Source organism: Actinoallomurus sp. CA-150999, assembly GCF_050942425.1.
Classification (GTDB): domain Bacteria; phylum Actinomycetota; class Actinomycetes; order Streptosporangiales; family Streptosporangiaceae; genus Actinoallomurus.
Window position 1 is genome coordinate 1583080 of sequence record NZ_CP192063.1, and the last position, 57547, is coordinate 1640626.

The following is a 57547-nucleotide window of genomic DNA, read 5'->3' on the forward strand; positions in this document are numbered from 1 at the left end:
CGCCGTCGAGCCGTACAGCGCGAGGTCCCCGGGCGCGATCCCGATCGCGACGATCGACAGGAGGACGAGCGGCTGGGCGATGCGCAGCACCGGGCCGCTTCCGTGCCGCGGCATGAGCGAGCCGGCGAGCACGCTGCCCAGCCCGGCGACCACCGGCACGGCCAGGAGCACCAGCGCGAGGGTGGCGTCGCTGAGGTTGTGCGCCTTCTGGATCTCCGGGATGCGGGTCACGAGAGCAGCGAAGGAGAGCCCCTGGACCCCGAACGCCGCGTACGCCGCGCGCCGACCTCGCCGAGTCCGTTGATCGATGTCCGCCGCCACGCTGTCCTCCGGAACGTGAAATACGTTCGCGTCAGCGTAGGTAGTGGATCTCGGCAGGTCAATAGACCGGAGGCGAACCGGCGGAGTGGCCGGCCGGAGACGACCGAACACTACCCGGGCGATCGGTGAAAGAGAGGTGACCATCCCCCCTGTGGAAGGCAGACGATGAGACGAAGGACCTGGACATGGCCGCGGTGATGCGAGCGCTCCCCACGGAGGAGGCCACCGATGCCGCGATCATCGAGCAGTCCTTGCGTGAGCCGGAGACCTTCGCGGCGATCTTCGATCGCTATTACGCGCTGATCCACGGGTACGCCGCGCGCCGGCTCGGCGCCGGTCTGGCCGACGATGTGGCCGCCGAGACGTTCCTGATCGCGTTCGACAACCGGACGAAGTACGACGTGTCCCGCGCGGACGCCCGGCCGTGGCTGTACGGGATCGCCTCCAACCTGATCTCCCGGCACCACCGGGCGGAGGTCCGGCAGTACCGCGCGCTGGCTCGTACGGGCGTCGACGAGGTCAGCGAGGGCCACGCGGACCGCGTCGTGGTCCGGCTCGACGCGCAGGCCCACCGGGGGCGGCTGGCGGCCGCACTGGCCGAGATCGCCGACGGCGACCGGGACGTTCTCCTCCTGGTCGCCTGGGCCGACCTGACCTCGGAGAAGGCGGGAGAGGCCCTCGGCATCCCCGCCGGAACGGCACGGTCGCGGCTGCACCGAGCCCGCAAACGGATCCGCGCCGCCCTGGGCCGGACCGACCCGGAGACCACCCGAGAGGACCGCTGACGATGGACGACCTGACCACGCTCCGCGACGCCTGGGACCGCCCGGCACCTCCGTCGGCGACCGCGCACGCGGCGGCGCGCGCCGCCCTCCTCGAGCGGGCCTCCGCCCGTACGGCCGGAACGACGCCCCGGCGTGCGCGCCGGTTCCGGCTGCCCCGGATGGGCCTGCGGATCGCCGCCGTCGGCGCGCTGGCCGTCACGATCGCGGCCGGCGTCACCGTGGCGCAGAACCTCGGCGGCACGGACAAGAACGGCCACCCTCGCCCGGTCGTGCCCGGCCTGCCCGCCGGTTCGGTGGCCAACGCCCAGACGGTGCTGGCCCAGGCGGCCGAGAATGCACAGGCCCGCCCGCACCAACCTCCCCGCGCCGACCAGTGGGTCTATACCGAGACGCGGTACACCTCTCCCGGGAATCCACCGATCGGGAAGGTCCAGACGTCCAAGACGCCGCTGAAGACACAGATCCGTCGGACCTGGTACCGGGGCGACGGCAGGAGGTCGGCCTTCTACGATCACGGCAAACTGCTGATCGGCCCGTCGGGCGGTGGGGTGCCCCCTGTCGGCTATACCTCCCTGTCGGCCCTGCCACGTGACCCGGACGCGCTGCTGGCATGGTTCCGCCGGCAGGGTGTCCCCGGCGACACCGCGGACGAACGCGACGGCCATGTCTTCGACCTCCTCGGCTCACTGCTCAACAACAACGGTGTCGTGCCGCCGCAGCAGGAGGCGACGGTCTACCGGGCGATGGCGAAGATCTCCGGAGTGACGCTCAACAAGGAGGCGCTGGACGTCGACGGGCGTCCGGCTCTCGCCGTCTCCCGCGTCGACGAGGGCTGGCTGCGGAGTGAAATCCTGTTCGATCGGAAGACGTACGCCTTCCTGGGCGAGCGGTCCATCGCGGTCAAGGACCACACGGGCGATGCCGGCACCGGCAAGTCCGGTTCCTGGACCGTCAAGAAGGGAACGATCGACGTCTTGGCCGTGCGCCTCGCGGCCGGCGTCGTCGACAAGCCCGGACAGCGCCTCTAGCGGACGCCATACGGAATTCGGGTCCGGCCCGGTCGCGGCCGGACCCGAACCACCGCTGTCAGCCGACGCCGTGGACGGTGCCGTCGTCCTTCAATCGATGAGGCGGCGGCGCATGCCGCGTACGGCGAGGACCCACATGAGCGCGGCGAACAGCGCGAGCGCGCCCATGTGGCCGAGGTCGGCGAGGGGCCGGAAGCCGAACGCCGCGTGCCGGACCAGCTCGACGCAGTGATAGAGCGGGTTGAACCGGGCGGCCGTGCGGGCCCAGCCCGGCAGCCCGCCGATCGGGAAGAACGTGCCCGCGACCAGGAAGATCGGGGTGAGCACCCCGGTGATCACATAGTCGAAGCTGTTGATCGACGGGACGACCGTGGACATCCAGACGCCGAACAGCGCGAACCCGATCGCCGTGAGGATCGTGAAGACCGGTACGACGAGCATGCCGGCGGCCGGAGGCAGGCCGAAGGCCAGCGCGACCAGCAGCGGCACGCAGGAGAACAGCCCGCCCTTGACCGCGATCCACGACGTCTCGCCGGCCACGAGCTCGTGCACGTCCACCGGCGTCGCCAGTACCGCGTCGTACGAGTGCTGGTAGGTGCGCCGGATGTAGGTGTTGAACATCCCGGGGAACGCGGACGTGAACAGGGACGCGGTCGCCACGACGCCCGTGCCGACGAAGTCGACGTAGCGGTAGCCGGCGATGCTCCCCAGCAGCGACCCGAACCCGAAGCCGAACGCCAGCAGGTAGATCGTCGGTTCGACGGTCGCGGCGAAGGACGTGGAGGTCCAGTAGCGCCGGAACAGCGCCAGCTCCCGCCGCCAGACACCGCGCACCGGCGCCCACTCGAATCTGCGGAGTCTCGTGTCAGCCAACGTTCTCTCCGGTCAGGACGACGAACACGTCCTCGAGGTTGGCCGCCCGCCGTACGACCCGATCTCCGTTGCCGAGGGCGTCGGCCAGCGAGGGCGGGATGTGCTCGGCGCGCAGCACCGACACGGTCGGGCCGGTGCGGCAGGTGGGCAGGCCGGCCCGCCGTACGAGGTCCTCGATCTCCGCGAGCCGGTCGGGCGGGCCGTGGTGCTCCTCGACGCTGCCGCCGGCGTGATGGGCGATGAGGTCTCCGGGGCTGCCCTGGGCGACGATCCGGCCGCCGGACATCAGCGCGCAGGTGTCGGCGAGCCGCTCGGCCTCCTCGATGTAGTGCGTGGACATCAGCACGGTCGTGCCCTCGTCGCGCAGCCCGGCGATCAGCCCCCACAGGTCGGCGCGGACCTGCGGGTCGAGGCCGACGGTGGGCTCGTCGAGCAGGACGAGGCGGGGCGAGTGCACGAGCCCGCGGGCGACGAGGAGCCGCCGGCGCATGCCGCCCGAGAGGTTCACGACGCGGGTCCCGGCGCGGCCGGCGAGCTGGGCGATCTCCAGGGCGCGGTCGACGGCCGGGCGGCGCTCGGCCCGGGGCACGCGGTACAGGTGGGCGAAGACCTCGAGGTTCTGCCGGACGGTGAGCTCTTCGTCGAGGTTGTCGGTCTGCGGTACGACGCCCATGAGCGCGCGCGCCTCTTTGGACCCGGCCGGGACTGGATGGCCGAGGACGGTGATCTCGCCCTCGTCGGCGCGGGACTGGGCGGTGAGCATCCGCATCGTCGTCGACTTGCCCGCGCCGTTCGGGCCGAGCAGCCCGAAGCAGACACCGGCCGGGACCTCCAGGGTGAGCCCGTCGACCGCGCTGATCTGCGATCCGTCCTTGTCGCGGTACCGCTTGACGACGTCGCGCAGGGTGATCGCCGGGAGGTCCGCCATGAGCCCACGCTACGAAGCGCCCCCGACCGCGCGCCAGCGAATATCGTCGAGCCGTGGAGTTGCCGTGGAAACCGAACGAGCAGCACGTGCCGGCGCGTGACCTGCGCGCCTCCGACGCCGACCGGGAACGGGTGGTCGAGTTGCTGCGCGACGCCCACGGCGACGGCCGGCTGACCGTCGACGAGCACGCCGAGCGCGTCGAGGGCGCGTACACCGCCCGTACGCTGGGCGAACTGGCCGAGCTGACCGCCGATCTGACCCCGGCCGAGCAGCAGCCGATCCAGATCGAGCACCGCCCGCTGGTCGCCCTCTTCGGCACCGTACGGCGCGGCGGACGCTGGGTGGTGCCGGTGAGCCTCCCGGTGTCCGCGTTGTTCGGCACCGTGGAGATCGACCTGCGGGAGGCCCTGCTGCAGCGCCGGCACGTGGTCGTGCGGGCGGCGATGTTCGGCGGGCGGCTCCGTCTCGTCGTCCCGGAGGGGGTGCGCGTGGAGTTCACCGGCCGCTCCGTCCTCGGTTCGCGGGACCTGCGGGTGCGGGCGCCGTACGCCGACGACGCCCCGGTGGTGGAGGTCAGCGGCGTGGTCGTCCTCGGATCGGTGGGCGCCCGTACGCCCAAGCGGCGCCGGCGCTGGCGGGTGGCCCGCCGCCGCCCGTGACGAGGCTGCGGCAAGACCAGCAGGTCATGGCCCGTTCGATAACGGTTAAGACTCCTCCCCTTGCCGCCTCTTGAACTGGTACGGACCAGCTCCTATCGTTCAGAGCCATGCGCGATTTTGCTCAATCAGCGGCTCAATCGTGCAGAACCTTTCATGCCCGTGAAAGGAGGCGGCGGCGCGAGCCGCACAGCTGTGCCACGCCAAACGGCTGCTCGAAGGGTGACGGTCGAGGGGTCGGGCCGGGGGATTGGCGAACCCATCAGAAGACAGTGACCGGGGACGTCGCGCGCACCCGCGTGGCCCCGGAGCCGATGCAGGAGCAGAAGGCGGGGACAGGTGAAACGGCATCTCATGGGCGCCATCGCCGCGGGTCTCACGGTGGCCCTCGGTATTTCCGGCTGCAGCAAGGGCAGTTCGTCCGGCGGTGGCGGTGACAATAAGACGATCAGGTTCGTCGCCGCGATCTACGATGACAAGACCAAGGGCCTCTGGGACAGTCTGATCAAGACGTTCGAGGCACAGAACAAGGGTTACAAGGTCAACCTGGAGATGGTCGACTGGACCCAGATGGACGCCAAGGTGAAGACCTACGTCCAGACGAAGCAGACGCCCGACATCCTGAACTACAACGCGTTCGCCGACTTCGCCCGGGACGGTCTGCTCTTCCCGACCTCGGACGTGTTGTCCCCGCAGGTGTCCAGCGACATCCTCCCGTCGTTCATCGACGGCGACAAGTACAAGGGCACCCAGTACGCCGCGCCGCTGCTGTCCAGCGTCCGGCTGTTCTTCTACAACAAGGACGTCTTCCAGAAGGCCGGCATCACCACGCCGCCCAAGACGTGGGCCGACGTTCAGTCCGACGCTCAGAAGATCAAGGACAAGGTGAAGGGCGTCTTCCCCTTGGGTCTGCCGCTCGGTGCCGAGGAGTCCCAGGCCGAGTTCTTCATGTGGGCGATGAACAACGGCGGCGGCTACGTCGACCAGTCCGGCAACTGGGCGATCGACAGCCCGGCCAACGTGGACACGGTCAACTACCTCAAGGGCCTGACCAAGAGCGGCCTCACGCAGCCGAACCCGGAGACGACCGACCGTAAGGACGTCTTCAACGAGTTCGCGCAGGGCAAGATCGGCATGCTCAACGGCGCGGTGTTCATGCCCGCGGGCTTCATCAACAAGGTCAACGCCAAGCTGCCGTACGGCATCGCGCCGCTGCCCAGCAAGAGCGGCTCGGCGTCCAGCACGCTCGGTGTGCAGGACTTCCTGGTGGCGTTCAAGAACAACGGCGGTAAGAAGAAGGATGCCGTCTCGAAGTTCCTGAACTTCTTCTACCAGACGAACAACGTGGCCAACTTCCAGAAGGAAGAAGGCTTCCTGCCGGTGACCAAGTCGGCGGGCGACGTGATCTCGGGCGCCGTGCCGTACGACAAGCCGTTCATCGACGCGCTGCCGAACGCGAAGTTCTACCCCACGGGCAACGCCGCCTGGGGACCGCTGGCGAACACGATCAAGGAGAAGCTCGGCACCGCCATCACCGGCGACCCGAAGAGCGTCCTGAGTGGCCTCCAGCAGACCGCGCAGAAGAACGGCTGACGGACCGCCCGTGCACGACACCGTTGAGGCGCGCGGCGCCGGGGCCACGGCCCCGGTGCCGGCGCCGCCGTCGACGAGCGCCCTCCGCCGGTTCGGCCGGGCACTCGCCCCGCTTCCGTGGATCGGCCCCGCCGTCATCCTGATCGGGGCCGTGGTCCTGTGGCCGGTGATCGAGATGGTCCGGACGTCGCTGCTGAGGATCAGCTCGTCCGGGGCGACGCTCGGCAGCCGCGGGACCGGCAACTACCACAACCTGTTCGACGAGCCAGACCTCGTCAGCGTGCTGCTGCGCACCGTGGTGTGGGTGGTCGGCGTCGTCGTGGTGACGATCGTGGTGTCGCTGGCGCTCGGGCAGTTGCTCAACGCCCGCTTCCCGGGGCGGCGCGTGGTGCGCTGGGCGGTCATCGTGCCCTGGGCCGCGTCGGTCCTGATGACCGCGCTGACGTGGAAGTGGATGCTCAACTACTACTACGGGGTCGTCAACAAGATCCTCCAGGGCGTCGGGCTCACCGATCACCCGGTGAACTGGCTGTCGCACCCCACGCAGGCACTGATGTGGATGATGTGGGTGGCGGTCTTCGTCTCGCTGCCGTTCACCTCGTTCGTCATCCTGGCCGGCCTGCAGACCGTCCCGGGCGATGTCTACGAGGCGGCCCGGGTCGACGGCGCCGGCCGCGCCACGACGTACTTCCGCATCACGCTGCCGCTGTTGCGGCCGTCCCTGCTGGTCGCGGCGATCATCAACGTGATCAACGTCTTCAACTCCTTCCCGATCATCTACGCGATGACCGGGGGCGGGCCGGGGAGCAAGACCGACACCAGCACGACCTTCATGTACAAGCTCGCCTTCACCGGCACCGGTGACGTCGGGGAGTCCGCCGCGATGGCGGTCGTGAACTTCGCGCTGATCCTGATCCTGGTGTTGGTGTACCTGCGGGTCGTCGGCTGGCGCGGGGAGGCGGAAGCATGAGCAGCCTGAGCACGCCGCGCCGGCAGGGGCCGGGAGGTCGGTCGGGGTCGGTTGGTCGGGGAAGACAGGCGGGGCGATCGGCCGGGGTCGACTGGTCGAAGATGGCCCGCCGGGCGCTCCTCGCCTGTGTCGGCTACCTGGTCGCGTTCGTCTTCGTCGCGCCGTACCTGGAGATGGCGCTGACCGCGCTCAAGCCCGATCGCGAGCTGACCAAGTCGCCGACCACGTTCTTTCCGAAGCACTGGGACTTCGCCAACTTCGTCAACGTGTGGAAAGCAGCGCCGATCTGGAAGAACATGCAGGTGTCGCTCATCGTCGCCGCCGCGGCGACGCTGATCGCACTGGCGGTGGCGCTGCCGGCGGCGTACTACACCGCCCGCAACCGGTTCCGCGGGCGTGGCGCGTTCCTGCTGCTCGTGCTCGTCACCCAGATGTTCGCGCCGACCGCGCTGGTGATCGGCATCTACCGCGAGATGGTGGCGCTCAACCTGACCGACACGCTGTTCGGGCTGATCCTGGTCAACGCCGCCTTCAACCTGCCGTTCTGCGTGTGGATCCTGCACGGGTACTTCTCCAGCATCCCGAAGGCGCTGGAGGAGGCCGCCTACCTGGACGGGGCGGGCAAGGTCAAGGCGCTGACCCGGGTGACGTTGCCGCTGTCCCTGCCCGGCCTGGTCACCGCGGTGATCTACACGTTCATCGGGGCGTGGAACGAGTACGTGGTCGCCCTGACGATCACGTCGTCCCCCGACCGCCAGCCGCTGACCGTGGCCGTCCCCGGATTCGTCACGTCGTACCAGCAGCACTGGCAGTACCTGTTCGCGACCTCGCTGATCGCGATCGTGCCGGTGGTCGTCCTGTTCGTCTTCATCGAGCGCTACCTCATCGGCGGCCTCACCGCCGGCTCGGTGAAGTAACCGCCGTGGGAACGGAGCGGGGGCGGTCGCGCCCCCGCTCCGTACGTTCAGGAGGCGGCGTCGAAGTCGATCGCGGAGTAGGCCCGGAGCTTGGACAGCCGGTGCTCGCTCTTGATCCGGCGGATCGTCCCGCTGCGCGAGCGCATGACCAGCGAGTGCGTGGACGTGATCCCCTTGCCGTACCGGACGCCCTCGACCAACTCGCCGTCGGTGATGCCGGTCGCCGCGAAGAACACGTCGTCGGAGGTCACCAGGTCGTCGGTGGTGAGCACCCGCGACAGGTCGTGCCCGGCGTCGATCGCCTTCTGCCGCTCCGCGTCGTCCTTCGGCCACAGTTTGCCCTGGAGGATGCCGCCGAGGGCCTTGATCGCACAGGCGGCGATGATGCCCTCCGGGGTGCCGCCGATGCCCAGCATCAGGTCGATGCCGGTGCCCTCACGGGCCGCCATGATCGCGCCGGCCACGTCGCCGTCGGTGATGAACTTGATGCGCGCCCCCGCCTCGCGGATCTCCTTCACGATGCCCTCGTGCCGCGGCCGGTCGAGGATCACGACCGTCACGTCACCGGCCGAGCAGCCCTTGGCCCGGGCGACGGCGCGGATGTTGTCGGCGACGGGCGCCTCGATGTTCACCACGTCGGCCGCTTCCGGCCCGGTCGCCAGCTTCTCCATGTAGAACACGGCGGACGGGTCGTACATCGTGCCCCGGGGCGCCACCGCGATCACGGCGATCGCGTTGTTCTGCCCCAGCGCCGTCAGCCGCGTCCCGTCGATCGGGTCGACGGCCACATCGCAGTCGGCGCCGCTGCCGTCCCCGACCTGCTCACCGTTGAACAGCATCGGCGCGTGGTCCTTCTCACCCTCACCGATCACCACGACGCCGTTCATCGACACGGTGTTGATGAGCTGCCGCATGGCGTTCACGGCGGCCCCGTCGGCACCGTTCTTGTCACCCCGCCCGACCCATCGGGCCGCGGCCATCGCCGCCGCCTCCGTCACGCGTACCAGTTCCAGGGCGAGGTTGCGGTCGGGGGCGTGGGCTTCGGTGGCCAGCGGGGACGATACGGTCGTTTCTTCAGTCATGGCGATCCGGGCCTTTCCTGCGGGCTTTACCTGACGGGTCACCCCGGCGGGTCTCCTCCGATCGTATTTCCGAGCAGACAGGGCGTAATCTAGGGCCGTCATGAGCAGCGACATCGAGTGGCAGGCCGGCGAACGGCCGACGCCGGCCGGCGGGCCGTCCGCCCGGCGGGTGTTCCGCCCGGCCCCGACCCGACGAGGAGCGCGCCAGTGAGCGTCGAACCGGTTTCGCGTATGTCGGATCGAGGCGCCGCCACGCGGAGCGCGCTGCTGCAGGCCGCCCGCGAGGTGTTCTCCGAGGCCGGGTTCGCCCAGGCGGCGGTCACCGACATCGTCGCCAAGGCGGGGGCCAGCGTCGGCAGCCTCTACCACCACTTCAGCGGCAAGGCCGATCTCTACCTGACGCTCTTCGGCGAGTTCCAGGCCCGCCAGCAGGAGCGCACGCGCGAGGCCGTCCACACGGCCCGCGACGCGGGCGAGGCCGACCCGATGCGCCTGTTCATCGCGGGGGCGCGCGCCTACCTCGACGGCTGCCTCGCCGAGCCGGACCTGTCCCGGCTGTTCGTGTCCGGTGACGGCCCGCCCGGGTTCGACCGGGTGCTGCACGACCGGCTGCGGACCTGGGCCCGGCGCAACGCCGCGCTCTTCGACGCGGGCGACGGCGACGTCGACGAGGCGCTCGTGGTCGTGCTGACCGGCGCTGTGTCGGGCGCCGTCGCGGAGGTGGCCCTGTCGGAGGACGAAGAGGTCTCCCGGCGGCTGGCCGACGACGTGCTCGTGATCATTTCTAGTCTGGAGGGCCGGCGTGAGCGAAGGCCGTGAGACGGCCCCGGTGACGAACGACCCCGTCACCTCCCCGGAGTCGCCGGTGAGCACCGTCTCCCCGGAGCAGGCGCCGGCCGGCGAGGGGCCCATCGTCGTGTCGCCGTCGGTGTACCGGCGTCTCATGTCCGGGTTTCCGGGGTTCGCGATGGCGATGCTCTCCTGCCTGGTGATCGTCGGGTTCGTGCTGCTGGTCACCCCCCGGCGCAACCAGAGCGCCACGCCGCAGGTGGACTACCGCGGCGACATGAACGGCCTGGTGGCGATCGCGCCGTTCACCGTGCAGGCGCCCCAGGGGCTGGGCCCGAAGTGGTACCCGACGAGTTCGCGGCTGACGGGCCGGGCGAACGGCCCGGTGGGCTGGCATCTCGGCTTCTACACGCCGGACAAGCAGTATGCCGCGCTCGAGGAGAGCAATGAGGGACCCGACGGCAGCGCCGGGTTCGTCGCCCGCATGACGAGCCAGGGCAAGCCGGACGGCTCCCTGCCGGTTGCCGGTGCGACCTGGGACAAGACGTTCCGGAAGGACAAGCACCAGCGGTCGCTGGTGCGGCGGCTGCCCGGCGTGACGCTGGTCGTCACCGGTACGGCCTCGTACGAGGAACTGGCCATGCTGGCGGGCTCGCTCAAACCGCAGCCGAAGAGCCACTCCTAGGATGTCCGTAACCCCCCGGTAGCGGGGAAATTCATGTAGCTTGTGGGGCTATGGGGACCCTACTGATCGTCGCGCTTGCGGAAGGCAATGCAGGCACACACCTCCCCATGGAGACACACCACGGTGGACTCCTCATTCGCAGAACATGAAGTGCTTTCGGATTCCGCGGGCGGGCGATTCACGTCCCTGAGCGGACGCGAACGCACGAGCATGGCGGCGGCCGTCGCCCTCGTCGTCGGACTTGCCCTCGGCGGTGGAGGCTGGCTCGTCTACCGTAACCACACGGCGTGTCAGGACCGGACCCTCACCGTGACGGCCGATCCGGCCATCGCGGCGGCGGTGACCGAAGTGGCGACCCGCTACAACGCGTCGAAGTGCGCCGACGTGAACGTCGTGACCGGCGACTCCGCGCAGACGGCGCGGGTCCTGGCCGCCGGTGACACGACGGCCGACGCCCGGCCCGACGTCTGGATCGCCGACTCCTCGCTGTGGCTCGACGGCGTCAAGGATCCCGCGGTCCGCTCCGCGACGTCCGTGGCCTCGTCTCCGGTCGTGTTCGCCATGACGCCGACCGGCGCCCAGCACTACGGGTCCGCCCTGGTGAAACAGGGCTGGGGCGGTTTCCGTGACGACACCTACCGCCTGCGGTTGCTCGACCCCGATCCGTCCGCGACGGGGATGGCGTCGCTGCTGGCGCTCTCGTCCGCCGCCGGTAACGGCACGGCCGGGCTGCAGGCGTTCAGCCGCATGCTGGAGGACGTCAAGCCGTCGTCCGATCCCACGGAGGCCGTCAACGCCCTCGGTGACCAGGGCGAGCCGCCCGTGCTGCCCCTCTCGGAGCAGACGATCTGGCGGCAGCGGCAGCAGGGACGCCAGGTCGCGGCGGTCTACCCGCAGGCGGCGCCGGTGCTCGACTTCCCGTACGTCGCCCTCACCACGGACCGGGAGCGCAAGCGGATCGCGGCGGGCCTGCTCACCGCGCTGCGCTCGCCCGACGGAGCGGCCCGGCTGCACGACGCCTGGCTCCGTACGCCCGACGGGGCCGCGGGCCGGCTCGTCTCCGCAGGCCTGCCGGCCGCCGCGCCGCGCGTACTCCCGGTGACGAGCCCGGGAGCGGCACGCGCGATGCGCGACACGTGGCGGAAGATGCGAACGAGTCTGCGGGCGCTCGCCCTCGTCGACGTGTCGGACGCCACGCTCGCCCGCATGGGGTCGGGCACGCGTACCCAGATGATGGCGGAGTCGCTGAACAACGGCTTCTCGCTGCTGGACGACGACACCGAGTTCGGGCTGTGGTCCTTCCCCGGCGCCCGTTCCCGCCCGTACCGGCGGCTGGTCGAGGTCGGCCGGCTGCAGGAGATCGGAACCGGCGGCACCCGCAGGGCACGGCTGCAGAAGCAGATCTCCGGGCTGAGGGCGCAGAAGGGGAGAGACGGCGGCCTGTACGACGCGATCCTCGACGCGTACCGCGAACTGTCGCGGAACTACCGGCCCGGCATGCTCAACGAGGTCCTCGTCCTGACCGGCGGCGCCACCGGCGAGCACGACAAGATCTCACTGGACCGGCTGGTGGCCGAGCTCAAGAAGGACTTCGACCCGGAACAACAGGTGAACATCACCTTCCTGGCCTTCGGGAACGGCATCAAGATGGCGCCGCTCAAGAAGATCGCCGAGGCCACGCAGGGCGCCGCCTACAACATCCAGAACGATCGGCAGATCATGACGTTGTTCCGGTGCGCCATCCCGCTGCGGGTCAAGGACGACCTGCGCTGTTCCCAGTGACCCATGAACGGCACTCTGTCCTCGCGGCTGAGCGTTACCGTCCGGCTGCTGATGTACGCGCGTCTGCTGTTGCTCGCGATGGCCGTGGTCCTCGTGCCGAGCGAGCAGTTCACCCCCACGGTGCTCGTCCCGATGGGCGTCGTGGCCGCGGTCTCGCTCGCGGTCGCCCAGGTGCCCCGGCGGCTGCTGCCGCTGCTGGCCCGCACGCCGGTCACGCTCGCCGTGGACGCCGCGGCGGCCTACCTCGTGCTGCAGGCCGCCGGGGCCTTCGGTCCGTACTTCCTGTTCAGCGTGGTCACGTCGGCTCTCGCCGGAGTGCTGTACGAGTGGCGGGGACTGCTGTTCGTCTGCGCGCTGCAGATCGCCCTGTACGACCTCGCCGCCCGCTCGATCGAGAGCGTCAACCTCCAGGCGGTGGTCGCGCTGCCCGTCTTCTACCCGGTGGCGGGGTGCATCGGCGTCGCCGTGCACCGGCTGCTCGTGCAGTTCGCCGAGGCGGAGGAGGCCCGCCGCAGGGCCGAGGTGGTGGCGGCGTCCGCGGAGGAACGCCTGCGGCTCGCCCGTGACATGCACGACTCACTGGCCAAGACGCTGCACGGCGTCGCGCTCTCGGCGGCCGCGCTGCCCGCCTGGGTGCGCAAGTCACCGGAGCGCGCCGAACAGGAGGCACAGAACATCGCCACCGGTGCGAAGGTCGCGGTGGCCGAGGCCCGCGAGCTCATCGCCGGCCTGCGGGACGGCGGACAGAGCCGGCCCCTCGCCGCGGCCGTCCGCCAGATGGCGGAGGACTGGGCGGCGTGCACCGGCGTCACGGTGGTGGTCGTCACCGAGGACGACGTGGAGCTTCCGCCCGTCCGGCGAGCGGAGACACTGGCGATCCTGAAAGAGGCGCTGACCAACGTGGAACGGCACGCGGCCGCCACGACGGTGCAGGTCGGCCTGACCACGGACGACCGCGGCGTGCGGCTGTGGGTGCGCGACGACGGGAAGGGCTTCGAATGCCCGCCCGAGATGGCGGACCTGACGGCCGACCTGGCGCGGGGCGGTCACTACGGGGTCGTCGGAATGGGAGAACGAGCCAGGCGGGTCGGCGGCGAACTCACGCTGGCGTCCTCGCCCGGGAAAGGCAGCACCCTCACGGTCAGCCTGCCGGAGGTTCACCGAGCACGGGAGACGGTTCGATGATCAGCGTCATGGTGGCGGACGACAACCCGGTGGTCCTCATGGGGCTCGTGGCCCTGCTCGAGACCGCCGACGACGTCAAGGTGGTCGCGACGGCCGGAGACGGCCGGCAGGCCATCGACCTGGCGCGGCAGCTGCGCCCGGACCTCGTGCTCCTCGACGTGCGCATGCCCGACGTCGACGGCGTACGGGCGGCCCGGACGCTCAGCACCATCACCAAGGTGCTGATGCTCTCCTACAGCGACGACTCCGAGTCGATCCGCTCGTCCATCCAGGCCGGCGCCGTCGGCTACCTCATCCACGGGTCCTTCTCCCCGGACGAACTCGTCGTGGCGATCCGCGACGTGGTCGCGGGCCGGGCCAACCCGCTGTCCGCGGTCGCGGCCCGCGTCGTGGTACAGACGCTGCAGTCCGCGTCGGGCGCCTCACCGGCGGGCGACGAGTGCCTGGGCCTGTCCACGCGGGAGGTCGAGGTGATGCGGCTCATCACGCAGGGACGCTCGAACGTCGAGATCGCCGACGAACTCGTCCTCTCCGAGAAGACCGTCAAGAACCACGTCAGCCGCATCTACGCGAAGCTCGGCGTGCGAACGAGGGCGGCGGCGATCGCCCGCTGGCTGGGCACGGCGAGCTCCTGACCGCCGCGCCCGCCGTCTCACCCCACCGTCCGTACGGCCCGTACGGCGATGCGCGGCAAGGCGGCGGCACAGGTCCGAACAGCGGTGTGAGTCGTAACAACGGCGCTCGGAACGGCGGCGTGGGTCAGGGCGGCGCGGGGAGGTAGGACGTCGGTACGGGGCAGGGCAGCGGCGCGGGGCCGGGCGGCGCCGGGAGGTAGGACGTCGGTACGGATCCGGGCGGCGACACGAGTCCGGGCGGCGGCACGGGTCAGAACGGCGCGTTCTCCGGGCGTTCCGTGGGCTCGGCGCGCTCGGCCATGGCGGCCGCGAGCCGGGCCCGGGCCCCCTCGAGCCACTCCCCGCAGATCGCGGCCAGTCTCTCGCCGCGCTCCCAGAGCGCCAGCGACTCCTCCAGTGTGAGCCCGCCCGCCTCAAGCCGCCGCACGACGTCCGTCAGCTCGTCGCGCGCCTGTTCGTAGGACAGCTCCGGTTTCTCCTCCGCCACATCCCCCACCCTAAGGGCGGCGGACCTAGGATTCCGCCCATGCCCCTCGTACGTGCCGCGGTCGTCACGCCATCGACCGGCGGCCCGGCCCGGACGGCGAGCCGCTGTACCGCTCTCTCGGCTTCACCGAGCACCCCGTGCCGACGCTCAGCCGCAAGGGGTAGAGCGCCCTCCGGTCAGTGGGACGACAGGTTTCCGATGATCACGAGCATCCAGAACAGAGCGAAGATCACCGGGTAGACGTAGGCGGTCGGCCGCTGGAACACCGGCGGGCCCGGGTCCAGGGGCGCCCGGCCGGCGAGCGGCTGCGGGGCCGGCAGGTTCGCGACCTTGCCGCGAGCGATGATGTTCATCAGCAGGAAGATCGGGGTGAGGACCAGCGCGCCGATGCTGCACCAGCCGCCGGCGAGCGTCTTGGTCGTCTGCTTGCGGAACGTCGCCAGACCGCAGTCACGGCAGAACGGCCCGGTCGCCGTCCAGATCGTGTGCATGACGACGGCGCCCACGACACCCCGGAAGGTCGCGTGCGCGGCGGGCGCGCTGCCGCAGACGCGGCAGGTCACGCCGTTGTTGAACGACGCCGCCGGGTAGTCCTGCTGCTCCTGCTGGTAGGCCGGGTACCCCTGGGGCTGTGCTTGAAAGCCCTGCTGCTGTCCCTGGTAGCCCTGTTGCGGTCCCGGATATCCCTGGGGCTGTCCCTGGTACGCCTGCGGCTGCCCCTGGTAGGGCTGCTGGTAACCCTGCCCGGCCGGGTACGGCTGCTGGTATCCCGCCGGCTGCCCCTGCGCGGGCGGGTATCCCTGCGGCGCCTGCTGGGGCTGCTGGCCCTGGTACGGCTGCTGGTATCCCTGCTGGCCGTAGGGCTGCTGACCGTAAGGGCCGGGGGAGGGCTGCTGGTACGGCGGAGGCTGGGTCAACGGAGGTCCTTAAACGACGATCTCGGGCCCTTGCCGCTGTCACGATCGGCCCGAACGGGAAATACGGGACAAGACTCTATCTTCGCGACCTGTGTGACCGGTGCGCATCCCGTTTCGAAGAGTGTGCAATCGTTCCTCAGACCGCGTCGATCCGCACCGTGACCCGGCCGTCCTTGAACCGCAGCAGCAACTCGTCGTCCTTGCTCACGTCCGCCGCCGCGCGTACGACGGACTCGTCGGGGCGCTGCGCGATGGCGTAGCCCCGCTCGAGCGTGGCCGCCGGTGACAGGGCGACGAGCCGCGCGCGGGTGTGGGAGAGGCCGTCCTCCGCCCGGTCCAGCGCCGCGGACAGGCAGCGCCGGGACCGGTCCCGCAGCGTCGCCACGCCCTCCGCCTGGCGTTCGATCTCGCGGGCCGGGTCGGCCAGCGCGGGCCGGGAGCGCATCCCCGCAAGCCACTGGACCTCCCGTTCGACCCGTCCGGACAGGCACCGGCGCCCCCGGTCGCGCAGCTGCCCGATCAGCGCGAGCTGCTCGCGCACGTCGGGCACGGTCTTCTTGGCCGCGTCCGTCGGGGTCGAGGCGCGCACGTCGGCGACGTAGTCGAGCAGAGGCGTGTCCTGCTCATGGCCGATCGCGGAGACCACGGGCGTACGGGCGGCCGCCACCGCGCGGACCAGCGCCTCGTCGGAGAACGGCAGGAGATCCTCCAGAGACCCGCCTCCACGGGCGATGATGATCACATCGACGTCGGGAGCGGCGTCCAGCCGGTGGAGCGCGTCGATGATCTCGTTCACCGCGTACGACCCCTGCACGGCGGTGTTCTCGACGGTGAAGCGGACGGCGGGCCAGCGGCGCCGGGAGTTCTCCAGCACGTCGCGCTCGGCGGCGGAGTCGCGGCCGCAGATCAGCCCGATCGTGCCGGGCAGGAAGGGCAGCGGCCGCTTTCGCTCGGCGTTGAACACCCCTTCGGAGGTGAGGAGCTGCTTGAGGCGTTCGAGCCGGGCCAGCAGCTCGCCGACACCGACCGGCCGGATCTCGAACGCCGAGAGCGCGAACGAACCCCGGTTGATGTAGAAGTCCGGTTTGGCGTGCACGACGACCCGAGCACCGTCGACGACGGCCGGACCGGCGTTGTCGCACACCGCCCGCGGGCAGACCACCCGCACGGAGACGTTGGCGACCGGGTCGCGCAGCGTGAAGTACACCGTGCCGGCCCGGCGGTTCAGCTCGGTGATCTGCCCCTCGACCCAGATCCGGCCGAGCTTGGCGATCCAGCCGCCTACCAGCTGCAGAACGGTGCGGACCGGGGTGGGCGACTCCGGTGAGGTCTCCAACGCCATGAGGGAAGCCTAGCCAATACTTCGTCACCCGATATATGGTTCGGCGTCATGCGGTCGATGAGCGAACCCACGTACTTCATTCTGGCAGCGCTCCTCGACGGTCCCCTGCACGGCTACGCGATCATCAAGCGCGCCGAGGAACAGTCCGGCGGCCGGGTGCGGCTCGCGGTCGGCACGCTGTACGGCGCGCTCGACCGGCTTGCCGGCACCGGCATGATCGCCGTGGACCGTGAGGAGACCGTCGGTGGACGGCCCCGCCGCTACTTCCGGATCACCGAGGACGGCGCCGAGGCCGTCACCGAGGAGGCGAAGCGCATGGCCCGAGCGGCCAGGATCGTGTTCGGACGGCCCGGAACGGCACTGTCGTGAGCGGCCCGGAGCCGCGCGACGCCGAGCGGATCGAGGCGCGTCCGGGCGTGGCGGAGCGGTGCTACCACCGCCTGCTGCGGGCGTACCCGCCCGCCTATCGCGCCGCGCACGGAGAGGAGATCGTCGGAACACTCCTGGAGGTCTCGGCGGGGCGTGGGCGACCGTCCGCCCGCGAGTCCGCCGGCCTGGTGCGCGGCGGTCTGGCGGCCCGCCTCCACGAGCGCACCGCGCACCCCACTCCGTGGTGGGCCGACGGCCTGGCCCTGGGCGCCTTCCTCATCGCCCTGAGCGACCTCGCCGCCGACCTCGCGCACCTCGACGGCGGCGTGGGGAACGCCGCGTGGCTGGTGTGTTCGCTGGTCCTGGTCGGGGCACTCCTCCACGGCCGGTTCCAGGTGGCGCTGACCGTGACGTTGCTCCAGGTGTTCCAGCTGATCTGCCCGCTGATCGGTGCCGCGGACCTCACGGGTGGCCTCCTGCCGTTCTTCGGCCCGGTGAACGGCGGCGCGATGGACCTCATGGGGTACGTCCCCATGGCGGTCGCCCTGACCGTCCTCGTGGTGCGCCGTCCGCCCAGGCCACGGAGTCGTTCGTGGTGGTGGGCGGCCGGGGCGGTCGTCCTGTCGGCGGCCTGGCACGTGCAGGTCCAGTGGGCCGCCCACCGCGAGACGCTCTGCACCGCCGACGACATCTGCCGCAGGGTCTGGGTGGTCGACCGGGTCGAACTCTACGGGGACGTCTACCTCGCCCTGATGATCCTCCTGCTGTCCTGCGGGATCTGGGCGACCGCGGTGACCAGGGACCTGCGCTGGCCGCTGGCCGCGGCGATCTTCCTCCTGGCGAGCGCCGTCCCTAATGTCGCCCTCACGATGACCAGCGCCATCGGCGCGATGCTGATCCCGGTCGTGTTCTGGGCCGTCCAGGCCGTCCTGGTCGCGGCGATGGTCGTCACAGCCCGCCGAGGCGCCCGCGCTCGGGCCTGAGTCGTCCTCCCGGCGATGCGTGTCCGTCAGCGGCCGCGCGGGAGGGGAGCTCCGGCGGTCACCCGGGACCTGCGCTGGCCGCTCGCCGGGAGGTTCTTCCTCCTGGCGAACGCCGGCCCCTATGCCCTTCGCACGATGGCCGGCGGTCTCGGCCCGGCCGCACTCTGGGGCGTCCAGGTCCTGCTCGTCGGCGCGATGATCGTCTCACGGCCCGTCTAGGTGTCCGCGCCCGGGTCTGAGTCACGCCGCATCCTCCCCGAGTGCGCTGAGTGTGCCCTCGAGGAGGCGTCGGTGATCACTTCCCGCTGCGGTGCGGGTCAGCTCTGGCTTCGCAGTTTGGCGATGCGGTTCTCGTACATGCGCAGGAAATCGGCGCGGGCGGCGTGCGCCCGCTCGTAGTCGCGCAGTTCGTTGACCTGACGCGCGTTGAGGTTGCGCAGCCGGGCCCGTACGGACGCGATCGAGGCGCCGTCGTAGTCGGGGATCGGCAGCTCCTTGCCGGAAGCCGGCCCGGTGCTCGGCGCGGTCGTGCCCGCGCTCCCGGCGGCCTCCGCCTTCGCCGCGGCGGCGGGCGCGCTCTTGGCCGGAGCGGCCTTCGCCTTGGCCGGAGCCGCGGGCACGGCCGCCTTCGCGGGAGCGCCGGTGGTCCTTCCCTTCGCGGCCGGCCCCGCGGTCTTCGCGGACGTCGCGGACTCGGCGGCGCGCGCGGCCTTGGCCGGCTTCGCCTCGGTCGCCTTCGCCTCGGCCGCCTTGGTCCGGCGTGCGGCCGTGCCGGACCGCGAGGCCGACGCGGCGGCGCCCTTCGCCCCGGACGCGGCCGGCTTGTCCTTCGCCGGAGCGGACTCGGCCCGCGAGGCGGCCGACGGCTTCGTACGGCCAGGCGCCGGGCGTGTACGCGCGGCCCCGCTCGGCTTGCCCACGGCGATCTCGGAGCTCGCCGCGGACGGCGCGGGGCCTTCCCCGGCGTCCGCCTGCTCATCGGGAGCGGTTCGTCCGGTGACCTTGCCCACGATCCGGCCGGTGAGGTCCTCCGCGTCGCCGCGAAGCCGCCCGAGCACGGGTCCCAGGCCCGCCTCACGGGCCTCTTTGTAGTCCTTCCGGACACGGTCGGTGAGCAGCAGCGCCTGACCGACGCCCATCACGGCCAGCCGGGCGGCGTGGATGGGGAGTTCGCTGACGGTCTCCCGGACTTGCTCCTTCAGCCGGCGCGGCGATCGTGTCATCGTTGTTTCAGCTCCCTCCAGCCCCGCGGACGCGGACTGGTCGGTATGACGGATCTGTTATCCACCACTCTGCCCTACGGTGCAGTGGCGTTCACGCGCCGTGGCCGGGTTTTTCTTCGCCCGAAACCGGCGCACTCCGATCACACCTACCATGGAACACATGACTCGTCGGGTTCTTCTGGCCAAGCCGCGCGGCTACTGCGCGGGCGTCGATCGTGCGGTGCAGACGGTGGAGTTGGCGCTCGAGCGCTACGGCGCGCCCATCTACGTCCGCAAGCAGATCGTCCACAACGTCCACGTGGTGAAGACCCTCGAAGAACGCGGCGCCATCTTCGTCGAGGAGACCGAGGAGGTGCCGGAGGGCGCCATCGTCGTCTTCTCCGCGCACGGCGTCGCCCCGGTCGTCCACGACGAGGCCGCCGATCTGAAGCTCCGTACGATCGACGCCACCTGCCCGCTGGTCACCAAGGTCCACAAGGAGGCCAGGCGGTTCGCCACCGACGACTACGACATCCTCCTGATCGGGCACGAGGGGCACGAGGAGGTCATCGGCACCAGCGGCGAGGCCCCCGAGCACATCCAGCTGGTCGACGGTCCCGACGACGTCGCGAACGTCCAGGTGCGCGACCCTGAGAAGGTCGTGTGGCTCTCCCAGACCACGCTGTCGGTCGACGAGACGAACGCCACGGTCGAGGCCCTCCGCGCCCGCTTCCCGAAGCTTCTCGACCCGCCGTCCGACGACATCTGCTACGCCACGCAGAACCGCCAGGTCGCGGTCAAGGAGATCGCCGCCGAGTCGCAGCTGGTCATCGTGGTCGGCTCGCAGAACTCCTCCAACTCCAAGCGTCTCGTCGAGGTGGCCAAGGACCACGGCGCCGACGCCGCGTACCTCGTCGACTACGCCGAGCAGATCGACGCGGCGTGGCTCGAGGGGGTCGACACCATCGGGCTGACCAGCGGCGCGTCGGTGCCGGAAGAGCTGATCGAGGGCGTGCTGGCCCGCCTCGCGGAGTTCGGTTTCGACAGTGTCGAAGAGGTCGAGTCCGTTCGCGAGCGGATGGTCTTCGCGCTGCCCCACGAACTCCGCCGCGACCTGCGCTCGGCTTAGGGCCTGTCTCGAAGTCCCGCTGTCCTACTGCGCGGCGCCCAGGCGGCGCCTCGCCGCGTTGTCGTCGGTCGCCAGCCAACACCAGGCTGACTCCCTCCTCCGCCTTGCGAGGCACCACCTGGACACCGCTCGCTACGGACGGGGACTCCGAGACAGGCCCGAGGGGAGCGTCACTCGCCCGCGGGCTCCTCCGCGGGCGGGGCCTTCGCGGCCGGGAGCCGTCCTCCGGGGCTCTCGTCCCACCGGACCGGGTCGTCGTCCTCGTCCTTCTTCCGGCCGCGCAGCGACGTGCGGCCGCGGAACGGGTTGTCGGCCGCGACCCGGGCGCTCAGATCCCGCAGGTTCGCGGGAAGACCCCGCGGAACGGCGATCAGTACGACGAGCACCGCGCCGACGAAGAGCCAGGGCACGCTCGAGGTCAGCTTCGCCGCCACGGCCACCACGGTGCTCAGCAGGAACGACTTCTCCCCGACCGATCCGATGAGCGCCGACACCAGCGTCACCAGGAAGAACAGCAGCGGCGGGCTCACCACGAGTGTCAGCAGGTCCGTACGGCGGGTCGCCAGCACCGCCAGCAGGCACCCGACGACGAAGAAGAGCCCCTGCGCCGACCGCAGCCCGAACATTCCGCCGATCACCGCGCCGAGCAGCGTGCACGCGAGCACCACGGTTGCGCCGCCCCGGCCGGTCAGCGTGACGGCCGAGCGGGCCCGTGAGCGCTCCGCCGGGGTCGCGGCCGGACGCCGCGTCGTCTCAGGTCGCCGAGCGGAGACCGTCTCAGGGTCTCCGCGCGTGTCCGTTGCCACCAGCCCGCCTCAGGGTCGACAGTGCCTGCCTCCACGGTAACCCGTTCGGTACGCCGCGTCTCGCGACACGACGTCAGGGGAGCAGGCGGATCTGACGATGTTCCTCGGCGTCGTCGGCGAGCTCCGCGGCGGACGGGGAGCGGGCCGGTTCGTCCACGGAGGCGGGCGGGTCGAGGTCGGCGTCGGTCACGCCCAGCTCGTTGAGCCGGCGCGCGGTGACCAGGACCCGGCTCTCCAGCGACCCGATCGTCCGGTTGTAGGCGACGACGGCGTTCGTCAGGGACTTACCGAGCTGGTCGACGTGGCGGCCGAGCGTGCCGAGCCGCTCGTACAGCTCCCGGCCGAGCTCGAACACCGCACGGGCGTTCTCCGACAACGCCTGCTGCTGCCAGGCGTAATGGGCCGTACGCAGCAGGCTGACCAGCGTCGTCGGCGTGGCGATGTGCACGCGGCGGCGCATCGCGTACTCCAGCAGCCCGGGGTCCCGGTCCAGCGCCGGCGCCAGGAACGCCTCGCCCGGCACGAACAGCACCACGAACTCCGGAGCCGGGCTGAACGCCTGCCAGTACGACTTGGCCCCCAGGCGGTCCACGTGCTCACGCAGGTGCCGCGCGTGCGCGTCCAGCCGCGCCTCCCACGCCGCGGGGTCGTCCGCCCCGGCGGCGTCCAGGTAGGCGGCCAGGGACACCTTCGAGTCGACGACGATGTTCTTGCCGCCCGCCAGCCGTACGACCATGTCGGGCCGGAGGCCGTTCGCGGCGGTGGCCTGCTCGTCGAAGTCGCAGTGCCGGGTCATCCCGGAGATCTCCACCACCCGGCGCAGCTGGAGCTCGCCCCACCGGCCGCGCGCCTCCGGCCGCTGCAGGGCCCGTACGAGCGTCTGCGTCTCCCGGCGGAGCTGGTCGGAACTCTGGCGTACGAACTCGACCTGCTTGGCCAGCATGGCGTGCGACTCACGCCGCCCGGTCTCGACCTCGCGCAGCTGCGCCTCGACCTTGTTCAGCGTGTCCCTGAGCGGCGCGATGCGCTTGTCCAGCTCACCGGCGGCCTCGGCGTTGGCGGTCGCCAGGCGGGTTCCGGCGAGTTCGAGGAAGCGCTGGTTGCTCGCGTCGAGCGCCTCCGCCGACAGCGCCTGGAACCGCTCGGTCAGCCGCTCCTCGACGTACGCGAGCTTCTCCTCGGCGGCCTTCGCCCGCGCGGTGATCACCGCGGTCCGGCTCCGCGCCCACGCGATGCCGAGCGCCGTACCCACGACCAGACCGATCACCAGCCCGAGGAGAACGTCCATGCCCGCATCGTGACAAAAGCAGTGCGCGAATGTCCGCCCGACGCGCGGGCGAGACCGTTGACCTCCCGCCGTCTGGGCCGTCCGGCCGGTCCCCGAGGGCCCGTAGACTCTGCGTCCGTGAGCCTGTCCATCGGAATCGTCGGGCTGCCCAACGTGGGCAAGTCGACCCTGTTCAACGCGTTGACCAAGAACACCGCACTCGCGGCGAACTACCCGTTCGCGACGATCGAGCCGAACGTCGGTGTCGTGGCCGTGCCCGACCCACGCCTCGACGAGCTGGCCAGGCTGTACGACTCGGCCAAGATCGTCCACGCGACCATGCAGTTCGTCGACATCGCGGGCATCGTGAAGGGCGCGTCCGAGGGGCAGGGACTCGGCAACCAGTTCCTCGCCAACATCCGGGAGACCGACGCGATCTGCCAGGTCATCCGGGTGTTCGACGATCCGGACGTGACCCACATCGACGGCGACGTCGCCCCGCTCCGCGACATCGAGACCATCAACACCGAGCTGATCCTCGCCGACCTCCAGACCCTGGAGAAGGCCCTGCCGCGCCTGGAGAAGGAGGCGCGGACGACGAAGGACCGCGACAAGCTCGCCGTCATCGACGCGGCCCGGGCGGCGCAGAAGACCCTCAACGACGGCACCACGATCTACGCCTCCGGTCTCGACCCGGTGCCGCTGCGTGAGCTGCACCTGCTGACCGCCAAGCCGTTCCTCTACGTCTTCAACGTGGACGAGGACGAGCTCGGGGACGAGGCGCTGCGCGCACGGCTGCAGGAGCTCGTCGCCCCGGCCGAGGCCATCTTCCTCGACGCCAAGATCGAGTCGGAGCTCATCGAGCTGCCCGACGAGGAGGCCCTGGAGCTCCTGCGGTCCACCGGGCAGGAGGAGCCGGGTCTGCTGCAGCTCGTCCGCGTCGGCTTCGACACGCTCGGGCTGCAGACGTTCCTCACCGCCGGCCCCAAGGAGGCCCGCGCCTGGACCATCCGCAAGGGCTCCACCGCACCGGAGGCCGCCGGGGTGATCCACACGGACTTCCAGAAGGGCTTCATCAAGGCCGAGATCGTGTCGTACGAGGATCTGGTGGCCGAGAGGTCCGTCGCCGCCGCCCGCTCGGCCGGAAAGGCCAGGATGGAGGGCAAAGAGTACGTCATGCAGGACGGTGACGTGGTCGAGTTCCGCTTCAACGTGTAGGAGGGGAGACGAACCTCGCTGTCCGGTAATGCTCCACCGGCTACCGAGTTGTCCACAACCGCGCGGCGGGACTGTGCATCCTCGCTCGGCACTGGAACAATTGACCGCCGTGGTTAAGGTGGTAAACCGAACTCGATCAGACGGATAAGACGGCGCGCCGATCCGGGGGGAAGGCGCGAGCGGAGGCATGATGGCTCGCAGGTCGTCCGGCGTTGTAGACGCCGGCGCGTCCGGTTACCCACCGGGCGGTTACCCGCCCGCCGACCCTTGGGATACTCCGGACGACAAGGGGCGCCGAGGCAAGCGCCGTGGCGGCTCCGATGGTGGCGGCGACGACCGTCGCAACTGGGGCGGTTCCGGTGGGCGCTGGTTCATCTACGTCGGCCGGGCCATCCTCTGGGCGTTCCTCATCGTTGTGCTGGTCAACGGCATCCGGGCGCCGTTCGAGCGGTTCACCTCGGAGCGGTCCAACACTCCGGCGACCGGTGACGCCGCGAAGCCGCGGTTTCCCGAGGCGGCGGCCTCCGCGTACGCCCTGTCGTTCGCTCAGGTCTATCTGAATTACGACCAGGCGTTTGCGCAGGATCGGCAGAAACAACTCGCCCAGTTCATCGCCGGTGGGATCGATCCGCAGCTCGGCTGGGACGGCACCGGGAAATCGGTGTTGCAGTCCGCGTACGTCGCGTCGGTGCGCGCGAATGACGATCAGCACGGCGTCGTCACTCTTCTCGCGCGGGCCAACGGACGGTTCTTCCAGCTCGCCGTCCCCGTCTATGCCAAGGACGGGGCGATGGCGATCACGGGGCGTCCCGCCACGCTCCCGCCCCCTCCCACCGCGTCGGTTCCCCCAGTGGCTCAGGAGCGTGACTCCGCGCTCGAGGCCGAGCTTCAGCAACCTCTGACGGACTTCTTCAAGGCCTACGCGGCCAGTGACGCCGGTTCGCTTCAGCGTTACTCCGATCCTCCCGTGACCGGACTGGGCAACGCCGTCACCTTCGGCCAGCTGAAAGACGTCGTCGCCCCGCGCGGCGACGTCGGGTCCCGCACGGTGACGGCGACCGTCGTCTGGCAGATTCCCGCTGGTCAGCCCAAGACGGTGGGCGGAACGCTCGAGCAGACATACCAGCTCGCATTGGTGAAGAAAGGCGGATATTGGTTCGTCAGGGACATTCAAGGTTCTACGCTTCCGGCCGGATCATGACATCCAGGCCGGCCCGTCCCGAACGTTACGATTCACTCCCCGACCAAGGAAGGCCAGCCCGATGATCCAACACATGTTGGCGATGCTGCCTCAACATGTCGGCGCGGCGCCTAACAACGGTCTGGACACCGACAATCTCGCGAAATGGCTGCGGGATATCTTCGGACCGCTGTTCCTGGTCGTCGTCTCCATTGTCGCGATCTTCTTCCTCTTCACACGAGAGATAACGCGATTCGTGCAATTCATTCTGTTGGCGATCGGCATCGGAGTCATCTTCTACGTCCCCAATATCATCGAGACGACGGCCAAGGCGATTGCGACGGCGCTTGGAATCAAAACATCCTGAACACGGCCGGTGTCATGTCGGTCTAGTCATGGCTGGTCTCAATTAGGGGAGTGGGGCCCGGGTGGATCTGCCTACGTACACCAACATCTGGCGCATCGAGAAGCGGCTTTACAAGCTCTACGACCTGCGGCTGCCGATGCCGTTGCCGCTGGTGCAGATCGGTGTGTTCGTCGGTGTCTTCCTACCCTGGATCGTCCTGCTCCAGGTGGCCGGCCTGCCGTTCCACGCGCCGTGGCACGTCGTCTATCTCGTGCCTCCCGGCGTCCTGACCTGGCTGGCCACTCGTCCCGTCATCGAAGGCAAACGGCTCACCGAGCTGCTGATCTCCCAGGTGCGCTACCTCACCGAGGCCCGCACCTGGGCCCGGCTGACGCCCATCCACGAGCCGGGTGAGGTCGCCGTCGTCGGCCGCGTGTGGCGGCGCGGCCACCTGTCCGGCCAGCGGGTGCACGCCGGGCGTCCCGCGTCCGAACCGGTCGAGCACGCACCCGCACTGGGGGCCACGGCGACGCCGGCGGTGACCGCTCCGCCCATGCCCGAGCGCGCCGGCGCCGGACCCGCGGCGTTCGGCGCGGCCCGCCGTCCCGCCGCCGCCCAGCGCCCGCCCGCTCCGAGCCTGCAACCGACACCCCACGACGGCACCGCGGTCGCGCCACCGCCCGGCGGACGCCGGCTCACCTCACCCCGCGTCGAGCCGACGAGGCCGCAGCCGGTGCGCTCCGAGCCCGCCGCCCGGCCCACGCCGATCCGACCGCCCCGTCCTCGGCCCACGGCGCCCCAACCAGCCCGCGGCCTGCCGGCGGCCGGCACTCCTGCCACTCCGACGACGCCGGGCACTCCGACGGCGCCGGGCAGTCCGGCGACGCCAGGCACGCCCGTGCGGCCCGGCTCACCGGCGAGGCCCGGGCTCCCGGCCGCGCCGGCCGCCCACGCGACCGGTCCGGCGTCCGCCGAGCCGGAGAGCGCGGACAGGCGCGCGACCGGGCGCGGACGTCCCGCGGAGGGCCGTCCCGAGACCACTCCCCAGGGGCCTGGGGGAGAGCCCGACGCGCCACGCCGCGTGACGAGGCAGCGCAGCACCTCCCACGAGCCGGAGGCACCGGCGGCCACCACCCGGCCGACGCCGACCCTGCCGCCGCAGGCCCCCACGGGGCCGTCCTCGGACACGCCCACGCCGGCTCACCCTGACGCGCCGGCACGCCTGGACGCGCTGGCACCTTCCGACGCGCCCGCTCGCCCTGACGCGCCTGCCACCCCGAACGCGCCCACTCGCGCCGACACCGGGGCAAAGCCGGCCGAGTCCCCCGCCGCCGGCCGGCACGCCGCTCCGCAGAGCCCACCGGCGGCGCCTCCCGGCGCTTCGCCGACGATCGCCTCAGACGGTGCCAGCACGCCCCGTCCCACGAGCACCACGCCCGCGCGGCTCTCGGCAGCCGGTCGGCCCGACCGGCCGGCCGAGACCGGTGAGCCTGGACGGCCGGCCCGGCCGAGTCGGCCCGCCGTGCCGGGGCAGGCCGACCAGGGCGGGCCGCCGGCCCAGGTGATCCCGCTGCCGCACGGGCGGCACGCCAAGCCCGCCGACGACCCCGCCGCCCACGGCTCCGCCGAGCCGCCGACCGGGACCGACGGACCGGCACGGCCCGGCGGCGGACGGCCGGCCGAGGCGGCGGCGGACCACGACGCGGCGGCCCTGAGCGACGAAGAGCAGGCCATCGCCGAGGCCCGTACCGACCAGATCGTGTGGCCGGCGGCGTCCCGGCGCACCCGCGCGCCGCGACCCGACGCGGGCGACGCCGCCCCACCGGCGGCGGACGCGGACACCGCTCCACCGCGCGTGGGCAGCGCTCCACCTCGGCCGGAGGAGGGCACCCCTCAACCGCGACCGGATCAACCGCGACCGGACGCGGGCACTGCTCAACCGCGACCGGACGCAGGCAATGGTCAACCGCGACCGGACGTGGGCACCGCTCAGCCCCGGATGGACACGGGCGCCGCTTCGGCTCAGCCGGAGAAGGACACGGCCCGACCGCAGGCGGACACGGGCACCTCCCCACAGCGCGATACCTCTCCCGGCCGCCCGGGCAGGCCCGCGGCAGCGCCCCGAGGCCGGTCGCACGGGGAAGAGGCGACTCCTTCCCGCGAGGCACGGCCACCGGCCGCCCGCGAGACGTCCACCCCGGCACCAGGGTGGACGCCGCCCGCGCCCGGAGTGCTCCCGTCCCGCCCGGCGACACCGCCGGCGCCTCCGCGGGCTCCGGCGGCCGGGTCCGCATCGCCGCCCGCCGCGTCACCACGGCCCGCCTCGCCGCAGACGCCCGCCCAGCCGCCTCGTTCGCAGCCGGCCAGGCCGGCGCAGGTTCCCGCGGTACGGCCCGCCCGTCCCACGACGCCGCCACGGCAGGGCGCCGACCAGCAGGCCTGGCCGGTCCGGCCGGATGCCGCCGCCGCGGCATCACCGGAGTCGCCTCCCCGCGCCGTTCGCTCCGGCCCCGCCTCGCCGGTGCGTCCCGGGCCGATGCCCCAGACCGGGCACGAGGACGAGGGACGCGATGACGGCCGCGGCCGTCGGAGGATCTTCTCGGGCGGCGGCAGCGGCGACGGCGACTACGAGCAGCGCGTACGGACCGCGTTCGCGGGTGCGCGGCGCGTCGTCGTGCTCGGCTGCACCGGCGGAGCGGGGCAGACCGTCACCGGCCTCATGCTCGGTCACACCTTCGCCCAGCATCGCGGCGACCGGATCGTGGCGGTCGACGTCAACCCCGGCCCGGGCGCCATGGCCCGTCGCACCAAGACCGAGACGCGGGAGACGCTCACCTCGCTGATCACCCACGCCGAGCAGGTCACCGGCTACCAGATGATGCGCCGCTACACCTCCATCTCCAAGTCGGGGCTGGAGGTCGTCGCGGCCGGCAAGAACCCGGTCCAGGCCCTCGACGACCGCGACTACGCCCTCGCGATGCGGACGCTCGACCGGTTCTACTCGATCACGCTGCTCGACGCCGCGGCCGCCGTGGTCGCCCGCGTGCTGCCGTACGCCGACCAGATCGTGCTGGTCGCTCCGGCCAGTTCCGACGCGCCGCGGGCGGTGGCCATGACCTTCGAGTGGCTCGACGGCCACGGCTACGAGGACCTGCGCTCCCGCGCCGTCACCGTGATCAACGGAGTGAGCCGCCGCAGCATGGACGACGTGGAGCAGGCCGAGGCGGTGGCCCGCGGGCGGTGCCGCGCGCTCGTGCGCATCCCCTGGGACGACCACCTCAGCCTCGACCGGGCCCCGCGCAACGAGCTGCGGTCCCTGCGCGCGCCCACCCGGAAGGCGTACATCGCCCTTGGCGGTGTCGTCGCCGGCGGCCTCGTCCAGACGCCGGGCCGCTACCCACAGCAGGAGGTCTCCCGATGAGCCGGCAGCGTCCGCCGGACGTTCACCCGGTACGGCGGGACGCGCCGTCGGGTGGCGTGCCGCGAAGCGGCCCGGAGAAGGCGGCCCGCAGGCGACGGGCCGGAGACGTGAGACGACCGGGCCGTGCACGATCAGCGTGTTCAGTGAGGACGGGGAGTTACCGATGAGCAGGGCATCCAAGGCCCGCAGCCGGCTGGCCGTGCGGTATTTCGACGACCGGATCCTCCTCACCGACAACGCCGCCTGGGCGTACTTCCGGCTGCCCACGGTCTCGTACGAGTTCACGACGAACGAAGAGCGTGAGGCGCTCGCCACCAACATCACCATCGCGATGGCCGGCATCCGCATGCAGGACGCCGAGATCCACCTGCGGATCGCGCACCGCACCTACCCGGCGGCGGAATGGGCGCTGGCCCTCGACGAGACCTCCGACAGCGGCCCCGGGTGGCGCGAGTACCTCGAGGAGATGTACGCCCACGTCTGGTCCAAGGACTTCTGGACCAAGGAGGTCTACCTCGGCGTACGCCTCGGCCAGCGCGGAGTCGGCGCCCAGCTGTCCGGCGGGGCGTTCAAGCAGCTCTTCGGGCTCTACAAGCGCAGCGAGGAGGTCCTCGGGCTACACGACGACGCGATCCCCGAAAAGGAGGTCGCGCGCTGGACCGAACAGGCAGAGCGGCTCGGCCGTTCCCTCGGCGGCAGCGCCCTGTACGCCCGGCACGCCACGTCCACCGAGATCGCCTGGCTGTTCCAGCACGCGGCCACCGGTGCCCTGACCGACCCGCCGCCCTCGGCCACCCCCCGCCGCACCTGGGGTGCCGGCGAGATCGAGAGCCTCGTCGAGGGCACGATCGTCAACGGCCGCTCGAACCTCCGCATGGAGCAGCCGAGCGGATCGTCCCACGTCGCGTACCTGTCCTTCGCGCGCTTCCCCGACCTGATGCCGTTCCCGGACGGCGAGCCCTGGATGCACTTCGCCGACGCGCTGCCCTTCCCGGTCGAGGTGTCGGCACGGATGAAGCTCGTCCCGCCCGCGAAGGCGTCCAAGGACGTCTCCCGTAAGCTCGCCCACGCCCGGGACATGGACCAGCACATCCGGGAGGCCGGAGCGGAGGCCCCCATCGCGCTGGCGGAACAGATCGACGCCGCGCGCATGCTTGAGCACGGCATCACCAAGGAGCGCCTGCCGTTCGTGTACGGCTGGCACCGGCTCATCGTCTCCGCGCCGACCGAGGAGCTCCTGCAGCAGCGCGTCGACGCGGTCGTCGAGCACTACCGCGACCTCGGCATCGACATCGTCTGCTCGACCGGCGACCAGTTCTCGCTGTTCTGCGAGTCGCTGCCCGGCGATCGGATCCGCGTCAACGCCTACGCCCAGCGGCAGCCGCTCCGTACGATCGCGGGCGGCATGCCCACGGCGACCGTCGACCTGGGGGACCGGAGGGATGACACCGCCTCCGGCTGGGTCGGGCCGTACATCGGCGAGACCCTCGGCCGCGCCCGCTCCATCGTGCACTTCGACCCCCTCGTCGCCGCCGCCCGCAACCGCCCCACCGCCGTCGCCATCACCGGCGAGCCCGGTGGCGGTAAGACGACGCTGGCGCTGCTGCTGCTGTACCAGATGGCCCTGCGCGGGGTGACGATCGCGGCGATCGATCCGAAGGGCGACGCCGAGTCCCTGGTCGAGCTCCTGCGCCGACGCGGACGCCGCGCCCGCACCCTGCCGCTGGGCTCGGCCGCTCCCGGCCTGCTCGACCCGTTCAGCTTCGGCGACGACCTCGCCGCCAAGAAGACCATGGCCACCGAGACGCTCCGGCTGCTGCTCCCGCGCATGTCCGAAGAGCGGGAGTCCGCCATGATCCAGGCGGTCGGTGCGGTCGCCAACCAACCACAGCCGTCGCTCGGCAAGGTCGTCGACTATCTCGACGCCTCCGAGGATCCGGCGTCGAAGAACCTGGGCGCCGTCCTGCGTTCAATGTCGGAGATGCGCCTCGCCCGGCTCTGCTTCGACCCGTCCGGCGGCGAGCGGATCGACACGGCCGGCTGGACGACCGTCTTCACCCTCGGCGGCCTCACCCTGCCGGACGTCGCGATCAACCGCGAGGACTACTCCTACGAGCAGCGGCTCTCCGTGGCCCTGATGTACCTCGTGTCGCAGTTCGCCCGCCGCCTGATGCACGGCCTTGACCGCCACCTCCCGAAGACCATCTTCCTTGACGAGGCGTGGGCGATCACCCAGACGCCCGAGGGCGCCAAGCTCATCCCCGAGGTCTCCCGGATGGGCCGCTCCCGCAACACCGCCCTGATCCTCGTCTCGCAGAACGCCGGCGACCTGCTGAACGAACAGGTGACCAACTGTCTCTCGTCCGTCTACTCGTTCCGCTCGACGGAGCGCAACGAGGTCGGCAACGTCATGGCCCTCCTCGGCGTCGAGAACTCCGACGAGCACCGCGCCGTACTGCGCAACCTCGGCAACGGCGAGTGCATCTTCCGGGACCTCGACGGCCGCGCCGGCCGCATCGGCGTGGACCTCATCTCCGAGGAACTGCTCCGCTGGCTCGACACCAACCCGACACGCTCCAAGCCCGGTGAAACCGGTGCGCAGGAGCCGTCCGACGCGCATAGTGGGAACGAGCGACCAACTCGTCCCTCCACCGCCCCCCGCGACCCCGCCACAGAGGTCACCCAGGAGGTCCCCCGATGAGGGTGCCAGGCATCCGCCGCCGAACCGCAGCGACGGGCAAGTCATGGGGGAAGCGCAGGTCGCTCCTCATCCTCGTGCTCATGGCGATGTTCACCCTCAGCCCTCTGGGTGTGGCAAGCGCCAGCCCGATTCCGCTCCCGAGCGTGAATGACACCTGCAGGCCCGCGGATAACCCTCCTCCGCAGCTGTACGGCTCAGGTATCGACGGGATGATCAAGCCTCCAAATTATCCCAGTGATCAACTGAAAAAGTTGCCGCCGGAAGGGCTTACATATTACGACCGCTACGGCACGGCTGGTCAGTCATGGTATGCCGTTGACATGGGTTGCGCCGACTCTATGTCGATGGTGGGTAATGCCATCTCTAATGTGGTCTTCACGCTGGCCAAGGCGTTTGATCGTACGACGATCACTATTTATCAGGCGGCTGCATCCGAGTCGCTACTCGGATGGCTGAAGAAAACAGTTGATGGTGTTATCCATAGCGTAGGAAACACGTTCGGAGCCAAGTACTGGTCATGGGTCGTGATCCTGGGGGCGCTCTGGTTGGCGTGGTGGGGGTTGATTCGCCGCAGAGCCAGCAAGGTAGCCGAAGGTACCATCTGGATGGTTGTGGCCATGGTCGCGTTGATCTGGCTGATAGGTCGGCCCGGGGACTTTACGACGCTCGGTACGAAGATTTCAAATGGGGCAACTGCGGCGTTCAATGCGGCATTGCCGCAGGGGGACACGGGTGGCTCTACCTGCATACCTGATAAGGTGAGTAACCCGAAAATTGCGCGAGATGACGCTGTAACGAAGAATGCCAATGGCCTCTGGGTTACGCTTGTCTGCAAGCCGTGGCTTATGGGCGAATTCGGCACCGATGACTCAAAGAGTAAAATAGTACAAGAAAATGCGGCCAAGTTGCTGTCGTCGCAGGCGGTGGATCTTAGCGAGACTTATGGAACAAAGGGGCCAAGTCTCGACCGCAAGAGTAATGACTATAAGGCTGTCGCGAGGAATATAAAAGGTAATTACGGTGGCGCCTATTCCCTATTTCAAGGGAAGGACTGGACATCGAGGCTTGCCGTTGCTTTTGGTGCGCTGTTGGCTGCGCTCGTGGCGGGTCTACTGGTCCTTGTCATCGCCGTAATGTTGATGATTTTCAAGATTTCCTTTCTGCTGCTTCTGGTGGCCGGGCCGATATTCCTGGGTATCGGTATCCATCCCGGTATCGGCCGGGTCATCGCTATGCGCTGGTTTGAGTTGCTCCTGTCGACCCTGCTGAAGCAGGCGGCCCTGATCGGAGTGCTGGCGCTCCTGCTGTGGTGCTACGGGCTGGTCATGGCTGAGAGCCTGCCGTGGGGACTGCAGATCCTGCTCATCTCCCTGGTCACGCTGGCGGCGTTCGTCTACCGGAAGCCGTTCCAGCACCTGTTCGCGGCGGTCGGATACTCCGCTGTCGGCTCCCGGAAGGGCGAGCAGGAGGTCGAGCTGGCCATCCGGGAGACGCGGAAGCGGACCACCGCGGTCGCGACCGCGGCCGTTCCCGGAGCGGTGGGCTACCGGCTCGGTCGCTGGGGCAAGCGCGACTCCGGCAACCTTGCGGGCGCACCCGCGCTCAGGGGTGACGAGTCGGCCGACTTCGACACGGCGGGTCGTGAGGTGGTCGGCGCGTCCGACCGTCGTGGGCGCGCCACCCAGCTCGCGGCCAAGGCCGCTGGCGCGGCGCGAGGCAGTGCTCCTCCGCTGAACCTGTCCCCGCGTGCCCAGGCCGCCGCATCGCCGCCGGTCGGAAGGGCGAACGGCGGCAGCCTGTGGGGCTCGCGTCCCTCCGGATCGGCCGGAGGGAGCCGTCCGCCGGCTCCGCGCCCGCCGGCGGATTCACCAGCGCGCGAGGAGCGCCGCCCGAGCGCCGCCGCCGGAGGCGGGGGTTCGCGTCCGCCTGCGGCGCCCACCGGCCCGAGCTGGGCTGCTCCCGGGAAGACCAGCGCGGGCCGGGGGTCCGGCACCCGCAACCCGCCTCGCAGGCCAGCCGGTGGAGGCGAGAGCGGCCGCGGCAGGTCAGGCGGAGGCGGGAACGACGGCGCGCCGAGCGGCGGTTCCGGTGGTGGCCGGAGTTGGTTCGGCGGCGGGTCCGGCGGCCGTACGACTCCGCGACGAGACTCCGGTGGTTCGGGGGATCGGCAGCAGAATCCGCCCGCGCGCGGAGCAGCGTCCGGATCGAGGCCTGGCCCCGCGTCCGGGGCCACTCGGCGTGACGAGAGTCCTTCCGAGCGGAAGGCGCCGCCGCCGCTGTGGTCGGGCAGGTCGCGGGATGACGGCCCGTCCATGCCGTTCTGGCTGCGACCGGTGAAGCGCGAGGACGGTGACGACGAACGATGAGGGGCCGATGGACCTGACTGATCGCCAGCGCAAGTTCCTGTTCGCCGCGCTGGTGGTGCTCCTTGTCGCGGCCGGAGTGATCCTGACCGTCGGCACCGGACGAGGTAAGCACAAGAGCTCGGCAGGGCGGGAAGGGGCGACCTCGTCCCCGTCGCCGTCCGCGCCGTCAACGCCCGCGCCGGGACTGACCGGTCCTCCGCCGAGCGGTGGTTCGTACGACATCTACTCGCTCCTGCCGTTCACGCAGAAGGACTTCAGTGCGGCGGCGGACGTGGCCCGTCGTTTCACCATCGCGTACGGCACGTATCGGTACGACGAACAGCCGGGCGCCTTCATCGGGCGGATGCAGGGCATGGTGACCGCCGATCTCTCGGCGCAACTGCAGCGCGACTCGTCGGCGCCGGGCGTCCTCGAGCAGCGGAAGCAGGATAAGGAGGTCTCGACCTCCGATGCGCATCTGGACTCTCTCCGGGACATGGAGAAGGACCAGTTCATCTTCCTGGTCACCGGAACGCAGCACATCAACAAGGGAGGAAGTCCCAGCGACAGCAGTCAGCAGTACGCCGTCACGGTGACGAGGTCCGGTGGAGGCTGGGTCGTCTTCGCATTCCAGCCGGCCAATGTAGGGGACAAGTGAAGGGAAAGAGATGAGGCTTCGCCGGCACTCGCAGCTCGGCGTCGGCTTGGGGGGGCGGAGTGGTAGCCGTCGTATTGTCTCTCTTCATCATTTCACGCGATCGGATCGGGGCGCGGTCCGCCTGCCGATCATCATCGCCGGAGGCGCTGCGGCTCTGTTCTTCATGAGCCTGGTGTCCATTCCTCTGTTCTTCGGAGCTAACAACCTCTTTCAGGGTGCCAGCGGCGGCGGAAACTGCACGGACACCTCCGGCGCCGCCTCACAGCCCCAGCAGTCCAGCGATGCCAACGGCATCCCGTCCAACTATCTGGAGCTCTACAAGAAGGCGGGCCAGCAGTACGGCATCCCCTGGAACGTGCTCGCCGGAATCGGCTGGGTGGAGACCCATCACGGTCAGCTCAAGGCGCCCGGTGTCCTCAGCGGCGAGAATTCCATGCACGCGGGTGGCCCCATGCAGTTCATTCCCGGCACCTGGGCGGAGTTCGGAGTCGACGGCAACGGCGACGGCAAGAAGGACCGCTACGATCCGGCCGATGCCATTCCCGCCGCTGCTCGGTATCTGAAGCACAACGGTGCGCCGGATCGTATGCGCACGGCCATCTTCATGTACAACCACTTGGTGTCCTACGTCAACAACGTGCTGTCCATGGCGAAGAAATACGCTTCAGGCAGCTTCGACGTGGTCCAAGCCAACGGCCCGAACTGTACCGATATGAACGGTGCCCCGGTCGCCCCGAGCGCGGTGGCCGCGACGGTGATCGCCTTCGCCAAGGCACAGTTGGGCAAGCCCTATGTCTACGGCGCGACCGGACCGAACAGCTTCGACTGTTCCGGGCTGACGCTGTCCGCGTACAAGAGCGCCGGCGTCACCATTCCACGTCTTTCGGATGATCAGTATTGGTGGGGGGCATCGGTGCCCCGAGGGCAGGAGCAGCCGGGCGATCTCGTCTACTTCGAGTACCTGCCGGGGCATACCGGTCCGGGGCATGTCGGTATCGTCTACAACCCTCAGAAAGGCATCATGATCGTCGCGCCGCATACCGGCGACGTCGTCAAGCTCCAGAACTACAAGACCTATCCTGGTGGCGCCGTCGGCTTCACCCGTCCGACGGCTCACAACGGTCATAACGGCCCGACTGAGAGGCGCTGAGTGCACGGTGAGCGGCGGATGCCGCGCCTCGTAGTGGGAGCAGCGATCATTCACCGGAGTCGGCTTCTGGCGGCTCGCCGCGCCGAGCCGCCGGAACTGGCCGGTGGATGGGAGTTTCCGGGCGGGAAGCTCGAGACGGGAGAGACCGAGCAGGACGCTCTCGTCCGGGAATGCCGTGAAGAGTTGGGGATCGACATAGCGGTCGGCGAGCGGATCGGTGAAGACTGTCCGCTTCACAACGGAATGGTGATGAGCGTCTGGACCGCCTCGCTCGTGCGCGGCGAGCCCGAGGCTCGCGAGCATTCCGAGCTTCGCTGGCTGACCGAGGCCGAGCTGTTCGACGTACCCTGGCTGCCGGCCGACCTGCCCGTGGTCGAGGCCGTGCGCAGACACCTGAAGGAATCTGGATGATCGTCGCCTTTTCGATCACCCCGCTCGGGGTGGGCGAGTCCGTGGGAGAGTACGTCGCCGAAGCGGTGCGGGTCGTCCGGGAGAGTGGACTGCCCAACCGGACCGATGCCATGTTCACCAGTGTCGAGGGCGAGTGGGACGAGGTGATGGACGTGGTGAAGCGCGCCGTCGACGCGGTCGCTGCCCGCAGCCCGAGGGTCAGCCTCGTCCTGAAAGCGGACATCCGGGAGGGAATCGTCGACGGCCTGACCACGAAGGTCGAGGCGGTCGAACGGCACTTGGGTGAGACCTCATGAAGGTGAAGGCGCCGGCTCTGCGGACGACGTGCGGATGAGCGTCAGAATCTCGGGCCGAACGAGGTCGGAGATCCTGGCGTAGGGAACCGTGATCACCGTCTCGACGCACGAGTACGCATATCCCAGCATCGGCGGCGTGACGTCGAACTCGATCCCGTCTCGGGTGGGCATCAGGTCCAACGCGCGCTTGTCCTTGTCATCATCATCGATGGTGGTGGCGCTGACATGGCTCGGATCGATCTTCGGGTCGCCATTGCACAGCGCGCCACCGGGTGCGGCCTTGTCGATCCGCCCTTCGAGATCTTTCAGCCCGGACTTGTCGAAGACGGTGTCGCGGAGGATGTCCCGAGCCTTCAATCGTCGTCCAGTGGCCAGATCGACCACTACGGCTCGCGTGGTGGTCAGGTCGAAAGGGGTGAGAGGCGCATCGTGGGGGAGGAAGGCGTACCGGGCGGCAATCAGCCGGGGGCCCCGCAGGCCCAGCTCCACCTTCGTCGTCACCGTCGGATGGTCGGAGGTCGGGACGCTGGATTCACGAGCGATCTCATATCTCTTCAGTTCCTGATCGAGAGGGAGCCGTAGCACCTGGTTGACCGCCTGCTCGATGGCCGGGTCCCGAAGTCCGGCGACGTGGACGTATCTGCCCTCGACCGTCATCGCCGGGTGCGTGTACGTCCGCTCCATGGAGGCGTACGAGATGGTGAACGGTTTCCGAACGGCCACCGGCGCGGGGCGCTTCTCATGGTGCTTGCCTTGATGCAGCAGAGCGGCGGTGCCTGCGATCCCCACGATGATCGCCCCGATGGCACCGACGCCGACCTTGGCGCCGGTCTTGCCGAGGAGAGTCCTGCCCACCGTACGACCGGCGGTTCCGCCAGCCCCGCCGGCGCCTCCCGCACTTGTGCTGCCACCCGCGCCGGCACCGGTTCCCGTCCCCGCCGAGCCTGCTCCGCTTCCCGCTCCACCGCCGCCCGCGCCGACGCCGCCTGGGGCGGTGCCGAGAAGGAGGGCGAAGGGCAGCAGCGCGGCCAGGCCCGCGACGGCCTCGGCGAGGCGTCTCCAGCCGTTGCGCTCCCAATCAGGGCCGTACGCCTCCCTGGCCGCGGCCTCCAGCTCGGCCACGAACTCGAGCGCTCCCGGTGGCCGATCGGCCGGGTCCTTCGCCATACCGCGCATGACCAACGGCCGCACCGGCTCGGGAAGGTCGTCGAGCGGAATCGGTGCGGTCACGTGCTGACGTCGCAGCGCCGCCTGATCACCGTCGTACGGCCGATGGCCCGTGACGCACTCGAAGAAGACGCAGGTCGCTGCGTAGACATCGGTCGCGGGACCGGCCGGTCCGCCTTCCCACTGCTCCGGCGCCATGTACGAGGGCGTGCCGGCCGGCCGACCGGATTCCCCCGACCACACGGCGATCCCGAAGTCGGAGACCTTGCTCTGGCCGTCCTGCCCGACCAGGACGTTCGCGGGCTTGTAGTCGCGGTGCACGACCGAGGCGGCATGAGCCGCGGCGAGTCCGAGCAGAGAACCCCTGAGCACCGACAGGGCCGCCTCTGGCCCCGCGAGGCCGTGAGCGTCCAGCACCGCGCGGAGGGACGCGCCGTCGACCGCTTCCATGACGATCGCCGCGTGGTCCTGTCCCTCGACGTATTCGTAGAGCCGGGTGACGTAAGGGCTGTCCAGGGTGGCCAGCGTGCGTGCCTCGTCCCGGAACGAGGTCAAGAAGGCCTCGCCGCCAAGCCGTTCGGCGTCCAGGTACTTGATGGCGACGATGGTGCCGGAATCGTCGTGGCGGGCCAGTACGACCCGTCCGAAGCCACCGGAGCCGAGCTCGCCGAGTTCGGTGTAGCCCGGCACCGTCCAGTGGCTCACGTACGCTCCTCGCTCTCGCGGACGGCCCATCATGGGGCGCGATAGCAGCGGCGTGCAAGATCAAACAGGGCGGGACGCCTCGGTGAATGCTCCGGCCAGGATCGAGGCGTCCCACCCATGATTCGACGCGAGACCCGGTGCTCTGGTTGCCATCGCGGCCGAACGGATCAAAAGATGTGCGCTCGCGCAGCGTCCGTGTCCTCGTACGGGCCGGACGGCGGCGCGATCGGGGGCCTCGGCGGGCCAAGTAGAATGAGATTGCCGCGCGGATCCCGCGGCGACTCCCACACCACGAAGCGAGACCCGCACGCATGCCCATCGCCACTCGGGACGATCTCCGTAACGTTGCGATCGTCGCCCACGTCGACCACGGCAAGACAACGCTCGTTGACGCCATGCTCTGGCAGTCCGGCGCGTTCCGTGAGAACCAGGACGTCGACGAGCGGGTCATGGACTCCAACGACCTCGAACGCGAGAAGGGCATCACCATTCTCGCGAAGAACACCGCCGTGCTGCACGGTGGCATGACGATCAACATCATCGACACCCCGGGCCACGCCGACTTCGGCGGCGAGGTCGAGCGCGGCCTGTCGATGGTCGACGGTGTGGTCCTCCTCGTCGACGCCTCCGAGGGTCCGCTGCCGCAGACCCGCTTCGTCCTGCGCAAGGCCCTTGCCGGCAAGCTGCCGGTCATCCTCGTGGTCAACAAGGTCGACCGGCCGGACGCCCGCATCTCCGAAGTGGTCGACGAGACGTACGAGCTGTTCATGGACCTCGACGCGTCCGAGGACCAGATCGACTTCCCGATCGTGTACGCCTCGGCGAAGGCCGGGCGGGCCAGCCTCAACAAGCCGGAGGACGGCGGCCTGCCGGACGCCGAGGACCTCGAGCCGCTGTTCCAGGTCATCCGGGAGACGATCCCCGCGCCGGCGTACGACCCGAGCACGCCGCTGCAGGCGCACGTGACCAACCTCGACGCCAGCTCCTATCTCGGCCGTATCGCGCTGTGCCGGGTGCACGCCGGGACGATCAAGAAGGGTCAGCAGGTCGCCTGGTGCAAGCACGACGGCACCATCGAGCGCGTCAAGATCACCGAGCTGATGATGACGGAGGCGCTCGAGCGCAAGCCGGCCGAGCAGGCCGGTCCGGGCGACATCATCGCCATCGCCGGCATCCCGGACATCATGATCGGTGACACGCTCGCCGACCCCGACGACCCGCGGCCGCTCCCGTTCATCACGGTCGACGAGCCGGCGATCTCGATGACCCTCGGTACGAACACCGGCCCGCTGGCGGGTCGAGAGAAGGGCACCAAGGTCACCGCGCGGCTGGTCAAGGACCGGCTCGACCGCGAGCTCATCGGCAACGTCTCCATCCGCGTGCTGCCGACCGACCGCCCCGACTCCTGGGAGGTCCAGGGCCGCGGCGAGCTCGCGCTGGCCATCCTGGTCGAGACCATGCGCCGAGAGGGCTACGAGCTCACCATCGGCAAGCCCCGCGTCGTCACCAAGGAGATCGACGGAAAGCTGCACGAGCCCGTCGAGCACCTCACCGTCGACGCCCCCGAGGAGTACCTCGGCGCGATCACCCAGCTGCTCGCCGTCCGCAAGGGCCGCATGGAGCAGATGACCAACCACGGCACCGGCTGGATCCGGATGGAGTTCATCGTCCCGGCTCGTGGCCTGATCGGATTCCGCACCGAGTTCCTCACCGAGACCCGTGGCACGGGCATCGCGCACCAGGTCTTCGAGGGGTACGAGCCCTGGTTCGGCGAGCTGCGCACCCGCCCGACCGGCTCGCTGGTCTCCGACCGCACCGGTGCCGCCACCGCGTACGCCATGTTCAACCTGCAGGAGCGCGGCTCCCTGTTCGTCGAGCCCGGCACCGAGGTGTACGAAGGCATGATCGTCGGGGAGAACTCCCGCGCCGACGACATGGACGTCAACATCACCAAGGAGAAGCAGAAGACGAACATCCGGTCCTCGACGGCGGAGACGTTCGAGCGGCTCACCCCGCCGCGCGTCCTCAGCCTGGAGGCCGCACTGGAGTTCGTCGCGGACGACGAGTGCGTCGAGCTCACCCCGAGCGCGATCCGCCTCCGCAAGGTCATCCTCGACTCGAAGGAGCGTGAGCGCACCCGCGCCCGCGCCAAGCGCGGCCAGGCGTGAGCCGCCACGACAGGTGACCGAGTGGACGGATGACGTCCGCCCGGTCACTTGCCGAGTTCGCGACGGCGTTCGTTCTGCTGGCGGCTTGACCGCTGACGCTGTGCCACGGGCAGACGCTGCGTCCCCGGCTCGATCCGCCAGCGCACGTCGGCGTTGATGCCCGCCTCGGCCAGACGCCGGCGCGCCTCGTCGAAGGAGGCGCACCACTGCTCCTCCCGTTCGACGTCGAGACGACGCTGCTCGTCGCTCTCCGCCGGTTCGGTGCGCAGCAACGCCATCCTTACCTGCCGTGCTTCGTCGACGCGGACCTTGACGGCGTGCTGCGGCCAGTCGCCTCGCGTGAGCACCGCTTCGCCGTCCTGAGCGGTGAGCGTCTCGAAGCCGTCGCCGACCTCGTAGCCCAGCGCGCCGAACGCTTCGCGCAGCACCGTGGCGACGTACTCCTGCTCGGCCTGCCGCTGAACGTCCTCGACGAGACGAACGGCCTCGGCCCGCAGCTCCTCGTCGAAGAGACGCACACCGTCCGCGACCTCGCGGAGCCGGACCCGTACGTCCTCCGCCGCTGGATGCGCCTCCAGCTCGCGGAGGAACCGCAGCGCGGCGGCCCTGCCGTCACGGCGCTCACGAGCCCGTTCGTTGGCCTCCTGGATACGAATACGGACCTCGGTGAGCCGCCCTTCGGCCTCTGACACGGTGGACGCGTCCGCGGCCTGTTCCGCGGCCTCGGTAACGGCCCGCCGATCCTCATCGGTGGCGTCCGGCGCCAGCCGTTTGAGGAGACGGGTGAGATCGGCCGGGGACGCCGTGGGAAGAGGAGCGGCCGCCGACCGGCCGTCCACCGGCTTCGCCCGGATCGACGACGAGACGGCGTCGAAGATCCGTCCGGTGGCCGCCTCGGCGATCGCCTCCGCCAGCGACTCCTCGGCCACCGCGATCCGTGCGTCGGCCTCGGTGATCCATGCGGCGAGCTCCTCGGCGGACCGGCCGGAGAACTCGACTGGAACAGGGAGCTCGACGGCCACGCCGTGACGGCGAGCCGCTTGCGCCAGCGCGGCGATCCGGGCGGTCCGATCCAGCGCCTCACCCACCGCCTTCTCCAGCTCCTGTGCCTCCTGCAGCTCTTGCGCCCGGACTTCGGCACGCCCCTCCGCGAGAGCGGCGAGCGCGCCTGCCCCGGCCGCCGCCAGACCGGCCGCACCCCCCATCACCCGCACGAGCCCGAGAGACGCGATCACCGCCGCGTCCAGGGCGATGTCCGCCTCGACACCGCTGCTCACAGTCGTCCTCCCATGGCCTGCTCACGAGCTTGTTCATGGTGCTGACGCCATCGCTGCATCCGTATCCCGGTCATGACCACGTGCGCGAGCGGTACGACGACGAGGACCGCCAGCCACAGGAGCCAGGCGATCGAGAGAAGAGCTGAAACAAGGACCACGATGAAGAGGAGCGGCACGATGCCGACGACGAGCAGAAGGCCGCAGCCTTGAGGGCCGGTGCGTCGTGTTCGGGAGGACACCTGCCGCGACGCCCCGGAAAGCGCCCGCCCCGTTCCCCGCAGCATCTTCGACAGCCACAGCCATGGGCCGAGAGGAAGATAGTCGCCCCCCTGACGGATCGCCAGCACGCCCTCGGCCGCCATGTCGACGAGCGACGCGATCACGGCAGCGATCAGGAGCAACGGCGTCGGATCGGACGAGGTGCCCGTGGTCCCCGCGGTCGAGCGTACGCTCGCGGATTGCAGCACCTGTGGGGTCAGCCAACTTCCGCCGATCCAGACGACGGCGAGAGGGAGGGTCCAGAGGATCGCACGGATCAACGCCGCGTTACGACCGGCGAGACGCTGCCGCTCGAGATCCTCCCAGTGCCTGCGTCCTTGGGCGGACCGCTGTTCCGATTCATATCGCCGGCGGGCAGCGGCCTCCGTTTCCAGGACCGCGTCCGGCGCCGTCCGCACGAGTGCGAACAGCCGGAGAGGATCGTCACCCGCCTGATCGGAGAGCCACGAGAACCAAGAAACTGGTTCTCGCACCGATTCGCGGGCCCGACCGGCTGCCGTGGCCAGTGACTCCTGCGCCTGGTCGGGCCGACCGGCGAGGGCGAGCAGGGTGGTCAGCACGACCGGGGGTTCGTCCAGGCCCCTCGCCCCGGCGTCGGGAAGACGGCCGGCCGATCGGGGGAGCTGGGAACGCAGCCACTCGGCCTGCCGGTTCCAGGACGTCACCAGTCCCTGCCAGCGATGGTCGATGGCGGTCAGTTCATCGGTCCCGGCGAAGCCGGCCAGGACCGGGAGCAGTCGATGCTCCCACAGCGCCCGGGCCACGCTCGCCGCCGTCCGGTGGTCCGGATGGTGCTGATCGTCGACGACGGCCGCGAGGACCGGGAGGTCGTCGGGGAGCAGGCGCAGCCCGAGGAAGTGGGGTTCGAGGGTGGGATCCAGCCAGCGCAGTAGGTACAGCAGCTTGACGTCGGGCGAGTGGTCGCCGGTCAGGCGTTCGTCGATGAGGCGGATGCGGCCTTCCGGATCGTCGTCGAAGCCGTTCAGCCAGCCGCGAAGCGCCTGCCACGCCTCACTCGGACCGACAGGGGTGTACATCGTCCCGAAGAAGTAGCGAGCCGCGGACTCCCAGTCGGCGAGCAACGCGCGCGCCAGCTCGCCGCGGTCGGTGTACGTCCGGCCCCCGAAGGCCAGCGCGCCCGCGGAGGTGCCCGCGGTGAGCGGCGATGTGGCCGGCGGCGTCGGCGTGGCCACCGCGGGGCTCGCCCCGTCGAGCCACTGCCTGACCTCCTCGCCACCCCATCGCCGACGTGGGTCTCGGGTCAGCAGGCCCTGACAGAGCAGGCGCATCCGCGGATCGGCGATGTCGTCGCAGTCGATGGTGCGGGTCGCGAGATGGTCGACGACCGCCGTCTCGCTCATGCCCGCGAACGGGGTACGGCCGCTCAGCAACTCGCGCGCGATGATGCCGAGCGACCACCAGTCGCGGGCGGGGGAGACCTGGCCGGACAGCGACTCCGGTGCGGCGTACGCGAGAGTGCGTGACGAGGACGCGAACACGACGCTCTGCTCGATCACTCGGCTCAGGCCGAAGTCGGTGATGGCGAGACGGAGTGGCGTGGTTCCGCGAACCAGAACGTTCTCCGGTTTCAGGTCGCGGTGCACGATCCCGGCTGCGTGCAGCCGATCCAACCCGGCCGCGAGCTGCGCGACGGCCTCGGCGACGAGAGCCAGAGGTAGTTGGGCGCCGAGTACCCGTAGGTTGCCCGCCGGGACGTACTCAATGACCTCGTAGTCGCGGCCCTCCGCGTGCCCGGTCTCGATGATGCGCACGACATGCGGGGAGTTGAGCGTAGGCAGTTCCCGCCACACCGAACGGTCGGCCGTGAAGCCCCGCCGGAAGATCTTGACGACGAGCTCCGCGCCCACGGCGTCGCGGACGTGCAGCAGGTCGGATTCGGCCCCCTGAGCGGGGAGCTCGCCGAGGACGGTGAAGCGGTCGGCGAGGTCGGCGGGAAGCCGGACGAGCGACGGACCGGGCGCGCCGCCGTCACGACGGGTGAGGCTGGCCGAATCGCCCTGGGACGGAACGGTGTCGCGGCGCGTCTCGAACTCCTCGCGCCGCGTCTCGGACGGCCCTTCGATGCCCGCCACTACCCGTCCCCTGCCACGTCAGTTGGTGCTTCCGAGGCTTTAACGCGCTTGCCATATCCAACTATCTCGATCAGTGCAGTTCTCCCTGGCTTCGTATGGCATTCAGATGTTCCGTGACCTTGAACTGGTTGATCACAAACTCTAGGAACATCCGAATCATGACGAGCTGGAACAGCCAAATAACCGGTGAGGAGCCGATGATCACGAGCCCGAGAAACCAGCCGTTTCGTAGCTGAAATACCCAAACACCGATGCCAAGTACAGCTAGAGAGTTACAGCTGATCAATAGTATTGAAAGGACGTATACAATTCTGATCAGCTTTGCCGTGACGGTGTGGTCGAAGTTCAGGTCGAAAAGCGCGCCGAGGAAGCCCTTGTCGGTGGGGCGGCGGGGCGGGTAGCCCGGTGATCCCTGGGTGCTTTGGAGAGAGGGGCCGTAACCCGGCGGCGGGCCCTGCCAAGGGGCGGCCGGAGGTGGGGGCTGGTTGGGGGGTGGCGCGTAGGCGCCGTACGGTGGCTGTCCGCCAGGGGGCGGCTGAGGAGGGCCTTGATAGGGCTGGGGGTCGCCCTGGCGCGGGGGTGGGGGGCGGTGCCCGGGATCGTCGGGGGCGTTGGGCATCTCGGTCTCCTCGGCTTCCACCTGTCAAAGGCTAGAGCGCGGAGGGTCTCAGTTCACATGACCAGGCCGTGCTGATCCCGTTTGTCCGCTTCATTCGGTCAGTCGACGGCCCTCGTACGGCCCGACCCAGGACGGATGGCGTGTGGCAGCACGCCCCACAAACGTCAGCGCCCCGGCAGCAGGCCGGGGCACAGTGAAGACCGGTCGGTCAGACCTTGGGGGTTTCCTTGGTGCGCTTTACGACGCCGATCTTGGAGCCGAGCCAGACCAGGGGGTCGTAGCGGCGGCCCACGACGCGCTCCTTCATGGGGATGAGTGCGTTATCGGTGATCTTGATGTGCTCGGGGCAGACCTCGGTGCAGCACTTGGTGATGTTGCAGTAGCCGAGCCCGAAGTCGTCCTGGGCGATCTGCCGGCGGTCGGCGACGTCGGCCGGGTGCATCTCCAGCTCCGCGACCCGCATGAGGAAGCGCGGGCCCGAGAAGTGCTCCTTGTTCTCCTCGTGGTCGCGGATCACGTGGCAGGTCATGGCGGACGGATCCGGCGGCGCGATCATCCAGGGCCTCACGGTCCACGACATCGGCGATGAGGCCGTCCACCCGCGGAACTTCAGCAGCGGCGACACGGTCCAGTACAACCGCATCTACAACACCGGGCTGCGGCGGGCGAAGTTCGGCGAGGGCGTCTACCTCGGCTCTGCCCGGTCGAACTGGAGCCAGGTCAGCGGCGGCCGGATGGACAAGAGCGACGGCAACGTCGTGCGCGGCAACGTCATCCGGGCGACCACCGAGGCCGTGGACATCAAGGAAGGCACCAGCGGCGGTCGCGTCATCGGCAACGTCTTCGAGGGGGCGGCGCTCGGCGGGAACAAGACAACGACTCCTGGGCCGACGTCAAGGGCAACGGCTACGTGATCCAGGACAACACCGGGACGACGACCCCGAAGGACGGCTTCCAGACCCGCCAGATCCTCAAGGGGTGGGGCACCGGCAACGTCTTCCGCGGCGACACGATCGACCTGGACGGCGGCGACGGCGTCGCCGACACGGCCGGCGGCAACACGGTCGCCTGCGACAACAAGGTGCGCGGCGGCCGGCTCACCAAGAACGGCAAGTGCTCGCGAACCAAGGGGAGAAGGCGATGGATTCCAAGCCGACCGAGCTGCCACGGCTCACCGTCATCGGCACCGGCTACCTGGGGGCCACCCACGCGGTCTGCAGGGCCGCCCTGGGGTTCGAGGTCCTCGGCGTGGACGTCGAAAAGAAGAAGATCGCCAAGCTAGCGTCCGGCGAGGTGCCGTTCTTCGAACCCGGCCTGCGCGAGCTGCTCACCAACGCGCTCGACTCCGGCAAGCTGCGGTTCGGCACGTCGTTCGAGGAGGCCGGGGCGTTCGGCGACGTCCACTTCATCTGCAGCGCTCGCCCGATTTCTAGGCGGTTGTACGTCACGCAGGCTTACGCTAACTTTACATTCCTTGACATGGTCAGAAGCATCAGGGGGCCGATGCGATGGCGCATCCAAAGGATTCAAACGCGACTCCGCACCTTCCGTCACTTGACCCTCCGTCGTCATCCAATCCGGGATCCGGGCCGAGCGACTTGGGCCCGATACTCGCCCGGCCGGTCGCATACGGACCGTCATGGCCAGGCGGCGGCAAGGAGAAGATCAGCCCGTCCGTGCACCGGGAGAAGCTGCGCGAGCTGGCCCGTCGGCTAGAGCGAGAGCTCGAACGCTATGAAAAGCTCGCGCGTCATCTCCATCGGGCCGGGAACCTGAGCGCGGCCGATATCGGACAGTGGCAGGCCGCCAATGACCTGCACACGACGCACCAAGAGGCGCACGCGGCCCTGCGCCAACTGTTCGACGCGCACGTGAACGCGCACGCGAGCCTCATCGCTCGGATCAACCAGACGGCCCAGGCCTACGACGACGCGGAGTGGGAAACCACCACATCGATTCGGAAGATCGAAGGCGCCATAGACCACCCCGATGCCAATCCGGCCGCTGCCACGTCAGACGGGGCGCCGAAGCCACTCAACTATTAGATAGGAGCCTCTGGTGCCGTCTGAGGTAAAGAGCGCGGAAGTTCAGGCCCCCGCGCCCAGGGTGGGCGACGTTCAGTATGACGCGCAAACGATCGAGAACTGGGCCAAGGCGACGAGGCCGGGGCGCGTGGCGGCCAGCGGCAAGGCGTTCACCAGCTTCGGCGATGGCCTACACGAGTCCCTCGACCTCCTGTACCGCACCGCCCAAGACCTCGCGGAGGTCTGGAACGGCGAGCCGTCTGCGGCTGCGGCTCAGACCCAGCTACAGCAACTGTACGTGTCGGCCAAAGAGATCGGTGAGGCCAGCAAGAGGGTCGGTACCGCACTGACGCAGCACGGCACGACCGATCTGCCGAAGCTGAAGGCCTACTTCAGTTCTTCCGAGTGGCGCCAGATAAAGAAGAACGCCACGCCGGTCCAGATCACGGGAGTACGCCCAGGGGGAGGCTTTTCCCTCACCCCTCAATTCGGCATGGGGAGTGCGGATGAGGCGGCGGCCAACAAGCTCAGCGAGCATAATGGCACGATCTCGGCCGCGTACACGGCTATACCTAAGTGGTATTCCGTGACGCTCCCGACGGGCTTGAAGCGAGGGGACCACGGGAACATCCCGACGCATGGACCAGGTGCACCCGGCGGTGCTCCTCCAGGCTCACCGAGCCACGGAGTCGGAGGCGGCGGCGGAAAGCTCCCTGGCGGAGGAAGCCTCCCCCACCCGCACGTGCCGAAAATGCCGACTCCCGGTGACGGCACCGGCCCGGGCGCACACGGAAACGGCACTCAGCTGTCGGGGCTCCAACCGGGGGGCGGGACGCCGATGCCTCCTGACCCGCGCAGCGGTCTGACGCCGGATCCGGGGATTTCCCGTGGTCCGCTGGCAGGGGGAACCGGCCCCGGCAGGGACGTGTTCTCGCCCGGCATCGCCGGGCCGGGTTACTCATCCGGACCCGGAGCGGCATCTTCGCGGCCATCGGTCGGCGGTCGCGGGATCGGCGGAGCGGAATCCGCAGCTGCTTCGGAGGCGGCAGCTGCTCGTAACCTCCAACGAGGAGCTGCGGGCCAGGTCGGCATGGTCCCGTCCGGCGGCGCGGCTGGTGACAAGAAAGAGCGCCAGCGGACCACCTGGATGTCCGAGGACGAAGACACATGGCGGCCAAGCGACATTGCGGAGGTCCCTGAACTGATCAGCCGACCGCCGGCGACACACAAGGTCGAACCGGACGAAGACCTAGACTTCTACGAAGAAGATCTCGATCTTTAATGCGCCGACTTTGCCGACCGGTGACGGCAACGTCGATCCTGTCAGCGATGCTCATCATTGGGCCAGCCCCCATCGGAAGTGCGGCCGGCTCGCGCTCCGATGAATGGTGGTTGGACAGTTGGGGGATGTCGAAGATCTGGCCGGTCACCAGGGGGGACGGAGTCACCGTCGCCGTTCTCGACACCGGAGTGAATGCCAGGCTTCCAGAACTCGCGGACGCCGTGCTTCGGGGGGGCGACACCACAGGCTCCGGCACCGACGGGCGTAAGGATCTCGACGACGAGGATGACGGCCATGGTACGGCCATGGCCGCGTTGATAGCGGCGCGGCCACGCGCTGACGGCTTCGTCGGCGTCGCACCAGAAGCCCATGTTCTTCCCGTACAGGTGAGTGGATCGCCCACCTCCGACGCACACACAGCGCTCGTACGCGGCATCCGTTTCGCGGCCGACCATGGCGCCCAAGTCATCAGCATGTCCGTGGGGCTCGATGGCGACACGGTTCCGAACCACTGCCCGGACGATATCCAAGCAGCGATCGCTTATGCCGCACGGCGCGACATCGTCGTCGTCGCCGCCGCCGGAAACTCCGGCGACGAACTGAATGATCACGAGTACCCGGCCGCCTGCGCCGGCGTCGTGGCCGTCGGAGCCGTGGATTCGGACAACAGGCCCTGGGCGAAGACCCAGCGTCAGGATTACGTCACGGTCGCCGCGCCAGGTGTCCACATCGGATGGCTGGCCGCGAGCGGCAAGTACTACCCGAACGGATGGGGCACGAGTCAGGCCACAGCATTGACCGCCGCCGGGGTGGCGCTAGTCCGATCGACCAATCGCACCATGTCGGCGCGGACCGTCGTTCAGCGGATGATCGCGACGGCGAATCCCACCGCGGACACCCTTCCGGACAGCCGCACCGGCTACGGCGTCTTCCGGATTCACCGTGCATTGGACACCGCCGGCTTCCCCGTCAGAGCCGACTCCCCGAACCCCGTCTATCAGCGGCTAGATCAGTGGATGGCCAGGCAGCGAGCCTCCGCCTCCCCGCGCAGCAATGAACAACAGGGGAAAGAGAAGAGTCACCATTCACTCTCGGCGATGTACAAGTACAGTGCGGTTTCCGCGCTTGTTGTTGCCATGATAGGCGTCTCGGTCGGCATTTACTTCCGGAGGCGCGTCGCCGGTTAGCAGCGGCCACCTATAAGGAGTAACGGATCATATGAGTCCGGAGCGATCAAAAGCCACGTGGTCAACGGGTTATTCTGCCGAGCGCGGCAAGCTCGTCGAGTTCAGCAATCGGTGGAGTGGCGCCAGCAACTATTGGCGTTTCTGGAACCTCAGACTCGTCAGACAGAACGATATCCGCAACAACACAGGAAATATTGTCAAAATATTCTTTCTCAAGCGCCTGTTCAGCGAGTTCTCGAGCCACTTCTCCCGGCCTGGAACCCTGTGCGAGTAGTAGCTCTAGCCGATCAAAGGATAGGACCTTCCATACGCCGTCGGTGCAGAGTAGGTATCGGTCACCGAGTTGGGCTTCCAATTGAAAGAAGTCTGCCTCCAGCGCCCGAGAACAATCGAGCACCCGCATGAGCATGCGATCATAGCCGCCCTTCTCGGCTTCTTCCGCAGTCATTTCACCCTCGGAGATCAGTTTATTGGCGAGTGTATGGTCCTGCGTAAGAAGTGAAAGCCGCCCATTTCGGAACAGATATGCACGCGAGTCACCTATATGCGATACAGAAATGGCGTCTTCAGAAAGCAGTACAGAGGTCAATGTAGTGCCGCATGGAGCCCAGTCTTTGTCATATTTGCCCAGCGCGACTAGCCAATCATGGGCATTATTGACCCCCCGCTTCAGTGCGGTGATGTCCTTGCCGCTTGCCTGTGAATCTAGAGCACGCAACGCCTCGATCGCCACAGCACTGGCCATTCGTTCATTGAATGCACTTGCGAAACCATCCGCAACGGCCAGGAGATACGGTCCTGCATATGCGGCATCTTCGTTGTCATCACGCTGCGCCCCGGATTCCGAGAATGCCGCGCGACTGAATCTCACTTTTCGGGAGTTCATCTGACCCCTCCAATCGTTGGCTTCGTCAAAACGGAGGCGCCCCATGGAAAAAGGTTGTTATAGCTCTAGCAGCATCATTCCTAGCAAGATACCGCACTTCTTCTGCCGTGAAACTCTCCTCCATTCCAGCGAGGATCTTCTTCGCATCCACGCCCAAGAGACTGAAGCTGATCTTCCCATTCATCCGTACAACCCTGTCGATCAGATGCTCTGTAAACGCCTTCCTGTTTTCGAATCCGGGATACTGTGCACGGAGATCGGCAAACATTTCATGCTTGAATGTAATTGCGTTCATCCGTCTAGCGAAATTATATAGTTCGTCAGGGTGCGGTATATCGCGGTACATCGTACCGCCGATCTCGACGTCCGCGGTCGGACTTACTCTACCCAAAGCAAGATGCGGCCCTTCCGCTCCCTTCAACCCAAGGGGGTCGATGAGGGCGTAGGGGTTCGTAACGTAGCTGTAGTGATTCGCACCGGCGGCGAGGCCGAGAGGATCGGGAGTGATGTAGCGACCAACGGTTGGATCGTAGTAGCGATGATAGTTGTAGTGATACCCGGTTTCGGTATCGTAATATTGGCCAGGAAAACGCAAGGCGCAATTAGTGCCGCCAGAACCGACTGTCGGGTTTCCCCAGAGAGTGGTTGCGTTATGCCCGCTGAGATTCCCAGCGGGATCGACGAGTTCGGCCGGGATGCCGTTCTGATCCGCGATGATCGCGTGAAACTGCTGGTCGACCCATTCCTGGGAGTTGGCCGCAAGGTGGAGACGTTCGGTTTGGGTAAGGGGTGTAAAGGTGCCGGGTTGGTAATCCCAGGTGACGGTGTGGGCCGGACGGTCCTCAGCGATGCGGGTTTCCTCGATGACGGCCGGGCCGTCCCAGGTGAAGTCGACTTCTTCCGCGACACCGTCTCCATTGGCGATCAGGCGTTGCTTGCCGATCCGGCGTCCCAGAGGGTCATAGCGATAGCGCCAATAGTCGCCCTCGGGAGTGACTACGGCGACCAGAAGGTCGTCAGGAGCCCAACTGTAGGTCCATTCTCGAATCTGGCCCGACAGGGCCAGATAACGGCGGCGGATCAGCCGTCCCTGGGCGTCGTAGTCACAGACGACACGTCCCGCACGGCGGATCAGTGTCCCGGTGTAGGTGTACTGGCCGGTGGTAGCGGTCAGGAGGTCGTCATCGGACCCGGCAGGTAGGTCGGCGGCGGTGAGGCTTCCGATCTGGTCGTAGGCGTAGCGTTCGCTCCATCCTTGAGCGGTGACAGTCATCGCCCGGTTGACTCGATCGAGGTCGTAATGGCGGCCGCCGCTGAGACGGTCGTTGATCGCGGTGATATGGCCATCGAGGCGGCGACCGTACGTACGGAATTGCAGCAGCCGTGGCTCGCTTTCGCTTTGCGAAAGCCGCCCATCCTGCCGGTCCTGCCTGCGTTGCGAACCGGTTGCCGGGGTGGGTGCCCCCCACAGGGCCTGCGAGATCAGCCGGTGGCCAATGTCGTACCGTTGGTCGAGAATCGCCCCGGCGCCGATATGCCTTCTAACCTCACGGCCAGCGGCATCGTAGGTGAACTGCAAGGTCTGGCCGCCGGTTGCCATACCGACCGGCCGGCCAACCGGATCGTAGGTCCAGACGGTCTCCGCGCCGGAAGGGGTGCGGCGGTGGATGCGCCGGCCGGCGGAGTCGTAGGCGAAGGTCACGGAGCGGCCATTGCAGGTTTCGGCGAGCACCCGTCCCAGCGGATCACGCTGCACGGTCACGTCGGCGTCCGGGCCGATCGCGTGGGTCAGCTGCCCGGCGGCGTCATAGGTGAAGTGAGTGGTGCGGTCACCGGCACGCTCTTCGACGACGTTACCGAGGGCGTCGCGGGTGTAGGTGATGCTCTCTCCCGCACCGTTGACTCGCGCCGACAGCCGCCCGGTCGGATCATGCTCGTACCGGAGTATCCGGCCGTTAAAGTCGGATTCCCGTACCAGGTTCCCAGCCGGATCATAGGTGTACGACCAGGTCAGTCCTTGGGGACCGGTGACGGCGATGAGCCGAAGCTCTGTGTCATGATCAAACGTCAACGTTATACCGTCCGGGCCCGTCCGGCTGGTAGGAACGTCGAACGGCCCGTAAGCGATATGAGTCGCCTGTCCGACGGCGTCCACCGTCGTGACCAGATTCCCTTCCGGGTCGTACTCCCACGTCTCGGTACCACCCGCCGGTGTGGTGTGGGTGGTGCGATGGCCTTCGACACTCCAGCCGAGTCGGGTGATCCCGCCCACTGGATCGGTCACCGCGACTATTCGCCCGAACTCATCCCGCTGATAGGTGGTAATGGCATCTAGCGGATCGGTCACTCTCACTGCCAGCCCGGCAGGGTTTGCATCGACCCGGCTGGTGTTTCCGAGCGGGTCGGTCACCGAGGCGAGACCGCCGTGGCCGTCATAGGTGTAGCGGGTGACCGCGCCCAAGGGGTCGGTGACAGCGGTCAGGTTCCCGGCTTGGTCATAGGTGGAGCGCCAGATAGCGCCATCGGGGCCGGTGACCTGGACGGGCATATTCAGCTCATCGAACACAGACCGCAGATACGTGCCATCGGGAAACTGCACCTGTGCCCGGTTGCCGTATTCGTCGTACCAGTGACGGACCGTGTGTCCTAGCGGATCCGTCCGCGAGATGAGCCGGTCGCGTTCGTCCCACTCCGAGACGGTCGTGTGGCCCAGCGCGTTGGTCTCCGCGACGACCTGACCACGCTCATTGATCTGGTAGGTGGTCTCCTGGCCAAGGGAGTCGGTCAGAACGCTCCACCGGCCTCCCACGTCATAACGCAAAGAGGCATTCAGGTAGCCGTCGGTACCGTATCCCGCCACCGCGCGACCGCGATGGTCGTATTCATAGTGGTACCCGTGCCCATTCCGATCGGTCCAGCCGGTCATCCGCCCGGGGTCGTCATAATCGAAGCGAAACGGCAAACCGGAAGAGTTGGTGACCTCATTGAGGTTCCCGTCGGGGTCATAGCCATACCGTACAAGCGCGACGCCTTCGCTGGACTCTTCCGTGAGAAGTCGCAACGCCCGTATACGCTTGCGTGCCGTTGGGCCGTCGGTGTCGACCGCGACCTGGTACCCACCCGAATGCCGAACTGCGTTCAGCACCCCAAAACTATCGTAATCGAAGTCGATCTGGTTGCCGTTACGATCACTGATCGCGGTGATAGGCCACGTATTCTGGTGAACTCCTCGCGGCATCCGAAAATGGAACCGCTGCCCCGACCGTGGGTCATCGATTGCATACCCATCCGCTCCAAGCCAGGTCAGTAGCCGCGCCGGCCCGCTAGTGGGGGGCAATGACGTTCCCGAGGAAAACGCCCGTGGATAGGTACGGATCGTCCCGTCAGCCGCCGCATAGCGGATTGCGTCCGCCGCCACCTCCAGCCGCTGGTCCAGCATCGAAGCCCAGGAGATACCGAACAGTCCACCCTGCCGGTACGACGATAGGTGCACTCGGCTCAACACCAGCGGTAGCGCCCCTGGAAGGCTTACGTCCGATTGCGCGAACGACACCTCACCGGTGGCGACGTTGATGGGGTCCTTCGTCGTCGTGGTCGCTTCAGGGGCTTGACCGGTCCGACCCTCCTCGAGCGATCTGGCGGTCTTTCGTTCAGCGTCGGTCGCGGCCTGCCCGCTGTCGCGTGCCAAGTCCTTTCCGAGGTTCTTCCCGGCCTGTTTGCCAGCGCCTTCGGCGATGTCTTTGGCCACCTCCTCGCCCGCCTCGGCTCCGGCACGCTTGGCGGCCTTCCCGAGCAGCTTCCGGACGACTTTGGTGACGATCGTCGACTCGACCTCACCACCAGCCATCAAGTAGCCCCGAGGATCGTGTTGATCGCCTCGTTGATGATCGCGTTAACGATCCGCTGCTGGATCTCCTTGAACACCGGTATCTCCAACAGCGATGCCCCGAACGTCACCGCTGCGGTCGCGACCGCCTCGATGATCTCGGCCAGGAGGATCGACAACTGAACGATCACATTGACCTTCAGCGCCAGGACCACAGCGGCGCACACCATCAACACCGCGCCCAGTGCATGCGCGGCCGTTGCACCGTCACTCAACACCCGAGCCGGGGACTCCTCGTGTTCCCAACGGCTCTTGAACCTTTCAACCGCCGGCCCGCTGTTACCCGACCACACCTCCTCGGCGGCGCTTTGCGCATCCCGGCTGATCTGCTGCAACCGGCTGCCGTATGCCGACCATGAATGCCCGAGAGAGAGCAGCCGTTCCTCATCGATCTCCGGCCAGGTGAATCCCAGATCATTCAGCAGCGTTTCCAATTGCCCCGGAAGCGTCAGTCCCATGCCTACAGATCCTCACCTACACGCTTCGCTGCAGCAACTCCCGCATTCTCCGCACCGTCGTAGCGAGCAGCCATTACATCGACCGCCTTCCCGAACGATACGAATGCTTTAACCGCCGAATCGTATGACGTGTGCGCCCAGGAAATCACCGCCTCATAAGAGGCCCCAATCAACGATCCGACCATATCGGTCGAGCCGTACTTCAAATCCTTCGCTTGGGCCTGAAAAGATTTCCATTCTTTATCCAGCGACTCGCCCGCCCGATGAAGATCCGACGCCGCCCGCCGCAATGATCCCGACTGAATTTTGATCCCATCATCGGTCACTGCTCGCTCCATCGGCCGCTTCCTGGATCTTCGCAACCGTCTCAGCAACCCCTTGGCTGATCCGATTCATCTGCCGAACAGACTCGGCCTGCAAGATCTCGAGCGCACTTGCCAAAGCACCCGGATCCATCGTCCCTGCACCGGCCTTGGCTGTCTTGGCCCGCAGGTTACTCATCGCGGCATTCACGGCCTTCGTGATCAGGCCGCACAACTCCTCAGACCCGAGCCGCATCAATTGCGGGTCCACATGGAGTTTCTCCACCCGGCCACCGGCGACTACCACCGCAGCGACCTTCCCGTCGGCCGCCCTACCACGACCCCGCAATGGTTCGGCAGGCTTTCTGCCTTTCGAGCGGCCACCGGAGGGCCTAGGCGATGCCAGTCCTGCCATCACGCGCCGCGTGTCCTCGAACAACAGGTCAAGACTCGCAGCATCGAACGTATCCCCGGTCACCAGGCGCCCCCACGATTCATGCGGATGATAAAGTAGCACTGACCATAACGGCGAGCCTGCAATAGCTGCAAGCGCCCGGGTTGCGGACACCTCCGGAACCTCCTATATGGAGTGTTCAGCGAGCCTCGCGAGGATCCAGCCCGCCGCCAGGCCGACGGGCGCAACGTTCGGAGCGGGAAACACCGCCTCGTCCTGGCCGCGTTCCGTTGGCCGACCGAGCCAGCCGTATCTCGTGCCGCCAGAACCCACTAAATGATTTATTCCAAGGGATCTTGATGTGCGAACGCAGCGAGGGTGTCCAAGATCAGGTTGTCTTCCCGACCGCCGGGCACCTGGCGTCCTGGGCCAAGTTCACGCTGCTGGTGAAGGAGTCCGCCGGGAAGAAGAAGGGCAAGAACGCCACCGGCCACGGCGACCCCTACCTGGCCCGCGGCTCGGCAACACCGCCATGGCCATCGGCCGCACCGATACCTGAACCGAGTCTTCGCGTTTGTGCTTCGACCTGATGGTGCCTCGGCCCCGTGTGGTTTCGCGAGGTCGAGGCACCGAGACGGTCAGGCCTTCGGGGTCTCCTTGGTGCGCTTTACGACGCCGATCTTGGAGCCGAGCCAGACCAGGGGGTCGTAGCGGCGGCCGACGACGCGCTCCTTCATGGGGATGAGTGCGTTATCGGTGATCTTGATGTGTTCGGGGCAGACCTCGGTGCAGCACTTGGTGATGTTGCAGTAGCCGAGCCCGAAGTCGTCCTGGGCGATCTGCCGGCGGTCGGCGACGTCGGCGGGGTGCATCTCCAGTTCCGCGACCCGCATGAGGAAGCGCGGGCCGGAGAAGTGCTCTTTGTTCTCCTCGTGGTCGCGGATGACGTGGCAGGTGTTGTTGCACAGGAAGCATTCGATGCACTTGCGGAACTCCTGCGAGCGCTCGACGTCCACCTGCTGCATCCGGAACTCACCGGGCTCGACCTCGCCGCCGTCGAAGGCGGGGACCTCGCGGGCCTTCTCGTAGTTGTACGAGACGTCGGTGACCAGGTCGCGGATGACGGGGAACGTGCGCATCGGCGTGACCGTGACGGTCTCGTCCTCGGTGAACGTCGACATTCGCGTCATGCACAGCAGCCGCGGCCGGCCGTTGATCTCCGCGGAACAGGAACCGCACTTGCCGGCCTTGCAGTTCCAGCGGACGGCCAGGTCGGGCGCCTCGGTGGCCTGCAGCCGGTGGATGACGTCGAGGACGACCTCGCCCTCGTTGACCTCGACGGTGTAGTCCTTGAGCTCGCCCTCGCCGGCGTCGCCGCGCCAGACCCGGAACTTCGCCTTGTAGCCCATCTCAGTTCTTCTCCTCAGCGGGGAGCTCGCCCTCGGTCAGGTACTTCTTCAGCTCGTCGAGTTCGAAGAGCGAGAGGAGGTCCTCACGCATCGGCTCCATGTCCTGGCGCTTGAGCTCGACGTTGCCGTCGGTGAGGCGGCACACGAGGTTGAGCTTGCGCCAGTCGGCGGACATCTTCGGGTAGTCGTCGCGGGTGTGGCCGCCGCGGCTCTCCTGGCGTTCGAGGGCGGCGCGGGCCACGCACTCCGAGACGATCAGCATGTTGCGCAGGTCGAGGGCGAGGTGCCAGCCGGGGTGGTAGGCGGGGCCCTGCCCCTCCGTGACCGTAGCGCCGGCCGAGGGCGCGACCGCGACGTTGTTCACCCGCTCGCGGAGCTTGCCGAGCGCCTCGATGGCCTGCTCGAGCTCCTCCTCGCGGCGGATGATGCCGACGAGGTCGTTCATGGTCTGCTGGAGCTCCTGGTGGACCGCGTAGGGGTTCTCCCCGGTCTCGCGCTCGTACGGCTCCAGGGCCTCGGCGATCGCGGCCTCGACCTCGGACTCGGGCACCGACACGGTGGTCTCGGAGGCGTACTCGGAGGCGCCCAGGCCGGCCCGGCGTCCGAAGACGAGCAGGTCGGACAGGGAGTTGCCGCCGAGGCGGTTGGACCCGTGCATGCCGCCGGAGACCTCGCCGGCCGCGAACAGGCCGGGCACGAGCGCGGCGCCCGTGTCGGGGTCGACCTCGACGCCGCCCATGACGTAGTGGCAGGTCGGCCCGACCTCCATGGGCTCGGCCGTGATGTCGACGTCGGCCAGCTCCTTGAACTGGTGGTGCATCGACGGCAGCCGCTTGATGATCTGTTCGGGCTTGAGCCGGGAGGCGATGTCGAGGAAGACGCCGCCGTGCGGGGATCCGCGGCCGGCCTTCACCTCGGAGTTGATCGCGCGGGCGACCTCGTCACGGGGCAGCA

General features: G+C 68.7%; 52 protein-coding genes and 1 pseudogene (2 of these 53 running past the window's edge). 31 read left to right on the forward strand and 22 right to left on the reverse strand.

Annotated features, from left to right (window positions below; all coding sequences use genetic code 11):
• Nucleotides 1-321 carry the 5' portion of an MFS transporter gene (locus ACQP2O_RS07530; protein ID WP_433181163.1) on the reverse strand. 891 nt of this gene lie to the left of the window's left edge, so the window shows 321 of its 1212 coding nt (coding positions 1-321); it begins with the start codon at nt 319-321; the stop codon falls past the left edge of the window.
• Nucleotides 322-506: 185 nt separating this feature from the next.
• Between ACQP2O_RS07530 and ACQP2O_RS07535 the strand changes: the two genes are divergently transcribed.
• Nucleotides 507-1106, forward strand: coding sequence for an RNA polymerase sigma factor (locus tag ACQP2O_RS07535; RefSeq protein ID WP_433181165.1), 600 nt, complete (start codon nt 507-509; stop codon nt 1104-1106).
• Nucleotides 1107-1108: 2 nt separating this feature from the next.
• Nucleotides 1109-2134 (forward strand): CU044_5270 family protein, encoded by a 1026-nt coding sequence (locus tag ACQP2O_RS07540; RefSeq protein WP_433181167.1) that lies wholly within the window; start codon nt 1109-1111, stop codon nt 2132-2134.
• Nucleotides 2135-2224: 90 nt separating this feature from the next.
• Here the strand turns inward: ACQP2O_RS07540 and ACQP2O_RS07545 are convergent, their stop codons facing one another.
• Both ACQP2O_RS07545 and ACQP2O_RS07550 read right to left on the reverse strand, forming a co-directional pair.
• Complete coding sequence (locus ACQP2O_RS07545; RefSeq protein WP_433181169.1) at nt 2225-3007, reverse strand: ABC transporter permease; 783 nt, start codon at nt 3005-3007, stop codon at nt 2225-2227.
• Nucleotides 3000-3935 (reverse strand): ABC transporter ATP-binding protein, encoded by a 936-nt coding sequence (locus tag ACQP2O_RS07550; RefSeq protein ID WP_433181171.1) that lies wholly within the window; start codon nt 3933-3935, stop codon nt 3000-3002. The genes ACQP2O_RS07545 and ACQP2O_RS07550 overlap by 8 nt, the downstream gene beginning before the upstream one ends.
• Before the next feature lie 53 nt (nt 3936-3988).
• On the opposite strand from ACQP2O_RS07550, the gene ACQP2O_RS07555 reads away from it, so the two are divergent.
• The 4 genes from ACQP2O_RS07555 (at nt 3989) to ACQP2O_RS07570 (ending at nt 8071) form a co-directional block, all read left to right on the forward strand.
• Nucleotides 3989-4594, forward strand: a complete 606-nt coding sequence (locus tag ACQP2O_RS07555) for a DUF1707 SHOCT-like domain-containing protein (RefSeq protein WP_433181173.1) — start codon at nt 3989-3991, stop codon at nt 4592-4594.
• Nucleotides 4595-4930: 336 nt separating this feature from the next.
• Nucleotides 4931-6184: an extracellular solute-binding protein gene (locus ACQP2O_RS07560; RefSeq protein ID WP_433181175.1), complete on the forward strand. Its 1254-nt coding sequence runs from the start codon at nt 4931-4933 to the stop codon at nt 6182-6184.
• A 10-nt stretch (nt 6185-6194) separates the two neighbouring features.
• On the forward strand, nt 6195-7154 hold the full coding sequence (locus ACQP2O_RS07565; RefSeq protein WP_433181177.1) for a carbohydrate ABC transporter permease: 960 nt from the start codon (nt 6195-6197) through the stop codon (nt 7152-7154).
• Complete coding sequence (locus tag ACQP2O_RS07570; protein ID WP_433181179.1) at nt 7151-8071, forward strand: carbohydrate ABC transporter permease; 921 nt, start codon at nt 7151-7153, stop codon at nt 8069-8071. The genes ACQP2O_RS07565 and ACQP2O_RS07570 overlap by 4 nt, the downstream gene beginning before the upstream one ends.
• Nucleotides 8072-8118: 47 nt before the next feature.
• Here the strand turns inward: ACQP2O_RS07570 and glpX are convergent, their stop codons facing one another.
• A complete protein-coding gene (gene glpX, locus ACQP2O_RS07575; RefSeq protein ID WP_433181181.1) occupies nt 8119-9153 on the reverse strand; it encodes a class II fructose-bisphosphatase in 1035 nt (344 codons plus the stop codon).
• Nucleotides 9154-9384: 231 nt separating this feature from the next.
• Between glpX and ACQP2O_RS07580 the strand changes: the two genes are divergently transcribed.
• The 5 genes from ACQP2O_RS07580 to ACQP2O_RS07600 all read left to right on the forward strand — a co-directional run bounded on the left by ACQP2O_RS07580 (nt 9385) and on the right by ACQP2O_RS07600 (nt 14229).
• A complete protein-coding gene (locus ACQP2O_RS07580; RefSeq protein ID WP_433190958.1) occupies nt 9385-9972 on the forward strand; it encodes a TetR/AcrR family transcriptional regulator in 588 nt (195 codons plus the stop codon).
• Complete coding sequence (locus ACQP2O_RS07585) at nt 9956-10627, forward strand: DUF4245 domain-containing protein (protein ID WP_433181182.1); 672 nt, start codon at nt 9956-9958, stop codon at nt 10625-10627. The genes ACQP2O_RS07580 and ACQP2O_RS07585 overlap by 17 nt, the downstream gene beginning before the upstream one ends.
• A gap of 150 nt (nt 10628-10777) precedes the next feature.
• Nucleotides 10778-12409, forward strand: a complete 1632-nt coding sequence (locus ACQP2O_RS07590) for a substrate-binding and VWA domain-containing protein (protein ID WP_433181183.1) — start codon at nt 10778-10780, stop codon at nt 12407-12409.
• A gap of 3 nt (nt 12410-12412) precedes the next feature.
• Entirely contained in the window at nt 12413-13594 is a 1182-nt protein-coding gene (locus ACQP2O_RS07595; protein WP_433181185.1) for a sensor histidine kinase, read from the forward strand.
• On the forward strand, nt 13591-14229 hold the full coding sequence (locus ACQP2O_RS07600) for a response regulator (RefSeq protein ID WP_433181187.1): 639 nt from the start codon (nt 13591-13593) through the stop codon (nt 14227-14229). The genes ACQP2O_RS07595 and ACQP2O_RS07600 overlap by 4 nt, the downstream gene beginning before the upstream one ends.
• A 250-nt stretch (nt 14230-14479) precedes the next feature.
• Here the strand turns inward: ACQP2O_RS07600 and ACQP2O_RS07605 are convergent, their stop codons facing one another.
• The 3 genes from ACQP2O_RS07605 to xseA all read right to left on the reverse strand — a co-directional run bounded on the left by ACQP2O_RS07605 (nt 14480) and on the right by xseA (nt 16975).
• Complete coding sequence (locus ACQP2O_RS07605; protein WP_433181189.1) at nt 14480-14716, reverse strand: exodeoxyribonuclease VII small subunit; 237 nt, start codon at nt 14714-14716, stop codon at nt 14480-14482.
• A 176-nt stretch (nt 14717-14892) separates the two neighbouring features.
• Nucleotides 14893-15633, reverse strand: coding sequence for a hypothetical protein (locus ACQP2O_RS07610; RefSeq protein ID WP_433181191.1), 741 nt, complete (start codon nt 15631-15633; stop codon nt 14893-14895).
• A gap of 136 nt (nt 15634-15769) precedes the next feature.
• On the reverse strand, nt 15770-16975 hold the full coding sequence (gene xseA / locus ACQP2O_RS07615) for an exodeoxyribonuclease VII large subunit (protein ID WP_433181193.1): 1206 nt from the start codon (nt 16973-16975) through the stop codon (nt 15770-15772).
• A 57-nt stretch (nt 16976-17032) separates the two neighbouring features.
• Here xseA and ACQP2O_RS07620 point away from each other — a divergent pair, with 57 nt between their 5' ends.
• Genes ACQP2O_RS07620 through ACQP2O_RS07630 form a run of 3 tightly spaced genes read left to right on the forward strand, consistent with a single transcriptional unit; the run spans nt 17033 to nt 18546 of the window.
• The gene (locus tag ACQP2O_RS07620; RefSeq protein ID WP_433181195.1) at nt 17033-17344 is read left to right on the forward strand and encodes a PadR family transcriptional regulator; all 312 of its coding nucleotides are present in this window, start codon (nt 17033-17035) and stop codon (nt 17342-17344) included.
• On the forward strand, nt 17341-18327 hold the full coding sequence (locus tag ACQP2O_RS07625) for a hypothetical protein (RefSeq protein ID WP_433181197.1): 987 nt from the start codon (nt 17341-17343) through the stop codon (nt 18325-18327). Before ACQP2O_RS07620 ends, ACQP2O_RS07625 begins: the two co-directional genes overlap by 4 nt.
• 15 nt (nt 18328-18342) lie before the next feature.
• On the forward strand, nt 18343-18546 hold the full coding sequence (locus ACQP2O_RS07630) for a hypothetical protein (protein ID WP_433181199.1): 204 nt from the start codon (nt 18343-18345) through the stop codon (nt 18544-18546).
• 98 nt (nt 18547-18644) lie between these two features.
• On the opposite strand, the gene ACQP2O_RS07635 is transcribed toward ACQP2O_RS07630, so the two are convergent.
• A complete protein-coding gene (locus ACQP2O_RS07635; RefSeq protein WP_433181201.1) occupies nt 18645-19550 on the reverse strand; it encodes a hypothetical protein in 906 nt (301 codons plus the stop codon).
• 160 nt (nt 19551-19710) lie between these two features.
• Here ACQP2O_RS07635 and ACQP2O_RS07640 point away from each other — a divergent pair, with 160 nt between their 5' ends.
• Entirely contained in the window at nt 19711-20658 is a 948-nt protein-coding gene (locus ACQP2O_RS07640; RefSeq protein ID WP_433181203.1) for a 4-hydroxy-3-methylbut-2-enyl diphosphate reductase, read from the forward strand.
• A gap of 170 nt (nt 20659-20828) precedes the next feature.
• Here the strand turns inward: ACQP2O_RS07640 and ACQP2O_RS07645 are convergent, their stop codons facing one another.
• A complete protein-coding gene (locus ACQP2O_RS07645) occupies nt 20829-21464 on the reverse strand; it encodes a DUF6542 domain-containing protein (protein WP_433181205.1) in 636 nt (211 codons plus the stop codon).
• Between the two features lie 73 nt (nt 21465-21537).
• Complete coding sequence (locus ACQP2O_RS07650; protein WP_433181207.1) at nt 21538-22752, reverse strand: DNA recombination protein RmuC; 1215 nt, start codon at nt 22750-22752, stop codon at nt 21538-21540.
• 117 nt (nt 22753-22869) lie between these two features.
• On the opposite strand from ACQP2O_RS07650, the gene ychF reads away from it, so the two are divergent.
• The 10 genes from ychF (at nt 22870) to ACQP2O_RS07700 (ending at nt 36457) form a co-directional block, all read left to right on the forward strand.
• Nucleotides 22870-23949 carry a redox-regulated ATPase YchF gene (ychF, locus tag ACQP2O_RS07655; RefSeq protein ID WP_433181209.1) on the forward strand — a complete coding sequence of 360 codons (1080 nt, stop codon included), beginning with the start codon at nt 22870-22872 and terminating at the stop codon, nt 23947-23949.
• Between the two features lie 415 nt (nt 23950-24364).
• Entirely contained in the window at nt 24365-25150 is a 786-nt protein-coding gene (locus tag ACQP2O_RS07660) for a conjugal transfer protein (RefSeq protein ID WP_433181211.1), read from the forward strand.
• Nucleotides 25151-25223: 73 nt separating this feature from the next.
• Nucleotides 25224-25496 carry a hypothetical protein gene (locus ACQP2O_RS07665; RefSeq protein ID WP_433181213.1) on the forward strand — a complete coding sequence of 91 codons (273 nt, stop codon included), beginning with the start codon at nt 25224-25226 and terminating at the stop codon, nt 25494-25496.
• Between the two features lie 61 nt (nt 25497-25557).
• Nucleotides 25558-28896 carry a TcpE family conjugal transfer membrane protein gene (locus ACQP2O_RS07670; RefSeq protein WP_433181215.1) on the forward strand — a complete coding sequence of 1113 codons (3339 nt, stop codon included), beginning with the start codon at nt 25558-25560 and terminating at the stop codon, nt 28894-28896.
• Nucleotides 28897-29059: 163 nt separating this feature from the next.
• Nucleotides 29060-31597 (forward strand): ATP-binding protein, encoded by a 2538-nt coding sequence (locus ACQP2O_RS07675; RefSeq protein ID WP_433181217.1) that lies wholly within the window; start codon nt 29060-29062, stop codon nt 31595-31597.
• 80 nt (nt 31598-31677) lie between these two features.
• Entirely contained in the window at nt 31678-33963 is a 2286-nt protein-coding gene (locus ACQP2O_RS07680) for a type IV secretion system protein (RefSeq protein WP_433181218.1), read from the forward strand.
• Nucleotides 33964-33970: 7 nt separating this feature from the next.
• Nucleotides 33971-34600: a hypothetical protein gene (locus ACQP2O_RS07685; protein WP_433181219.1), complete on the forward strand. Its 630-nt coding sequence runs from the start codon at nt 33971-33973 to the stop codon at nt 34598-34600.
• Nucleotides 34601-34610: 10 nt separating this feature from the next.
• Nucleotides 34611-35750 (forward strand): NlpC/P60 family protein, encoded by a 1140-nt coding sequence (locus tag ACQP2O_RS07690; RefSeq protein WP_433181221.1) that lies wholly within the window; start codon nt 34611-34613, stop codon nt 35748-35750.
• A gap of 18 nt (nt 35751-35768) precedes the next feature.
• A complete protein-coding gene (locus ACQP2O_RS07695) occupies nt 35769-36161 on the forward strand; it encodes a (deoxy)nucleoside triphosphate pyrophosphohydrolase (protein WP_433181223.1) in 393 nt (130 codons plus the stop codon).
• On the forward strand, nt 36158-36457 hold the full coding sequence (locus tag ACQP2O_RS07700; protein WP_433181225.1) for an MTH1187 family thiamine-binding protein: 300 nt from the start codon (nt 36158-36160) through the stop codon (nt 36455-36457). The genes ACQP2O_RS07695 and ACQP2O_RS07700 overlap by 4 nt, the downstream gene beginning before the upstream one ends.
• Here ACQP2O_RS07700 and ACQP2O_RS07705 read toward each other — a convergent pair.
• A complete protein-coding gene (locus ACQP2O_RS07705) occupies nt 36452-38329 on the reverse strand; it encodes a serine/threonine-protein kinase (protein WP_433181227.1) in 1878 nt (625 codons plus the stop codon). The genes ACQP2O_RS07700 and ACQP2O_RS07705 overlap by 6 nt on opposite strands.
• Nucleotides 38330-38640: 311 nt before the next feature.
• Here ACQP2O_RS07705 and typA point away from each other — a divergent pair, with 311 nt between their 5' ends.
• Nucleotides 38641-40497, forward strand: coding sequence for a translational GTPase TypA (typA, locus tag ACQP2O_RS07710; RefSeq protein ID WP_433181229.1), 1857 nt, complete (start codon nt 38641-38643; stop codon nt 40495-40497).
• A gap of 44 nt (nt 40498-40541) precedes the next feature.
• Here typA and ACQP2O_RS07715 read toward each other — a convergent pair whose 3' ends face one another.
• The 4 genes and pseudogenes from ACQP2O_RS07715 to ACQP2O_RS07730 all read right to left on the reverse strand — a co-directional run.
• Nucleotides 40542-41774 (reverse strand): response regulator receiver protein, encoded by a 1233-nt coding sequence (locus tag ACQP2O_RS07715; RefSeq protein WP_433181231.1) that lies wholly within the window; start codon nt 41772-41774, stop codon nt 40542-40544.
• Nucleotides 41771-44146 carry a serine/threonine-protein kinase gene (locus ACQP2O_RS07720; RefSeq protein WP_433181233.1) on the reverse strand — a complete coding sequence of 792 codons (2376 nt, stop codon included), beginning with the start codon at nt 44144-44146 and terminating at the stop codon, nt 41771-41773. Before ACQP2O_RS07720 ends, ACQP2O_RS07715 begins: the two co-directional genes overlap by 4 nt.
• A gap of 70 nt (nt 44147-44216) precedes the next feature.
• Nucleotides 44217-44786, reverse strand: a complete 570-nt coding sequence (locus tag ACQP2O_RS07725) for a DUF4282 domain-containing protein (protein ID WP_433181234.1) — start codon at nt 44784-44786, stop codon at nt 44217-44219.
• Between the two features lie 187 nt (nt 44787-44973).
• A pseudogene (locus ACQP2O_RS07730) lies at nt 44974-45288 on the reverse strand (succinate dehydrogenase/fumarate reductase iron-sulfur subunit); the annotation flags it as partial.
• Between the two features lie 4 nt (nt 45289-45292).
• Between ACQP2O_RS07730 and ACQP2O_RS07735 the strand changes: the two are divergent.
• The 5 genes from ACQP2O_RS07735 (at nt 45293) to ACQP2O_RS07755 (ending at nt 49258) form a co-directional block, all read left to right on the forward strand.
• A complete protein-coding gene (locus ACQP2O_RS07735) occupies nt 45293-45679 on the forward strand; it encodes a hypothetical protein (protein ID WP_433181236.1) in 387 nt (128 codons plus the stop codon).
• Between the two features lie 226 nt (nt 45680-45905).
• Entirely contained in the window at nt 45906-46481 is a 576-nt protein-coding gene (locus ACQP2O_RS07740) for a hypothetical protein (RefSeq protein ID WP_433181238.1), read from the forward strand.
• On the forward strand, nt 46442-46810 hold the full coding sequence (locus ACQP2O_RS07745) for a hypothetical protein (RefSeq protein WP_433181240.1): 369 nt from the start codon (nt 46442-46444) through the stop codon (nt 46808-46810). Before ACQP2O_RS07740 ends, ACQP2O_RS07745 begins: the two co-directional genes overlap by 40 nt.
• A gap of 13 nt (nt 46811-46823) precedes the next feature.
• A complete protein-coding gene (locus ACQP2O_RS07750) occupies nt 46824-48071 on the forward strand; it encodes a hypothetical protein (protein ID WP_433181241.1) in 1248 nt (415 codons plus the stop codon).
• Between the two features lie 125 nt (nt 48072-48196).
• A complete protein-coding gene (locus tag ACQP2O_RS07755) occupies nt 48197-49258 on the forward strand; it encodes a S8 family serine peptidase (RefSeq protein ID WP_433181243.1) in 1062 nt (353 codons plus the stop codon).
• A gap of 61 nt (nt 49259-49319) precedes the next feature.
• Here the strand turns inward: ACQP2O_RS07755 and ACQP2O_RS07760 are convergent, their stop codons facing one another.
• From ACQP2O_RS07760 to ACQP2O_RS07790, 7 genes are all read right to left on the reverse strand, one after another.
• The gene (locus tag ACQP2O_RS07760) at nt 49320-50144 is read right to left on the reverse strand and encodes a PP2C family protein-serine/threonine phosphatase (RefSeq protein WP_433181245.1); all 825 of its coding nucleotides are present in this window, start codon (nt 50142-50144) and stop codon (nt 49320-49322) included.
• A gap of 25 nt (nt 50145-50169) precedes the next feature.
• On the reverse strand, nt 50170-53991 hold the full coding sequence (locus ACQP2O_RS07765; RefSeq protein WP_433181247.1) for an RHS repeat-associated core domain-containing protein: 3822 nt from the start codon (nt 53989-53991) through the stop codon (nt 50170-50172).
• Nucleotides 53991-54488: a hypothetical protein gene (locus ACQP2O_RS07770; protein WP_433181249.1), complete on the reverse strand. Its 498-nt coding sequence runs from the start codon at nt 54486-54488 to the stop codon at nt 53991-53993. Before ACQP2O_RS07770 ends, ACQP2O_RS07765 begins: the two co-directional genes overlap by 1 nt.
• 2 nt (nt 54489-54490) lie before the next feature.
• Nucleotides 54491-54814, reverse strand: a complete 324-nt coding sequence (locus tag ACQP2O_RS07775) for a hypothetical protein (protein ID WP_433181251.1) — start codon at nt 54812-54814, stop codon at nt 54491-54493.
• The gene (locus tag ACQP2O_RS07780) at nt 54804-55205 is read right to left on the reverse strand and encodes a YbaB/EbfC family nucleoid-associated protein (RefSeq protein WP_433190960.1); all 402 of its coding nucleotides are present in this window, start codon (nt 55203-55205) and stop codon (nt 54804-54806) included. The genes ACQP2O_RS07775 and ACQP2O_RS07780 overlap by 11 nt, the downstream gene beginning before the upstream one ends.
• 617 nt (nt 55206-55822) lie before the next feature.
• Nucleotides 55823-56593, reverse strand: a complete 771-nt coding sequence (locus ACQP2O_RS07785; RefSeq protein ID WP_433181253.1) for a succinate dehydrogenase/fumarate reductase iron-sulfur subunit — start codon at nt 56591-56593, stop codon at nt 55823-55825.
• A 1-nt stretch (nt 56594) separates the two neighbouring features.
• Nucleotides 56595-57547: the final stretch of a fumarate reductase/succinate dehydrogenase flavoprotein subunit gene (locus ACQP2O_RS07790; protein ID WP_433181255.1), read on the reverse strand. It continues 958 nt past the right edge of the window; 953 of the gene's 1911 nt are visible here — the last part of the coding sequence; its start codon lies beyond the right edge, outside the window; the stop codon is at nt 56595-56597.

Coding starts and splice junctions, on each gene's coding strand:
- ACQP2O_RS07535 (WP_433181165.1), top strand. CDS start 507: ATGGCCGCGGTGATGCGAGCGCTCCCCACGGAGGAGGCCACCGATGCC.
- ACQP2O_RS07540 (WP_433181167.1), top strand. CDS start 1,109: ATGGACGACCTGACCACGCTCCGCGACGCCTGGGACCGCCCGGCACCT.
- ACQP2O_RS07550 (WP_433181171.1), bottom strand. CDS start 3,935: ATGGCGGACCTCCCGGCGATCACCCTGCGCGACGTCGTCAAGCGGTAC.
- ACQP2O_RS07570 (WP_433181179.1), top strand. CDS start 7,151: ATGAGCAGCCTGAGCACGCCGCGCCGGCAGGGGCCGGGAGGTCGGTCG.
- glpX (WP_433181181.1), bottom strand. CDS start 9,153: ATGACTGAAGAAACGACCGTATCGTCCCCGCTGGCCACCGAAGCCCAC.
- ACQP2O_RS07580 (WP_433190958.1), top strand. CDS start 9,385: ATGTCGGATCGAGGCGCCGCCACGCGGAGCGCGCTGCTGCAGGCCGCC.
- ACQP2O_RS07595 (WP_433181185.1), top strand. CDS start 12,413: ATGAACGGCACTCTGTCCTCGCGGCTGAGCGTTACCGTCCGGCTGCTG.
- ACQP2O_RS07600 (WP_433181187.1), top strand. CDS start 13,591: ATGATCAGCGTCATGGTGGCGGACGACAACCCGGTGGTCCTCATGGGG.
- xseA (WP_433181193.1), bottom strand. CDS start 16,975: ATGGCGTTGGAGACCTCACCGGAGTCGCCCACCCCGGTCCGCACCGTT.
- ACQP2O_RS07620 (WP_433181195.1), top strand. CDS start 17,033: ATGAGCGAACCCACGTACTTCATTCTGGCAGCGCTCCTCGACGGTCCC.
- ACQP2O_RS07630 (WP_433181199.1), top strand. CDS start 18,343: ATGCGTGTCCGTCAGCGGCCGCGCGGGAGGGGAGCTCCGGCGGTCACC.
- ACQP2O_RS07635 (WP_433181201.1), bottom strand. CDS start 19,550: ATGACACGATCGCCGCGCCGGCTGAAGGAGCAAGTCCGGGAGACCGTC.
- ACQP2O_RS07640 (WP_433181203.1), top strand. CDS start 19,711: ATGACTCGTCGGGTTCTTCTGGCCAAGCCGCGCGGCTACTGCGCGGGC.
- ACQP2O_RS07650 (WP_433181207.1), bottom strand. CDS start 22,752: ATGGACGTTCTCCTCGGGCTGGTGATCGGTCTGGTCGTGGGTACGGCG.
- ACQP2O_RS07665 (WP_433181213.1), top strand. CDS start 25,224: ATGTTGGCGATGCTGCCTCAACATGTCGGCGCGGCGCCTAACAACGGT.
- ACQP2O_RS07675 (WP_433181217.1), top strand. CDS start 29,060: ATGAGCAGGGCATCCAAGGCCCGCAGCCGGCTGGCCGTGCGGTATTTC.
- ACQP2O_RS07680 (WP_433181218.1), top strand. CDS start 31,678: ATGGCGATGTTCACCCTCAGCCCTCTGGGTGTGGCAAGCGCCAGCCCG.
- ACQP2O_RS07685 (WP_433181219.1), top strand. CDS start 33,971: ATGGACCTGACTGATCGCCAGCGCAAGTTCCTGTTCGCCGCGCTGGTG.
- ACQP2O_RS07690 (WP_433181221.1), top strand. CDS start 34,611: ATGAGGCTTCGCCGGCACTCGCAGCTCGGCGTCGGCTTGGGGGGGCGG.
- ACQP2O_RS07695 (WP_433181223.1), top strand. CDS start 35,769: ATGCCGCGCCTCGTAGTGGGAGCAGCGATCATTCACCGGAGTCGGCTT.
- ACQP2O_RS07700 (WP_433181225.1), top strand. CDS start 36,158: ATGATCGTCGCCTTTTCGATCACCCCGCTCGGGGTGGGCGAGTCCGTG.
- typA (WP_433181229.1), top strand. CDS start 38,641: ATGCCCATCGCCACTCGGGACGATCTCCGTAACGTTGCGATCGTCGCC.
- ACQP2O_RS07735 (WP_433181236.1), top strand. CDS start 45,293: ATGGCGGACGGATCCGGCGGCGCGATCATCCAGGGCCTCACGGTCCAC.
- ACQP2O_RS07740 (WP_433181238.1), top strand. CDS start 45,906: ATGGATTCCAAGCCGACCGAGCTGCCACGGCTCACCGTCATCGGCACC.
- ACQP2O_RS07755 (WP_433181243.1), top strand. CDS start 48,197: ATGTCGAAGATCTGGCCGGTCACCAGGGGGGACGGAGTCACCGTCGCC.
- ACQP2O_RS07760 (WP_433181245.1), bottom strand. CDS start 50,144: ATGAACTCCCGAAAAGTGAGATTCAGTCGCGCGGCATTCTCGGAATCC.
- ACQP2O_RS07765 (WP_433181247.1), bottom strand. CDS start 53,991: ATGGCTGGTGGTGAGGTCGAGTCGACGATCGTCACCAAAGTCGTCCGG.
- ACQP2O_RS07770 (WP_433181249.1), bottom strand. CDS start 54,488: ATGGGACTGACGCTTCCGGGGCAATTGGAAACGCTGCTGAATGATCTG.
- ACQP2O_RS07780 (WP_433190960.1), bottom strand. CDS start 55,205: ATGGCAGGACTGGCATCGCCTAGGCCCTCCGGTGGCCGCTCGAAAGGC.
- ACQP2O_RS07785 (WP_433181253.1), bottom strand. CDS start 56,593: ATGGGCTACAAGGCGAAGTTCCGGGTCTGGCGCGGCGACGCCGGCGAG.